The organism is Candidatus Methylacidiphilales bacterium (assembly GCA_030054035.1).
GTDB lineage: Bacteria > Pseudomonadota > Gammaproteobacteria > JASGCS01 > JASGCS01 > JASGCS01.
The window spans coordinates 42047-99717 of the sequence record JASGCS010000003.1 but is presented as its reverse complement, the minus strand read 5'-3'; the positions used below and the strand labels follow the sequence as shown (position 1 = coordinate 99717).

Sequence of the window (57671 nt, the reverse complement as noted above, 5' to 3'; positions counted from 1 at the left end):
TAGAATTATTAGAAAAGGAAAATATCAATTTACCAATAGTAGTTGGGGTATTACCTATCGTACAATTTAACGCGATGCGATCTTTTGCCGATAAATGTGGGGCTGATGTTCCCCGTTGGTTAATTAAACAAATGGAATACTACGAACATGACCCCGCATCACAACGAGCGTTAGGTATTCACCTAATCACTTCCTTGATGCAAAATATTATTGCCTTGAAAGATACATTTCATGGCTTCCATATCTATACCCTTAATCAGACTGATTTATGTTCAGTTATTTTGCAAAATCTTGGTTATGGCAAAGTGTTATCGAACAATTCTACCCGTTGAGTTGCATGAGCAACTTCATAGTAAAAACGCTACGGTTGTTTTACCACCTAAACACGCACATCATCTTTCTAGAGTAGTTCGACTTACATCAGGAGATGAAATAATCGCAATTGATGGAAATGGTGGATATTGCCTGTGTCAAATTATTGCAAATAAAAAGCAAGTCGCCATTACTGCAAAAGAACCAAGAACTGTGGTTAGCATACGCAAATCAACTGTCTCCGTCGCACTCGCGCTTGGTGCAATGGATAAGTTCCAATTAGCAATCGCTAAATTATGTGAAATGGGCTTGCAAAGCATTATTCCATTTATTTCTGAACATTCAGTAAGTGCCAGAGGGGCAGAAGGGTTGGTATCAGAACATAAACTCAATCATTGGAACTCGATCATAGAAAGCGCGACCTTACAAAGCGAACAACTATTTATACCATTAATTGCAAAAACAATTTCATATCAAGAATTAGTTACTCAAAAAGAATTATATAATTTACTAATCCTTGACATTCGAGGCAGTGTTACACTCACCACAACGCTAAATACCAAGCCCGATCTTAAGCACACCGTGCTTTGTATTGGACCTGAAGGTGGATTTAGCCCCCAGGAAATTGACTTTGCGTTAAGCCACGCTATTCCTATTGTTTCACTTGGGGCGTCAGTACTTCGTTTTGAAACCGCAGCGATAGTAGCGTTGGGACTATTTCACGCCATCAAAGACAGTTAAGTAACTAATTCTTTAATTTTAGTAATAAGCTCACTGTCAACAAAAGGTTTACCAAAGAAATGTAAAACATTTAAACGATCAGCTTCGGTTCGATGTTTGGTAGCTACTCGGGAAGTAATAATAGTTGCAGGTAATGAACTCAATCGTTCGTCTTTTCTAATCATGGATAATAGCTCTATTCCATCCATAACCGGCATCTCAATATCTGTTATGACTAGCTTGGGTAAATGGTGAATATTTTTGCCTAGGTACTCCAAAGCTTCATTACCATTTTTCGCCATAACTACTTCATACCCTTCTCTTAGTAACAGTCGCTCTAAATATTTTCTAATCGTAATTGAATCATCAACAACGAGTATCGTAATTTTATTTATACTACCCTCTTCAATCAAGATATTACCCCCTTTGGTTGTGACTTCACTGGAAACAAATAAGTTAAGTTTTAACAGTCGCTTTCTTTCAAGATGATCTGCATAGAGCACAGAAATATTTAAAATGAAGATGAATTTTCCTGATTCTAAAAAGGTTCCACCGATATACTTGCCGAGCGAAGCAATTTGACTTCCGGTATTTTTAATAGCCATTTCAATGGTTCTCTCGTATGAATCTACCCAGATTGCTAAATGTTGCCCTTCGATAGGAAGGAGCAATATCAAGGTACCCATCTCTTCTCGAGGTATCCCAGATTCTTCTTGTACAAATTCACCTAAGGTCAATATTTGATAACTAATATCCTCATGCTTAAATTTTTTATTTTTTTCATACATATCAGTTAATAATTGATTATTGACCTGCACTGTTTTATGTACAAAACTGAATAATAAGCCATACATCAAATCACCTTGTTTCATGATGATGAGCTGTGCTAAATTCATTGAATAAGGTATTTTTATGACAAAAGCACACCCAATCTTTGGGGTATTGATAATTTCTATAAAACCAGATAGCTCATGGACAATATCACGCACCACATTCATCCCAACACCTCTACCAGAGTAATTGTCTACCTTAAGAGCAGTTGAGACATCCTGTTGGTATATATAATTAAGAATTTCAGCATCAGTGTATTCTTTATTATCTTTTAGTAAATGCATCGCCTTTACTTTTTGTCTAACTTTTTCAATATCAATTCCATTTCCGTCATCCTTAAAAATAATTTTGACATACTGACCTTCTTTAGAGAAGGAAACAGATATTGTGCCTTCAGCATCCTTACCGCGTTCAATTCTGGTCTGCTCATCTTCAATACCATGCACAATAGAATTTCTAATTAAATGTTCTCCTGCTACGGTTATTTTTTTAAGAATCTGTCTATCAACTAAAAGCTCTTCACCTGCAGATTTAAAGATTACTTTTTTCTTAAACACTCTCGAAGTCTGTGTGCATAAGTACTTAAGATTTGCAATAAATCTTCCTGCATCACTCATATATAAACCAAGCAGGCCTTTATACACTCTAGTCACTACTCTTTTTTCTCTCTGATAAGATTCGCTTAGCTTATTCTGAGCGGCAACCAACTCGGAGTAAAGCTCTCTGATATCTGCTACTTGCTCCAGAATAATTCTTGATAATTGTTGAATTTCAGAATATTCGTCTAATTCTAAAGGATCGTAACTTTGCGATTTTTCTACTCTGGATGTTTTAGATTCAATTATATGATCTTGTACTTTTGCCTTAATATTAGTATCAGCTTCAGTTACTAGCACTTCTGTATGTACCGTTAAATTGGATAGCATATTATTTATTTCACGCATAACCAAATTATTTTGATTAATGACTTCTTCATTTAGATCTGAATATACCTTAATTTCACTTGATGATTCAACCAAATCTCTCATCAGAACTATTGATAGCAATATTTTTTCACCATCTAGAGGAGAGTTCTTTGTATCATCAACTGGCAATGGGGAAGTATTGGTAACAAAATCAAATGTTGACTCAGGTGCATTATTGATTTGTGGAGTGCTGGTATCATCAATTATTTTGCTTTCTAGGGGTACATTGAGTTGTGTCTGTTGGATTAAAGAATTGACCTCAGGATCAGGTATAGATTCTGTATTGTTTGTTTGATACTTATCGATGATATTTTTTACTGAGCTGGTGAAATACTTAACTTCATCATTTCTTTTACCTTTAATTATTTGAAGATCTTTTACACTAATCCAATTTATTATTTCATAGAGGTCCTTGGTAATTACTCGATAAGATAAAGATGGTTGTTCAATTAATAATAGTGCAACATCTTCAAGTACATGAAAAAGATTACTTAGATCTGACAGACCAACCATGCTTGCACTTCCCTTTAATGTGTGTAATAGTCTTCTAAATTCATCAAGATCACCATCTTGAATGCCATTTTTAGATATTCTACTTACCATGGTAAATAATTGTGCTAATAAATCTTGGCTTTCTTCAATATATATTTCAAGTATATGATCAGATATATCCCGGTTAGTCGCAGAAATAGAAACAGGATCATCATCTCGAATAAATGTTCCAGTGGAATGAGTATGTTGGGTATTGGCTACTTCAATGGGACTTGTGTCATCACTGACAACATGGTCATCAATTTTGGTAGTAGCATGAACTGGAGATTGGCTAAAACCAAATATGGATCGAATTAACATGGTAAGCATTAATATTGCCCTTTTATTCCATGCGGTACCATCTTCTAGCCTGGCTTTTGCATAGTTTATAACATGCTCGTAATTTAACGCTAAAGGAGAGGTGCTTTCTTCATTACTGAATAAACTGGTATAGACAGATGATAAAATTGTTAAAAATTGTGGACTTGAATAAAACACATAGCCTTGCTCTAGCCGAGCAGTAATGTCAAGTAAATTATCAACAATCGAATCAGCATTTAAAACATCAAAACTACTTGTTTCAGCAGAATCAATTTTATATTGCGTATCAGGTGCACTGGCAATAATATCAGTAGATTGATCTACAATTAAACCTTCTGCTTGATTTGAACGCTCCAAAACTTCTAAATAGGCTTGCTGTAATCGTGTCATGTGAGTATAAAATTCATTTTGTACAACTCCGTTCCCAGCAATTTGATTGATCAATTGAGGCATATATTGGGACGATATTTTTAATAATTCTAATTCTTTCAATTGAACTGGAATGTTATAATCTAAATGAATTTTAAGTGATTGAGAAATCAACATAGAAAATTCGTAAAATAAATCACAAGAAACAATTTTTGCACCACTACTTAATCTAATTAATAATTCATAGACCACTTGTATGGCCTTTATATCATCTATAGAATTTTTAGGAGTTAAAGAAACTATAGCGTTATTTAATTGTGGTAAACATTCTGTGGCTTCGTCTAAAAAATCATTTATAAATATTTGTAGATCATCGCCACCTTTTATTGCTAAAGCCTTATACGATTCAGGATCTAATTTATTTTCAGAAATCAGAAATCCTTTTTGGACATTTTGATCTGCTAGTTGAGCAACCTCATCTCCTGATTGTATTATTTGTTCATCTTGTTGTGTCGCGGCTAATATCTTGAATTGATCTAATGAATTTTGAATAAAGATATTTAGATCATTGATTTTTTGCTCATCGGTAATGTATTGTGTCAATATTAATTCATACGCACCGATTAGCTCTCCAAATGAATTATGCAATTCTGAACTCCATTGTAATTGATCTGGAGTAATTGATTCCAAAAACCTTGCTAGATCTGAAAAATATTCCTGGCTAGTGCGGAATAGTATTTCACTATTCCAAACATAATTTCCTATTTGATTGATTAAAGCGATCATTTGTGACAACCTTAGATCGTAGACTTGCTTAGTCTCTTTGCGTTCAGATAACCATAGGTTTTTTACTAACTCAATAATTTCTAAGACTTCATCACGCTGCGTAAACAAAGCTGATGACATTTGCGAAATATTTTCTGATTCAGTAATTAATTTAGTGTTGTCTTTAGAATTTAAAACATCCTGAAGGATAGATTTTATAATACGTAAATCTGATAAAACATATTCTGATATTTTTTTTGTTTGCTGAAATAATTGAAGAGATTCAACTATATACGGAGAATATTCTAGATGCCATTGATAAGATGGTAACGTAAAGGTATTAATAATTTTATTTATAGTATTAATTTGTTGCTCTTCTGAAGCGGTGCTAAATTCTGATTCAAGAACTTGGAGCAAACTAACGAAATTACTTAGTAATGTTAAATCATACTCTGCGTCTAAGATTATTTTAATTTTACCTATCTCAATATCTTGTTCAGGCTTTAATCCTTGGCTAGCTATCAAAACGATAGAATTACTTATGTCTTCTGCATCTGGGAGATAGCGCAATAGCCGAGCACAATGTTCGTATATTTTAGACTGCAATAATTCAATTTCAAACTGTTCTTCTGTTATTTTTGATGCAGAGACATACCATTTTCCAATGTCTCCAATCAATCTTTTAACTTTATTTGAAATTGGAAACTCACTCTTTATTAAATTTTTAAAAATAATAGCACTGAAAACGTAAAATGTTCTACAATACACTTCCTTAGACACAACAGCACAGTTCATAAGCGCAGGATAAAGATCTGATGAAGATAACTTTTCATTTTTAATAGCGGAAGTTATTTCAGTGATGACTTTAATTGACGCACTTTTTACTGTAGATTTATAATTCATATTTGTTACATTGTTTTCACTTGCGTAGGTTGAAATAAATGTCTGTAACATTTTTTGCAGACTGGTTAGCCAGTATTGGTCTTGGGATTGGGCGTTTGATGATTCAGTTATAGCAACAGTTAGCTTATCTTTAAACGCTGTTTCATCATCGTATTCTAATTTTATAATCCGGTCCAAATAGGCAGGAATTAATCGTAATTTACTCACTAATGTTTTTAAAGTATTCGGATCTATAGTAGAGGATTTATCATTTAAATGACTGGACATAAGCGAGTACACTGAATTGCAAAATTCAGAACCCGCTTGTGCGTTTACAAATTCTAAAGTAAGCGCTGCCCTTTCAATTAATGGGATGCAGCTATTAAATATTTTTTTTAACTTATTGCCATCTCGATCCTGGGTAGTCGCAGAAAAATATTCATCTAAATAGGTCGCGACATCTTCCACGATAGTGATTATCTCAAAAGAAACCCAACTGACATCGCCAATAGGTATACTTCGTTTAATTTGTTCGGCCATAGAATAATTTATCAGGATGAGCTGGCACGCGGATCGGTAGGATCAACTTCTTTAAGTGCTGTGTCTTTAGGTAAATTAAAAATACTTACTGATGAAACAAGTGTGCTAACCGTATTGGAAAGATTAGATGAGACTATATCAGTTTTTTCAATCGAGGCAGATATTTCTTTTGATAAATCTGAAACATTAAACACATCTGTTGATAATTTTTGCATTTTTTCAGAATTTTCAATAATGCGAATCACAACATTATTAATATTTGAAAGTAATTCATTATAAGTAGAGCTAATCACATCTAGCGATTGTTTAGCTTGTTTAGTTTTTTCATATTCTGCTACAACTTTAGAAGTAAAAAGTTCCATTGATTCGATAGTCTTAGCTGTTTCTCTTTGAATAGAGTTAACAATTTCAGCAGTTTGCCCTGCACTATCTTCGACGAGATTTGCTAATTTTTTAGTTTCTTCTACTACACCTAACATACCATATCCACTAACTGAATCAGATGATATTTGTATGGAGGCATTAAGCGCGACAAGCTTAGTTTGTTTAGCGATATTAGTTAATATTGAAACAATGTCACCTATTTTTTGGGTACTCTCTCCTAAATGTTTAAGTCTTCTCGAGGTATTTTGAATATCCGTACGAATAAAGTCTATACTGTTTACACTTTCAATAATTATTGAAACGCTCTCAATATTTATATTTTTTGATTCGGTTGCTGATTTTTCAACTTCACGAGCAATTTCTGCAACATTGAAAAACTCATCTGATAGACCTACCATGTATTGATTTATCTTTTCTATTAATGAAATTTGTTTTACAGTTAAATTTTGCATAAAACTACTTAATTGAGTATTTTGGTTAGTAAAATCTAGAACTAGTTTAGAATTGGTTTGGATATCTTTAATGATTGTTCTCATTGATTGAATTACTAAATTAACTGAATCAGCAATAGATCCAGTCATTGAACTGGTTACGGTTACATCGCGTGAAAGATCACCAGAAGCATAGTCACTAATTTCAGTGATTAGATTTAACACTGAATAGGTTAATAAATCATTTTCTTTTTTTACCTGTTCATTTCGTTGTTTTAATTCATTTACATACACATAATAACTTAAGATAGCAAAAAGAGCTACCATTACCCAAAGTAAGTAAGATAGCAAAAAGAACAATTTAATTAAATCATTTTTACCAGAAGTCGCCTGTTGAATATTTGTAAAAACATTTTTATATTCTTGAAAATATATTTTTGAATCAATAACTGATTGATTGACTTGGTACACATCTGTGAGTAATAATTGTAAATTTTTAATCTCGGTACTTAATTCTTGAAGTAATAGTAATAGTGTTGGTGTAGTAGCAAGTTCTGGAATACTGATTTCTCCTGAATTGACTAACTCATCAAAAGCAGCAGATGATAATTTATATTCAGGTGTTTTTAAAAATAAAGTAATACTATTTGTTATTTTTACTAGACGCTTAGTATTTAACTCGATATCAGCATCAATATTTAGAATAGTGCTTGTATTGGCCACATTGCTACCCAGTAAATCAGTTTGTAACTTACTGATTAACAACAGGCTAGAAAGTGTATTTGAAAATTGCAAGGACTTAGCATTGTTTTCCTGTTGCGTAGTAATAAACGGAATAATCACAGTTAAAATATTATTTAATTTTTGGTTAGTTTTTCTTATTTGGGCTAAATGGTTAAAGCGCTTTACCAACACTAATAATGATCGATGCCAATTTATTCCAGCATCTTTAAATAAAGGAATTAATCTAGACTCTACCTTTATTACTTTGTCAGAACCAAAAACTATATTTTGTACTTGGATAATGATATTTTGCATTAAATTTTCATAGGTAATTAATGGTATGGTATTGTTAAAAATTCCAAAATTTATGTATTGTTGCAACCGCTCCGAATCAAATTCTATTTTCTGTAGCTCTAAGATTTGTGCCTCATACTTGCTACGAAGAGTACTTAAATAAATTGACGAATATGACGCTGCGAGGAGAACAAGTATTGAAATAATGTAAATACGATTAATCCGTAAAAAAACATCACGAATTGATACTAAAATATCCCTAATTTCTGAGTGTATCGTATTTATCCACATATGGTAATTTTTTATGCCCCTATAAATGTTTTCGCTTGAATATTGATAAAATCGGGGTCACGTATCACTAATGACATATCCAATAATGGACAATTTTCTATAGCTACTTCAGTTTGCTCCGCCGCTAGAGGTCTTTCACTACTGGTTCGTATCATATTTTTTACATAGGGTTTAAGGAAATTCGGTAAAGAAATAAGTAGTTCGGTTATTTCAGAATTTTTATAAAATATGTTGGTCAAGACGCCGTCAATAGCAAATCCAAAGAGCTCTGATTCAAAATCAATTATCAATACTTTGGCATTATCGAATGATGATTTGTGATTTTCTTGACTTGATACTTTTCGAGTTAAATAAGAATAAAGATGTGTGATTGGAACAATTCTGCCTCTTACGCTTTGCACACCTAGAAACCACGGAACGGTATTACATAATGCAATCGGAGAAGCTATCTGGCTAAGTTCATAAAAATACTCAAGTGAAATAATCACTTGAGAGTCTCCTATGGTACTTAAAAGACCTGATTTTATTTTTTGATTGCTCGGTAACATCTTGCGTTTTTAATGACTTATGTGATCAGAACTTTTTTTATTGCATTGAGTAACTGATCTTGATTAATTGGCTTAGTTACATATTCAGATGCGCCTTGTTTTTTACCCCAAAATTTATCAAAATCAAGATTTTTACTTGATACGAATATTACAGGAATATTTTTTGTTGACTCCTGGCTTTTAAGTTTTCGAATGGTTTTATACCCGTCAGTCTGAGGCATAATTATATCCAAGAGAATTAGATCTGGAAGTATCTCTGTGGCTTTTTCCACCGCAAGGGTTGGATCTGTGCAGACAGAAATACTGTAGTTTTCTTTATTTAAAATCTCAGTGAGATACTGTATTTCTAATTGTGAATCATCAATGAGTAATATTTTTTTTTGGGTCATATTTTTCCTAATTTAATTGCACATATTTTTTTGTAAGTTCTATTATTTCATCTTGCGTGAAAGGTTTAACCAAGTAGCCATCACAACCTGATATTTTTCCTTTAGCTTTATCAAAAACGGTATCTCTTGAGCTTAATATTATTACTGGAATTTCTTTGCATCCTTGATTACTTTTTATCATGGTACACAATTGGTATCCATCAATCTTTGGCATGACAATATCTACAAAGATCAAAGAAGGTTTTTCTTTTATTATTAAAGACAACGCATCAAAGCCATCTTCTGCAAACAGGGTATCAACATTAAATTTTTTAAGATACATGCCTGCAATTGCTCTTATTGTCTTACTATCATCTACAACTAGTACCTTGCTCATTATGTCTTCATTTTCTCATAAAAATAGCTAAAATGAATAGTAATATAGTGACAGTATATAATGTACTTCCGTGAACCAATTGCTCAATCCACATTTTGCCTCTTTAGTTGATGACTTATATGAGGACAAGTCAAAGATTGAAAACTGGCTAAATCAACAGTTTTTACAGTATCCCGCACCGTTTTATAGCTCTTTTGATGTGCGAATGAGTGATTTTAAGTGCTCAGTCGTTGACGCAAACTTCTATCCAGCAGGATTTAATAATTTAGCATCAGAGTCTACACAATCTAATCTAGCAGAAAAACTAAGAGATGAAATACATACGTACGCTAAAAATGCATCTACGGTTTTTCTATTAGTAGAAAATTTTAATCGAAATACTCACTATCAAGCAAATGTAAACGCAATTAATGAAGCGCTTATAAAATCTAGATTCAGTACAAGAATCGGTATTCTTGAAGTTGTTAGTGACTCAAACCTTTTCCCCCAATTGGAGCAATTTAAATTCGTCGAACAAAGTGATGGACATTACTTATCGTCACAAGATGGAATACTAGCTGATTTTATTGTTGCTAACAGAGATTTTACCATCTCACCACCTTCACAATTACTACAGATGCGCACACCTATTGCTCCACATCCTTCACATGGTTGGTTTAGAAGAAATAAAAGCAGGCATAGTGATATCGCACATCAAGTAATGACTCGCTTTTCACAAGAGTTTGCCATCAAAGACTCATGGATGTTATTTCCATTACATAAAAATTGTTCAGAAATTAATTACCTTACCAAAAGCGGAATGGATTGCATCATGCGTTTTTCAGGCGAACTAATAAACACTATCCACCATTTTTACGATTTATACTCGATCCCTAACAAACCGTATATAGTTGTTAAACCAGATGCAGGAACCTATGGTATGGGAATTCTAATCATGGACAATCCAGATGAAATCACTTCACTAAACAGATCTAAAAGAACCAAACTGTCATATACCAAAGAAAGTAAAAACAATAAAGTAATTATTCAAGAAGGGGTGCCGACTATTGAACGAGGTCGCAAAAATCCCAATGCAATTTCTGAAACGGTTCTATATTTTATTGGCAGTTCATTAGTGGGCAGTTTTAAACGCTCTCATGAAAATAGCACAGAAAATGGAAATCTTAATCAAACAGGTAGTTTTTTTGAACCAATCCACGACCTAGATCAGTATCACCAAGATCCTATGGAATATGTCAAACTCCTTATCGCAAAACTCTCGTTGCTTGCCATGGCACAGGAATAATTCAAGTGAGATTTTTAATCATAGCCGATCCAATTAACACATTGCAAGTCGCAAAAGATACCACCATTGGTATCATTCACCATGCTCTAGAACGAAACTGGATCTGTCACTATGCTACAAGTAAAGATCTTATGCTCAGCAATAGTGGTTTAACTATCTCAAGTGTTAGACTTTCAAAACCAAAAACAAAAAATGCATGGTATCATGCAACTTCAAGCGTTACATTACCAGCAAATACATTTGATTTTATTTTGGTGAGAAAAGACCCGCCTTGTGACCTTAGTTACACGAGCATGCTACTATTACTTGCACAAGCAGAGCAAATGGGGGTACCAGTTTATAATTCTGCAATAGGTATGCTAAGCATGAATGAAAAGATTAATGCATTGACATTTCGAAACTACTCTCCTCAAACCTTAATTAGTGCCAATTACAAAGAAATAATGAATTTTATCAGCACACATAGAACCGTTGTAATAAAACCACTTTGGAAAATGGGTGGTGAAGGAGTGTTTAAGGTAAACTCAAAAGATAGTAATGGTCCGGTATTAATTCAGATGCTATTAACACAGGAACCATTATTACTTATTCAAAAATTCATTGCTGGCGTAACAAAAGGAGATCGAAGAATATTTGTAATTAATGGAAAAGCCTTTGATAGAGTTATTGTTAGAGTTCCCAAGGCTGGAGAGCATAGAGCAAACATGGCCGCTGGTGGAACATGGCACGAAGATGGCATTACTGAACATGAGAAATTAATTGTTGGAACGGTTTCCCCATTTTTAATTGAAAAGGGGATTATATTTGCTGGGTTAGACATAATTTCTGGATTCTTAACGGAAATAAATTACACATCACCTACCTGCGCCAGACAATTAAGTAAGAATTATCAGATGCTTTTTTTTAAATCATTACTTGATCAATTACATGCAGCAACAAGATCGATTTAGTGTTGCAATTTTTTTAACCGCAACGGTCCATGCGTTTGTTATTATTTCTATAGGTTTTGTATCTCCAAAACTCGGACAATCAAAAACCTCAACGAGTAATGATTCTATTCAAATCACAAACGCTAACGATATAGAAAATGCAAGTTGGGATACACTTGCAAACTTAAATAATTTAGGCTCAGGAACCGACCCCTATGCTCAAGAAAAAACAGCCCCAATTTCTTTAGGAATCATTAATAACCAAGGTACAGTTCCAAATGTAATCAATAGTCAACAAGAGCAGAAAAATATAAATAAATCCACTCTTTCAATAATAAATGACCAACAGTCGCCAATTTATTACTACGGCACCGAATCAGCTATCAACCATACCACTGATATTTCGAGTACGAGCACCATGGCATCAATGAATTTTTCTATCGCGTTATCTACATTAAATATCGAATTAGAAAAACTTAATAAAGCTGATCAGCAAAGAACGCAAACGCTTTCTAGCTCAACAACATTTCACCATTTTGCTAGCTATGTACATTCTTGGGTTGCCTTAATTGAAAAAATAGGGAACAAAAATTACCCAGCACTGGCACTCAAAAATAATATTACGGGAGATGTCATACTACTGGTAATTATACACAGGTCAGGAAAATTAATCAAGGCACAAATTCTTAAATCTTCTGGACAACCTATTCTAGATCAGGCCTCAATTGCTACGATTCAAAAAGCAGCTCCCTTTGAATCATTCAATAAAAAACAATCAAATATTGCAGATAGAGTTGAGATCATCAGGACTTTTTCTTACCAAGGTTCTCATGTAACAACAAGAGGTCTGCAAAATTATCGATGAATACTTCTTCACACCTTCTTGGGTTAGATCTAGGGGAAAAAAATATTGGGATTGCACTGGGAGAATGGCAAACAAAAGTAACTTGGTCAGTTCGTGCGATTAAATTTAATCCAGGCTATACACGACTCATCGACAACCTTGATCATATTGTCCAAGAATGGAAACCTCGAGTAATTATATGCGGTAGTGTTAACGCTACCCAATTTGAGTATCAATCACTATTTACCATTTTGCAACAACGATACGCTCTTGCAATTTTTTTCCAATTAGAAGATAGCTCAACAGATGAATCACGAACTAGAGTAATGCAATTAAGAACATTGTCAGCGCTATCAAAAAAAAGAGCCGGATCTAGAGATATGCGCGATGCCCTTTCTGCCTCTATAATATTACAACGATGGTTGGATACAGAAAAGCCTTGAAGTCTCAAATAACTTCTTTTAATCAAAAAAATAAATTAATCCATTTATTAGATTTACATGATTGGAATCAAGATCATTTCCACACTATTTTTAAACTTGCCAAACAATTCAAAAACAAATCATTTTTGCCGAAGCATGATGCTATTTTAATGGCGAATCTATTTTATGAGCATAGCACTAGAACATTAACTTCTTTTGAAATCGCTGCATTATATTTAGGAATTAATGTAGTTAATTTTTCAGTATTAAATTCATCGAAAAGTAAGGGTGAAAATTTACAAGATACGATCGAGAATTTGTACGCTATGGGAATTTCATTATTTGTTTTACGACACCCAAGATCAGGTGCGCCACATAGCTTAGTACAACATGCCCGTTTTCCCTACCATATTATTAACGCCGGTGATGGTGAGCATGCCCATCCATCTCAAGCGCTTATCGATTGCTTTACTATTGAACAAAATAAAGGGTCTATATCAAATTTACATATAACTATTTGTGGAGACATACTGCATTCAAGAGTAGCAAGATCTCTGATCCATGCTTTTACATGTTTTAATGTTAAATCTCTAACCTTGTGTGCTCCACCTTCACTTATGCCAATTAAACTACCTTCATTTCCTTTTACCATTGAACATGCTTTGGCAAATGCCATAGATGGAAGAGATGTGATTATAAATCTTAGAATTCAGCGGGAGAGAATAACTCACGGAGCGATTCCATCTACATTAGAATATTTTAATACGTTTGGCATCACCTCAGAACTACTCAACAAATTAAGCCCTACCGTAATGGTTTTACATCCAGGTCCGGTTAACCGAGGAGTCGAGCTTGATGATAGTGTATTAAAAAATCAGCGCTCATTTATACTACAGCAAGTCTCTAATGCCACAGCAATTCGCATGTCAATAATTCATAGCATACTGTGTAATGAGTAGCCTTTGCACCATAAGACATGCTTCGGTTATTAGCGACCAAGGCTTGCTTGTTAATCAAAAACTTATAATCAACAACGGAACTATTACACAATGTCAGCCTGACTCTTCACTGCCAGTTAACCACAACGAATACAATTACGAAGGAAAAGTTATCATGCCTGCAGCTATTGACCTAGTATCTTTTGCCATAACCCCAAATATGTCAAAAAAAGAAATTGGTGAAACGCTATCCCAACTATGGCTTCAAGGCTACGCACATGTTTGCATACCGAGCACAGCATTTGCTCCATGGCAAGATGTGTATACAGTTTCTAGCATCCATAGTATGGACTTCAAACAACAAGCCATTTTGCATATTTTACCAGCATGTACAAAAAATCATCTTGGGGAGAATTTAAATGATCTGGCAAGATTACAAGAAGCTGGAGCAAAAGGATTTTCATTTTGGCTTGATCCAATTTTAAATTTAATTAACTACAGCCATACCGTCCGATATAATTCTTCACTTGCAACACCGCTACATTTCTTTCCACAAGATCCAATGTGCGTTTCACAATCGATAGCTCATGATAGTATTTTATGTACTGAACTTGGGTTAACTCCTTATCCTTCATTTTTAGAAACTATACCTTTACAAATTGCTAGCACCATTAGTAGTTATTATAAATCTGCTCTACATGTTCATTTACTCAGCGCTAAGGAATCAATTCAGCTTTTACAATCGTACCAAGACATAAGCACCATGAGCGCTTCTGTTTCTATTTTTCATCTACTTTTTACTGAAGAAGAAATTAAAAATTACGATACAAGATTTAAACTTCTTCCACCACTTAGAAGTTTGGAAGATCGCGATGCCTTGCGTAAGGGTTTTCAAAATAACCTCATCCAAGCAATTTGTAGCTACCATCAACCAAGAAAGGAGCATGAAAAATTTCTACCTTACGGAGATAGTGCGTTTGGTTCGCCAAGCTCAGCGTGGATGCTGTTAGCCCTTTATGATTTGGCTCGCAACGGTGAAATAGAATATTCAACGATTTCTAAGGGGATAAGTTCTGGACCGGCTAAAATCCTTGGAATCCCAAGCACCTCAATAGAGGTAGGTAATCAAGCACACTTTATTGTCCTAGACCCTTCAAAAGAAACAACAATTAGTCCACTTGACCCATGTGATATCCTTTCAGGAGTAAAAATAGCTGCGCAAATGGAAGCTATTAATTATTTAGGCTCAGAATTTAGAATTAGTTCCTTCTGATTCAGTGTTTCGCAGATGTAATTTTTTATCCTGCGATTCATCAACATCTGTAATAGCTATACCTCTAGATCGTAATTTAACTTTTATTTCGGTTTTTGATTCAGCGTTTTTAAGCGCTTCATCCAAAGATATGATTTTACTTTGAACAAGTGAAACTAAATAATCATCAAAAATAGTGTTACCTGATTCTGGGTTTCTTGCCATAACTTCTCTAATACTGCCTATTTCTCCTTTAGCAATTAAATCAGCTATGAGTGGCGTATTAATTAGAGTTTCCAGCGCAGCCCTTCTACCACCTTCAATAGCAGTCACCAATCGTTGCGAAACAATACCGCGAAGATTCATACTCAAATCGCTATATAGTTGTGTATGTTGTTGATGGGGGAATAAATTAACAATTCTTTCTAATGCTTGGTAGGTGTTGTTGGCATGTAAGGTACACAGACAAAGGTGACCGGTCTGAGAAAATTCAATGGCATGATTCATGGTTTCCATATCACGCACTTCACCTATTAATATAACATCCGGCGCTTGGCGCAGAGTATTTTTTAAGGCGTTTCTCCAATTTAAAGTGTCAGTTCCAATTTCGCGTTGACTGACAATACATTTTGCGTGCTGATGCACAAACTCAACTGGATCCTCTATAGTAATTATATGGCCTGAGGAATTTTTATTACGATAATCTATCATACTGGCCAAAGTAGTTGACTTCCCGGTACCAGTTCCACCCACTATTATTACCAGACCTCTCTTACTCATAACTAATTCTTTTAAATGATCTGGAAGCTTGAGTGATTCCATGGTTGGTATTTCGGTTTGGATATGTCTAATTACCATCCCGTAAGTGCCGCGCTGCACATATACATTTACCCTAAAACGAGCAATCCCAGGTAAACTGGTTGCAAAATTAGCCTCTAATTCAGTTTCCAGTCTATCAAATATGTTTTTAGGGGTAATAGCCATGATTAACTCTTTAATGAGTGCAGGTTTAAGTACTTCATCAGTAACAGGTTTTAATTCGTTATTGATTTTAAGTTGCGCTTTTGTTCCAGCGCAGATAAACAAATCCGTGCCATTATTTTTATTCATAAATCTAAGCATGGAATTAATGAATTTAAGCTGGGGAGATTCAGTGACTTGTGTGGGAATAGACTGATTTGGGCTCATACAATTAAATTAATTTAGTGATGATGGGTTGACCGCATAGTGTAACGCCTCTTGTCTTGTAACTAAAGATCGCTGAATAAGCGCGAGCAAACTCTGATCTAGAGTTCTCATCCCTAATTGTTGACCAGTTTGAATGGCGGAGTTCATTTGAGCGACTTTATCTTCTCGGATAAGATTCTTAATTGCAGGTGTTCCTAACATAATTTCATGTGCCGCAACTCTTCCTCCACCAACTTTTTTTAGAAGTGTTTGGGAAATAACCGCTCTCAATGACTCTGAAAGCATTGAACGAACCATCGATTTTTCAGCCGCTGGAAAAACATCGATAATACGATCTATAGTTTTTGCCGCTGAGGTTGTGTGCAATGTTCCAAAAACTAAATGGCCGGTTTCAGCAGCAGTCATCGCCAACCGGATCGTTTCCAAGTCTCGCATTTCCCCTACCAATATACAATCAGGGTCTTCTCGCAATGCAGACCGCAATGCTTCATTAAAGCCAAGGGTATCGCGATGGACTTCACGCTGATTAATCAGGGCTTTTTTAGGTTCATGGACAAACTCAATTGGATCCTCCACAGTAAGTATATGTGCAGGTTCATTTCTATTAATATGATCTATGATAGCCGCTAAGGTAGTAGACTTACCTGATCCAGTTGGCCCAGTTACTAGCACCATACCACGAGCATAACCGGCAATTTCAGCAAATATCGGTGGAGTGCTTAAGTCTTGTAAACTTAATATTTTAGATGGAATGGTACGCAACACCGCGCCCATACCTCTATTTTGTCTAAAAACATTTACTCGAAATCTAGAGATACCTTCAAGCTCAAAAGAGAAATCAGTCTCAAGAAACTCTTCATAATTTTTTCTCTGCTTATCATTCATTATATCGTAGAGAAGTTTGTTGCAATCTTCATTAGTTAATGCTGGGACATTAATTCTTCGCACATCTCCATCGACTCTAAGAATAGGTGGTTGGCCAGCAGATATATGCAGATCTGATGCTTTGTTTTCAACTGAAAATTTCAGTAATGCGGTTATATCCATAATTCGATCTCCCTATATTCTAAGGTGTTGTTACGGTATATTGTATATCAAATGAACGACTATAGTTATGAAACCATAAAACATAGGGTGGCCTCAATTAGAGAAAATAGTAGGTCTCATGCTGTTACAATAATAGCAGTTACAAAAAAACATCCGTGGGATGTTTTGCCAATTTTATATTCTCTTGGCATCAATGATTTTGGAGAAAATTACGCCCAAGAACTTGCCTTAAAAAGAAAGGAATTAATTGATAATAATCATTTGCTTGAAAACGCGGTATGGTACTACCAAGGAGTGATTCAGAAAAATAAAATAAATATGATCGTCAAATCAGCTGCAGTAATTTTATCATTTTTTGATAGGGCACATCTCCCCTTGATTCAAAAAGCATGTGAAAAGTTTAATAAAACGATCAATTGTTGCATTCAGGTCAAACTTCAGTCTGATTCAAATAGAAATGGAATAGTAGGCTCTCATGCTACATTACAAGAATTAGTAACTTACATGGGTAATTTCCCAAATATACAGTACAGTGGAATCATGACCACACTCCCTTTACATCTCTCTGCCTTAGATCAAGAAAAATATTTTGCACAAGTGTCAAACTATTATAATAGTCTTCCGAAAGCACCAATGTTATCTATGGGAATGAGTGATGATTATACTCTTGCTATAAAACATGGTGCGACTCATGTGAGAATTGGTACAGCATTGCTGGGCAAGCGGTAAAATACTGTTATGAATAAATTAAAGACTGAACTATTATTTATCGGCGGAGGCACTATGACTCAGGCAATGTTGCAAATGATACAGTACCCAGGGCGCATCGCGGTTTATGATTGTTGCGAGCAAGTCCTTGCATTAGTTAAGCAAAAATATAATGTACAGATATATCCTACACTTCCAAGTGAAATTAACAACTTACAGGCTGTGATATTAGCAATAAAACCACAAGATATTGAATCAGCCTGCTCCCAAAGCAGCCATGTACTAACTCCTCAATGCTTACTCGTTTCAATTGTAGCTGGAATTACCGTTTCCCAGTTAAAATTATTTTCCAAACACCAAGGTCCTATTATCCGAGCTATGCCTAACACACCGGCGAAAATCGGTAAAAGTGCGACTGTTTTATTTGGTCAATCTTTAACAGATGAAAATAAGAAATTTGCCCAATCAATCTTTAATCAAATTGGAAAATTATGGTGGATTGAGCAAGAAGAGTTACTCCATGCAGTAACAGCTATATCTGGTAGCGGTCCTGCCTATCTTTTTTATTTCATGAAAGCTTGGCAAGAAGAAGCTGAGGCGTTAGGGCTATCATCAAAGCTTGCAAGAGATTTGATTGCTGAAACTATACAAGGAGCACTAGTTCTAGCGAACGACAATAATTCCACACTCGATAATCTACTATCACAGGTTATTTCAAAAAGAGGCACTACAGAATCAGCAATTAACTATCTTGATCATCATGATATTTCATTACATTTTAGGCAAGCACTTAACACTGCTTACCGACGCTCGCAAAAACTTTCTGAGAGGTCTTCAAACTTATGAAATTTTCCATAGAAGACTCGATTGGCTTGGTTAAAGAACAGACAATTGCTTTAAACGATTCTTTCACGCTTGAATGCGGTAGCGTATTGGAAGACATTCAAATTAGATTTGAAACATATGGCACTTTAAATGAAGATAAAAGCAATGCAATTTATATTTGCCATGCTCTGTCTGGCAACCATCACGCTGCAGGATACCATACCATACATCCCAAACCTGATTTTGGATGGTGGGAAGTAGCGATTGGGCCCAATAAATCAATTGATACCAATCAATACTATGTTGTTTGTGCTAATAACCTAGGTGGGTGTCACGGCACCACTGGCCCTAGAACAATAAATAAAAAAACTGGGCAAGAATACGGGGAGGAATTTCCATTTGTAACGGTGCTTGATTGGGTCAATATGCAAAAAAAACTCATGATATCATTGGGGATTTCTAAATGGTTTGCAGTTATTGGAGGTAGTTTAGGGGGTATGCAGGCACTACAATGGTCAATCAGTTATCCTGATCTTTTGCATCATTGCGTATTAATAGCGAGTAGCGCTGAACTCTCTACGCAAAATATTGCTTTTAATGAAGTCGCCCGTAGTGCAATTCGTTGGGACCCCAACTTCCATAATGGTCTGTACCTCCAAAATGGGACTATTCCCGATAAGGGCCTTGCAATAGCGAGAATGTTAGGACATCTAACGTATATTTCCAGTGAAAGTCTAGCAGACAAATTTGGTCGAGAATTAATTGACAACGAATCGCATTACAATATAAATAAAAATCAATTTGAAATTGAACGATATTTGCATTACCAAGGAAATAAATTTGTAAAAGACTTTGATGCTCACACCTATCTTCGCAATTCTAAAGCACTGGATTATTATGATCCATCAACAAAATTTGCAGGAAGTCTGGCCAAGGCGCTCGCACATGTACTTTCTAATTTTTTTATATGCTCTTTCACCAGTGATTGGAGATTTCCACCAGCACATTCAGAAAAAATTGTCCAAGCACTAGTGCAGAATAAAAAATCAGTAAGTTATGCCTCTATTCCTTCTACAATAGGGCATGACGATTTTTTAGTTGACAATCAACCATTTTTAGAATTATTAAAAACCTATCTCACCCCCTCGCGCTATGCGTAAAGATTTTGCAATCATTGAAAATTGGATTTCCTCTCAAAGCCATGTAGTAGATTTAGGTTGTGGGGATGGCGAGCTTTTTCATTTACTCCAAATCAAAAAACAGGTACATGGGTATGGGGTTGAAAAGGATCTTAAAATGATACGCTGTTGTTTGGAGCGAAAGGTTCCGGTACTTCAACAGGATATTGAGTATTGGGTAAAAACAGTCTCAAATCAATCTATTGATTATGTGATTTTATCAAATTCAATTCAAACACTCAAGAGACCAGATTTTACTATGCAAGAAATATTAAGGATAGGTAAACAAGCTATCATTTCGTTTCCAAATATGGCCTATTGGCATTGTAGATGGTATCTGGCTATAAATGGGAAAATGCCCATGTCAAACACTTTACCAGAACAATGGTATGAATCAAAAAACATTCATTTATGCACCATTACCGATTTTGAAAATCTTTGTCAAGATTTAAAAGTAACCATTCGGGCAAAAAAATACATACAGGGCATTCCATTACTAAAACAGGTACATCCTAATTTATTTTGCGAATCAGTAATTTATCTTTTAGATGGAAATCAAGATTATGAAGGGGATTTTTGTTGCCCCATTCTCACATCGTAACTAACTGCTATATTTCTACCTGAACTTTTAGCTTTATATAACGCAATATCTGCAAGCGATAAATACTGGTGAGGATTTTCATTTTTTTCAGGGATTTTAGCATACACGCCAACGCTTATTGATAAAGTACCAAATTCAGATTGGGCATGTGGGATATTAAGATCTGTAATTGCTTGTTTAAGTCTATTTGCTAACAACAATGCTGTTTCTTGATTGGTACTTGAAAGTACTGTTGCAAACTCCTCACCTCCAAATCGAGCGACTAGATCTCCCGGTCTACAGAGTACTTGAGTGAAGGCATACGCGATAGAGCGTAATGCGTCATCCCCATTGAGATGCCCATAAAAATCATTGTATTTTTTAAACCAATCCACATCTATAATCATTACTGCAATGGAATATCCTTGTCTGAGGGCTCTTGAGTATTCTCGCTCTAGATGATTTTCTAATGTTCTTCGATTCGCGATTCCGGTCAGGTAATCAGTTGATGATTCTTCAATTAATTGTTTATTTGCTACCAGTAATTGTCGGTTTAGGTTTTCATTCAAAGTCTGCAACCTGACTCCTAAATTAACATTACTAATAATAAATCGAGAATAAAGGAAAAAAGAAACTAAATAAATAACCAAAATAAATTCCAAATTATTAAACAAATGATGATTCATATATAGATATATAATTGAAGGCGCAATCACCAGTGTTGAACTTATAATAAAACTTCTAAAACTATATAAATAAAATCCTAAATTCATTGAAACAACAAATAATTGAATAAATATAAATGTTACTGACGAGGAAGGAGAAATAGTTATAAACCATAAGAACGACATTCCCCAGAGAAAAGAAATACTTACCAATAGAAATAAAAAACGCTGCTCTATTTCATAGATAGCCGTTCTCCCAAAACGAGAAAAAAACGCTCTCGTTAATCGATACATATAAAAACTCACCACAGAAATACTGGCCACCCACAATATGCCAAATAAAAATAAATCCTTAATAATGAGACCGAATAAAAAAACGCTACTCAATAGACCTTGAAATACTAACGCATTGCCTTGCCCTTTAAAAAGGTAAAACAACCTTCGTAATCTCACCCGATCACTAATCTCAAGATTACAATCTGAGGTGTCTATTATCCTAAATAAATACATACTAATAATGTTACATATTAAACGATATTAATGGTAAAATGGAAACCAATTCAAAGAGAAACATTAATTAAATGGGAGCAAAATGAATATTAAAGCCAAGCCTATGAGTACAAGTGAAGTAGTGAAAGAAATCGCTACTCGAACCGAACTATCCAGTTCAGAAGTAAAAAAAATCATCGAATCATTAAAAAATTTAATGATTGAGCAACTGAACGACTCAGCTGTTCGGCAATTTGTGATTCCAGGAATCTTAAAACTTAAAACTGTTGAAAAACCAGCCGTTCCAGAACGCAAAGGAATCAACCCCTTTACAAAACAGGAAACTATCTTCAAGGCAAGACCTGCAAAAAAAATTGTTAAGGCTTCAGTTTTAAAAGCTCTTAAAAATTTATAGTAACCTAAAACAGCCAATCTCCTCGAAGGTCTTACTAGAGTACCTTGTTGAGGTCACACGCATTGCTGTAACCGCAGGTGAATTAATCTTATCACTTAAAAAAAGCGGTAATTTAGATATTCAAACAAAAGTTAATAACACCCCAGTAACTACTAGCGACATTGAAGCAGATAAATTTATCAGAAAAGAATTGCATAGCGATTCTATTAGACATTTTCCAATAATTTCTGAAGAGTATCCCTATTTCCCAAGCTGGGATGAGAGGAAGAATTGGGATCATGTTTGGCTAGTAGATCCGTTAGACGGTACAAGAGAATTTATAAAAGGGTCTGATGATTATACGGTTAATATTGCTCTGATTGAATTTGGAGTACCAGTATTAGGGGTGGTATATGCCCCTGCAATTAATACTCTTTACTACGCAACGAAATATTCAAACGCGTTTAAACAAGTTGTGAACAATAAAATTAAAATCAGTTCCAAAGAAATTAATTTTGAATCATTCACTGTAGTTGGGAGTAAGAGCTGGAGAGATCAGGAGACGGAGATGTATCTGTCAAAACTTCCTAACTACACATTTAAAGGTATGGGTAGCTCTCTTAAACCTTGTTTAATAGCTGAAGGGGCTGCTGATCTGTATGTTAGATTTGGCACGACCTGTGAATGGGACACGGCGGCATCTCACTGCATTCTAAGCGCGTCAGGTGGGGAAATTTTCTCTCAAAGTGGCGCTATACTTACCTATAATCAGAAGGAAGATTTTATAAACCCACCATTTATCGCTGTTGGTGATTTAAACTGGAATTGGAAAAAGTATTTATAGTAATGTATACTGTAACAGAGGATATATAAAAAAAATGAACAATTCAAATAATTTCAATCCCTTTGATGACTTTATAGAGCAAAGTGATGACACGACTACAGACACTACATCAAAAGCTTCAAAATACTCGCCAGATCATAACACTAGTCTGATGTCAAAAATTGACGATATTAAACTAAATCAACAATTAAAAAAATCTATTAGTTTTTTGGAAGACGAAGAATAGTAATTTGCTTTATCTTTTTTAAGAACAACAGTACTGGTACAATTGAGACCATTGAGCCAATAAATAGAGTTTTATAGCCGTACAGTTCAACAACCCACCCAGTTTGGGTAGCGATAATCTTACCAATCAATACTGAAAATGAGCTGACAACGGCATAATGAGTTGCGGTTGATTCCTTCTGAACTAATAAAGACATGAATGCAATCAAAGAAGTGCTTGCGATTCCAGTGCAAAAGTTTTCTATTGACATTGCAAAAAATAACACGTAGCTATTTACCGGTGTTACGTAGAGCATTAGATACACAGCATTACTTAATGCAGCTAATAAACCACCTATCCACATACTGGTATATAAACCACAGTATTTGATAATCAACGCCCCTATTCCATTTCCAATTAAAATAATATATAACGCCACTGCACTTGCACTGCCAATTTGAATTTTGCTATACCCAAGATCCATAAAAAAAGGTCTTGCCATTACAGCAATTAATAAATCAGAAATTCTATAAAACATAATCAAAAGTATGATAAATATGACAACTCTCCACTTACGTTCTGCAATTTGAATTAGATTTAAATATAATTGCTTACAGGCATTAATGGGTTGCATAGTCCTGTATATGACTTGTGCATTCTTTTCATACGGCAAATACAAAGCAATCAATGCAAGGAACAAAATAATAATTCCGATAAGATCAAATAACACATCCCATGAGTACCAAGACACCAAAATAAGTGAAACAGAAGATGAAAGTAACAGACCAAAGCGATACCCAACTTGGTATAAGGTAATCATGACGCCTTGATCACAATATTCAGGGCATTCAATTCTCCAGGCATCAACTGACATATCCTGCAGAGTAGACACAAAACCTAGCAGTAATAGTAACACTACAATATTTACAATAGAAAATGTTTCGCCAATTGAGTTAACAGAAATACTATGTAGCAGCAAGCCAATCAAGACCTGACAAAATATTATCCAATATTTTCTTAATTGAGTATGGCTAGTTTTAACTGGCGACCAATCACATAGAGGAGAATAAGTAAATTTAATTGCATAAATCAAAGTAATCCCACTAATAAGACCAATGTTGGTCATCGATACACCTAACTCTTTCAACCAAATCACGGTAGTGGAAAAGACTAACCCATAAGGTAAACCACATGAAAATCCGAGAAAGCTCATATGAAGACGGTAAGATAATTTTTGATTGAGCATATTTAGATTTATAATATAACCGAAATGGATAATTTTATATCATACTGCCTCTCCCAAGATATAATTAAATTTGGAACATTTACCCTTAAGTCTGGCAGAACTAGCCCATATTTTTTTAATAGTGGTGCATTTTATCAAGGTAAGACTTTATCAAGACTTATTGATGAATACGCAAAGCTTATTCTGAGAGAGAATTTGTCATTTGATATATTCTTTGGGCCTGCTTATAAAGGTATTTCACTAGCGAGCGGATTAGCATTACACTTCGCGGAACGGTATTCAAAAAACTATTCTTTTTGCTACGATCGAAAAGAAATTAAGAATCATGGTGAAGGTGGTAAATTTGTTGGGGCACCATTAGCGGGAAATTTATTAATTATTGACGATGTTGTTACTGCAGGCACTACTTTGCAAGAGCATATTCAAACACTTATTAAAAAATCTGAAATAAATATAGTTGGAATAATTATCGCTTTTGACCGAATGGAACGATTAGAAATCAGTGAAACACACTCAATTCCTATCTACTCCATTACAGATGCCAATCAACTGTTAAAAACTCTACAGAATAGCTCTAATTTATCGTATTTAGAGCAGGCAAAAACACTAGAAGCTCATTTAGCATTGTATCGTAGATAAAAAACTGTTAAAATATAGTTGTGAAAAGCTACAATCTCGTATTTATTTTTTTCTTACTCTTTGCATGTGTAGCAAAATCCGGAAATCTTTACAAATGGACAGATAAAGAAGGCAAAGTGCATATCAGCGACACAATTCCGAGCTCAGTGGCAGTAGGTGGTTACGACATCATCAACCAAGATGGAAAGGTTATAGATAAGATTGAGAGAGTTAAATCAGCTCGAGAACTTGAGCTCGACAATCAAAATAAACTCAAACAAGTTGACCAACAACGAACTGCTAATATACAAAAAAGAAGGGACCAGCAAATACTAAGTTTATACACAACTGAACATGACATCACCGAAAGAAAAACAAACCAACTCAATATCATCAATCAATCAATTTCTATTTTAGAAAAAAATATTGATTCAAATAAGCTGGTAATTGAAAAATATGAAGCTCAAATCGCTGACTACAATTCTAAAAACAAACCAATACCTCTTGAACTCACCAATGATTACAATACTATAAAAAAAGATATTAAATATAGAACTGAAAAAATTGACTCAATGAAACTTGAGTATAAAAACATTGAAAAAAGGTTTGAAGAAGATTTGATTAGATTTAAACAGCTCAAGAAGCAATAATATCAGTACCTTTAGCGGTTATTGAATCGCATATTTTTACAATTCTTTTCTCCTCTGAATTAGAGTCAAGCGCGTCAATTGCACAATTAATTTTAGGTACCATGCCACTATGTATCACTCCACTCTCAATGAGAGAAAGCGCGTCTTGTACGGTCAATGAATCTAAAATATTCCCATTCCCATCTTTCACTCCTACAACATTGGTAATTAAATAAAATTTGCTCGCGAGTAACGATTTTGCCATCGCTCCCGCGCAAGAATCTGCATTAATGTTAACTATATCAGATACACTATCTATGCCATATGGTGCAATAACCGGAAGTAATTGTGAAGTAGTTAATTGCCTAATTAATTTGTTATCAATATATGTTACCGTCCCAACCATACCATAACGATTTTGATCTATAATTTCTGCTTTAATACAAAATGAATCTGCGGCATTTACTCCTACCGCTCTAGGTGGTTTTCCATGCCGGACAAACCATTTATTCAAAGACATCACCAATGCATGATTTTGCTGTAAAAGAGCCTCAACAATGATTGATTCTGAGCCTTTAGGTGTGTACCGCAATCCATCTATAAAAGTATTTTTAAAGCCTGCAGCAATAAATTTACTTTGGATAGTGGGACCTGCTCCATGTACAATCACCAGTGAACGATTTTCACTGTAATGTGCTAAAGCTCCAATGACTTCTTCGTAAGAGTCTTCATTAATAGCATTACCTCCAATTTTCACCACCTCTATCTTGCTCATGATTAAAAAGGGAGTTCAATAATTGGATTTACCTGCAACAGTACGGATTTAAATTTTTCTTGCACCCAACGCAAATTATCAACTGTATCACCTTCAAATCTCATAACTATACTAGGTGTGGTATGAGAGGCACGGACTAAGCCCCAACAATGTTGATACTCCACTCTAATACCATCAAGCATATTTACTTGAGCAGGTTGAAACTGGTCTGCTAATTGCATAAATTTCTCCATAAATATAATTTCATCACCTTCGGGCATGGTAACGAGTATCTCATGAGTACATGCTCGCTCGGGTATTGAGAGTAATACATGTGAATTATTTTCTTTTGATAATATTTTCAATAATCGTGCTGCTGAGTACAGCCCGTCGTCAAAACCATACCAACTATCATTAAAAAATACATGCCCGCTCATCTCACCACCGAGTAGTGCATGTTGTTTAAGAATTTCAGTTTTTATGTAAGAATGCCCAGTCTTGGACATTACTGGAATTCCAGTCAGTTGTTTGATATGTCGCTCTAAGGAGGGGCTACACTTGACATCAAAGACAATCGAAGCGCCGGGGTGTTGGCCCAACACTTCAGTGCAGTATAACGCAAGTATATCGTCAAGCATAATAATTCTTCCTAGCTCATCAACAACTCCAAGTCTATCTCCATCTCCGTCAAACGCAATGCCGACTAATGCTTTTCTTGACACCACTTCATGAATAAGATCCTTAAGGTTTTCTGGTTTACTTGGATCTGGATGGTGGGCAGGAAATGTACCATCAACAGTATCATACAATGCATGGACATCACATCCCAAAGAAGTAAATAATGAGCTTGCAATAGAGGCTGTAGCTCCATGCGCAGGATCTAACACTACTGGTATAGAGCGCAGTGTGCCAATATCGGCCACGATGCGAGCTACATATGGAGCACAAGCATCAATAGAAACTATATCCGATTTTTGTGCGCTTTTCAAAGTTGACTGATTAACGCTACTATCACCATTGACAATGGCATGGTACAAACTGATAATACTTTCTTGAAAATACGATTTATAATCCTGAACTATTTTTAAACCATTATATTGCACCGGGTTATGGCTACCCGTAATCATAATTCCATTTGCAACTCCCAAATAATAGATTGCAAAATACAGTATAGGCGTCGGCACTAATCCAATAGAAAATACCTTCATTCCACCTTTCTGTAAACCAGTAATTAATGCATCAGATAATCGTGGAGAAGACAATCTACCGTCAAACCCAACCACAATTTTTTTAATTGCGCATTGGCTCGCAAAGACCAAACCGATTTTATAACACAATTCTTCAGTCAATAGCTCGTCTACTACACCGCGTATATCATAAGCTCTAAAAATAGAACGGAGTAACTTATTATTTTTTTCCAGTATGACCAAACCCTCCCAGACCTCTTACTGATTCTTCTTTAAATTGATCTACAACTTTAAATTGTAATTGCGTTATTTGTACAAAAATAAGCTGAGCGATTCTATCTTTCGGCTCAATAACATAGGGAGAATCACCACAATTCCACAAGACAGCAATAATTTCATTTTGGTAATCACTATCTATAATCCCTACACCATTAGCTAATAAAATACGATGTTTGATAGCTAGACCAGATCGCGGAGCTAGTAAAGACATTATTGAAGGATTGTTTGTATGGATCGCAACTCCAGTTGGGATAGATACAGTGGTATTCGGGTCAATGGTGACTGGTTGGGATACGGAGGCTCTCAGATCTACCCCTGCTGAACCAACGGTAGCATATTTTGGGATATCATCCCTAGTAATCACTGTACCAAGTAGCCGTAATTCAACAAATGAATTATCCATGTGACACCTCATAGACAAGCTCTAGTAATTTCCTAGAAAGCGATCTCTTTGATTGCTTTGGAAAATGACTACTGCCTCCTTGCCAAAAAACAGTTACTTCATTAAAGTCACCGCCAATACCGCATTGCTCAGGAGCATCTCGACCTACCTTATTAGCGACGATCATTTTTAATTTCTTTTCACGAAGTTTTCGTAAAGCTTGGTTTTCAAGATCCTCACATTGTGCACAAAATCCAACAGAAAATAAATCTGGATACATGTGCGCAACTTCTGAAAGAATATCTTTTGTTTGAGTTAACGTTAGTGTAAAAGTATTACCTAATTTATTTTTTGATAATTTTCCATCTAAAACAACCTGGGGAGAATAATCAGATACTGCAGCGCACCCAATAAAATAATTGGCTTTTGAGACAAATTGAAAGGTCGCTTCATACATCTCTTCTGCGGTTTGCACTTGGACCAAATCCACTCCGTATGGTGGTGATAAAGATGTTGGACCACTGATTAAGGTAACTTGAGCTTCTGCATCATGGGCAACGCTAGCAAGTGCATACCCCATTTTTCCACTACTTCTGTTGCCAATAAATCTAATTTCATCAATCGGTTGATAGGTAGGTCCAGCGGTGATTACAATTCTAGAATTTTTATAATTGACTTGATTATAAAAATCCTCTAATTCTAAAATAATAGCATCTGGTTCAGTCATACGACCCATACCAACTTCACCACAAGCAAGCTCTCCTGACTCAGGCCCTAGTTGACGCCAGCCCAACTGGTTGATCTTACTTACATTGCTTTGTAGCGATGGGTTATTCCACATCTCAACATTCATTGCTGGCACAAACCAACAAGGCGCATGTGTTGCTAGTAAGGTAGCGCCGATAAGGTCGCTTGCATCACCATTAGCTATACTTGCAATTCGATTTGCCGTTGCAGGGGCTACCAAGATTATATCCGCCCATCTTGCATACTTAATGTGATCCATCGCAATATCAAATATGCTAATAGTTACTTTTTCACCGGTTATGCTCTCAAAGGTAAGTGGTGTAATAAACTTAGTCGCCGACTCACTCATAATCACCTTAACCTGACAGCCATGATCTATTAACGCTCTAGCTAAAATACAGCTCTTATATGCTGAAATACTGCCTGTAACAATGAGCAATAATTTTTTTCCTTGCATTGACATATAAAATATTCTACCACTACACTAATATTTAAGTATTTTACTCATGGAATAATTGCATCAAAACAATACAATATTCTAAAAGGAGAAAATTATGAATACTAGATACTATATAAGTAGCAAAGAAATTGAATCACAAGTAAAAGAAGTGGGGTGTGAAATGATGACTACCGTAGATTTACTTGGGTTTGCATTATATCCAAGAAAAACATTTTTTGTCAGACAACGATTAGCTAAAAAATTACTTTCAAAAACACAAAATGATCTTTCTTATTTTTTTTCTACAAATTCAGCTGAATTTCAAAAAAATACTGGTCTAGATAATTCAATTTACTTTTCATTTAGAGCAGTGAGAGAGCTTTTAGAACGCGCGTTATGCCAAGAGTTGACAGAACGAGAAGCCCTTAGTTCTTCTGAAAAAACCAGGAGATTGCTGAGTAGTAAACTTAGATTTTATAAAGTTGAAGTTTTTGTTTGTCTATATCTAAACAGCCAGTATCAACTATTGGAATTTGAACAGCATGCTAAAGGAACGGTGCATGGAACATTTGTACATCCAAGAGAAATCGTAAAACGCGCATTGGAACTTGGTAGTTCGGCAGTAATAATCGCACATAATCATCCATCTGGAGAAGTTGAGCCAAGTAAAGCAGATATTACTATCACAAAACAAATTCATGAAGCCTTAAAACTTGTAGAAATTACTTTACTGGATCATATGTTAATAGGAGGAAATAAAGTTGTATCCTTTGCTGAGCAAAATCTTTTCTAGTATCCCTACCGTATGTTTAATCTGTGACTTTGAAGAGTGTTTAGACTCAACTATCTGTCAACGCTGTTTGACATATCTTGAAATTAGAGACTTTGGGTGCGTTGGCTGTGGTGCGACTACTAATCTTACTTATTGCGATGTATGTCTACAAAATAATAGTATTACTCTAGCTATTTCAATTTTTAAATACCGAGCCGTAGCCAAACTCTTAGTAAACAAACTAAAATTCACAAAACAACATGGGATTGCTAAAACTATGGCAGAATTAATGATTTACCATATCACTCGTTCATGCCCAACACCAGATATTATCACTTCGGTACCACTCCATCCTATAGATTTTATTTTAAGAGGACATAATCAAAGTGCACTTCTAGCATCAGCGATTTCTGATTTTTTCCCGAAACAGAAAAATATCTATCAACCAAATATACTACAAAAAATACGGAGAACAAAGAAACAGCGATTACTTAACCGGGAACAGAGATTGGTTAACTTGCAATGCGCTTTCACCTGTAAACCACTACCACCAAATTCTACTATAGCTATTGTCGATGATGTAATAACCACTGGAAGTACTACTCAGACATTAGGTAGAATTCTGAAGCTGCAGGGAGCAAAAGATGTATATGTATGGTCATTTGCCCATGGCTAACATGAGAATTATCGCTATTGAGATGCCAAGTAGCACATGCGACTTAAATGCCTTAATTGCAAGTACCGGATATTGTGTTGATACCAACAGTAATTGGTAGAAAAAGAATATCACTATGGTAATGATAAGCAACACAAGGTACACTCCTGGCAAAAGTAATACAAAATAACCATAGAGAAGCCATCCAAGTATAAATAATAAATCGAGTATGACTATAGCGGGGACAATCACACTTCGTAATAATACCGCAAGTGATTTTACATTTACTTTACAATCTTCTTTAAGGTCTGCTATCGCATATTGGGTGTCATAAAGTATTACCCATAGTATAGTTATTATTGATAGCATAATGCAAGATGAATCAATGTATCTCTGTGTTGCTAAAGAAGCGCAGGGCACGACCAGAGAAAAAGTTACACCTAACACAAGTTGTGGATAATTACTGACTCGTTTAACTAATGGATAAAGCATGGTGCCAAGAAGTGCAAAAGGTACGATGTACCATATCTGCACTGGCAAAGAGAAAGCTATTATCATTGAGGCCATTAAAAAACAAAGGAATATTGCTACCGCAAAACCTACCGTTGCTTGCTTATTTGCAAGGGGCCTATGTTTCGTTCTCTCTATATGTAAGTCAATATTCCTATCCCAAATATCGTTGATTACACAACCTGCACTACGCATCGTAAACGCACCTATGCAAAATATAATGGAAACAATAAGATTAGGTGTGCCTTCACCTATGATTATAAGCATCCATAACGCAGGTATAACTAGCAATAACCAGCCAACTGGATTTGTAAATCTAATTAATTCTAAAAAACTTTGAATATCATTAATTTGCCGATTATTCATAGCAGTGTGATATTTCTTAAATCGGGATATTGCTTAAACCAAATTGAAAACGCATGGGCTGCTTGTTGGATAAGCATGCCTTTACCATCAAAGCACTTAGTGATATTTTGTTGCCTCGCAAGTTGTAAAAAAGATGTTTCGGTTTGGTCACTATGATAATTTAAATCATAGCAAATCAAATCAGAATTAAGAAATGGCTGAAGAAAATTATTATCCACACTTCGGGAGAGTGCGCAAATAACTATATGATGACTGGAAATCTGATCTAGCGCGCTTACCGAAACCCAAGGATCAAATCGCTTTGCCACAATTTCAGCTTTTTGGATTGTTCTATTCCAAATTGATATTTTTGATATTTTTGCAGAAATTAATGCAGGGATTATCCCAACACTTGCACCTCCTGCCCCTATGATAAATACATCTTTATCTTTTAATGTTACTTTGCAATTATCAAGCAAATCATCGACAAATCCATGCCCGTCAGTATTGTACCCCCAGAGTTTATTTTCTTTTTTATAAATTGTATTAACGGCTTGTGACATTTCTGCGTACGCGTCTTCAACATGGTCAACCATTTGAAAGGCACGATGTTTGAATGGAATTGTTACATTCATCCCATAACCACCGGAGTTAAAAAATTCTTCTACGGTTTTTTCAAAATCTTCTAGTGGTGAGTAGATTTTTTCATAGCTGATTTGAAGATCAAATTGTTTGGCAAACTGTAAGTGAATAGTGGGAGATGCACTATGAGAGATAGGATTGCCAATCACTGCAAGTCTTACCATAACTACTTAGAAAGTAATTGGGCGATCGTAAGCGCTCCATAAGAAATAATCGCTCGCGCGCCAGCTCGCTTAATTGAAGTTAAAGTTTCCACAAGCATATCATGTATAGTAAAGGCGCCGGCCTGCGCCCCAAAAGCTATCATTGCATACTCGCCACTTACCTGATAAGCGTAGATTGGGGTTTCGAATTCTTTAGAGAGGTCTGCAATGATATCAAGATATGGCAAAGCAGGTTTTACCATAATCATATCTGCGCCTTCTTCAATATCTAAACGAGCTTCAAGCAATGCTTCCCTACGATTAGCAAAATTCATTTGGTAGGTTTTTTTTGAAGCACCGCGCAGTTGAGTATTGCTTCCTGAAGCATCTCTAAAAGGACCATATAAAGAGGACGCGTACTTAGCGGCATAGGAAAGAATTAAGATATCTGAATGCCCTTCCCGTTCGAGTGCCGCACGAATTGCCCCAATCCTACCATCCATCATATCTGACGGAGCGATAATTTGAGCACCTGCATGCACTAGACTTAATGATTGTTTAATTAGTACTTCAATAGTGGCATCATTATCTATCACACCTGCTGAGGTAAGAATTCCATCATGCCCATGTGTGGTGTAGGGATCCAGTGCGACATCACAGATAATGGCTAATTCGGGGAAATTTTTTCGTAATATCTGCACTCTTCGCTGTACAAGCCCAGATGGGTTATACGCCTCTTCACCTTTTTCTGATTTGCGATGGGTAGGAATATTCGGAAATAATGCAATGGCATTAACACCACACGCACAACATTGTTCAGCTAATTCTAATAAATCTTTTTCACCAAGTCTATAGACATTAGGTAAAGTAGCAATAGCTTCTTTCTGTTTTTCCGCATCGGTAATAAAAATAGGTTGGATTAAGTCTTTTGGAAGTAATGTGGTTTCACTATTTAAACTCCGTATCGCGACATGACTTCTAGTTCTGCGCAGTCTAGTTAACGGATACTTCATAGCCAATCACGAGGTTTAAAATATAAAGAGATCAGCTCTTTTTCATGTTCATTTAGTGAAAACTGATAGTGCCAATGGGTTTCAGGTGGCAAGGACATTAAGATAGACTCAACTCTCCCCTTGCTCTGAATACCAAACAATGTACCTCGATCATAGAGAAGATTAAATTCAACATAACGCCCTCTTCGGAAACATTGAAATTGTCTTTCACGATCATTCCACAATTGCGAACTTCGTTTTTTTACTATTGTTGTATAACTAAGTTGAAATGAACTAGCGAGTGACTGGATAAACATCATGGTGGTGTTTAAATCAACTAACGAAAAATCATCAAAAAATATCCCGCCCACCCCTCTCGTCTCATTACGATGAGGTAGAAAAAAATATTTGTCACACTGCTTTTTAAATTGATCATATAGTTCTTTACCAAACAAATCACAAGTTTGTTTTGCGTAATTATGCCATAGCTTACAATCTTCTTGATATGGAATATAGGGCGTCAGATCATACCCACCACCAAACCAAGTTAGGTAAGAATCATCGTTTTGGACAGTAAAAATCCTGAAATTAGCGTGACAAGTAGGAACATGGGGATTTTTAGGGTGCATAACTAACGAAACGCCGCATGCTTGCCATTTTTTACCGACCAGTTCTGGTCGGGTTGCGGTAGCACTAGCAGGAAGTGAATTACTTGACACATTTGAAAAATTAACACCACCTTTTTCAAATATTTCCCCTTGTGAAATTACTGAAGTTACACCATACCCTAATTCAGATTTCCAATTATCATGAATAAAATTTACCTTCTGCTCAAGGTCGCCTAAGCTTGTGATAATAGCACTATGGATTTGCTTAAATTCCGTTTGACAAAACAAAAAATCATCTTTATTAGTGCTAAGCATATCCAAGGGCAATCATGTTCTAATATATTCCCCGTTGCTAACGAGACGAATAGGTGTTGGATTAGCTAATCCGCCTACTTCACCGGAAATCACGCAATCCACCGCACCACTAAACTGTAACATGAACTGTTTGTAATCTCGGATTGGTTTATCACCTGAGAGATTGGCACTCGTTGAGAACAGTGCGCCATTGCAAAATAAACAAAGTTGCTTAACGGATGGGTCATTGGTAAATCGTATTGCGATAGTGCCATCTCGTGCTACTAAATGTCGAGGTGTACTTTTACTTGCGGGAACAACCCAAGTAGTTGGACCAGGCCACCCAGATAACATCTCATGATTTTCTAACAAGTATGCCATGGATACAAAATTCCTAAAGTAGTACAAATCGCTTGCTACAATAATTAATTTTTTATCGTCAACTCTATTTTTAATAATTTGTACCTTATGAATCGCATTTATATTCATAGGGTTTCCTGCCAAACCCCACACCGCTTCAGCAGGATACGCAATTATGCCACCTAACCGATATACCGCACTTGCACGAACAAATTCGGTGTTGTTATTGCTTTTCATTTTTAACTGTTTTTTTTCTTTTTGAAGTCTTAAGCGCAGGAGTTTCTTTAGGAGTTTCTTTAGGAGTTTTTTTTACAGTTTTTTTTGTGGCTTTTTTTACGATTTTTTTTGCCCGTTTAAATCTTGCAAATCTTGATATTGGAGTTTTTTCCACTATCTGCACACACTCTGCCAGCGTAAGTGTTTTTGGGTCTAGTATTGTTTTTGGGATGCGGACATTTCGGTCTGGAGTTGCGATATACGCTCCATACATCCCGTTTAATATTTTTATTTCTGAATCTGCAAACTCTTTTATAATTTTATTCTTATCAAACTCTCTTCTTTCATTTATAAGTACTAAGACATCTTCAAGTTTAATAGTAAGTGGATTTTTATCTTTGATTGAAATATACTTAGTCTTGTCAAATCGCACATATGGCCCAAATGAACCTACTCCAACCGTGACAGCCTCTCCCGATTCATCTTTACCTAATTCTTTTGGTAGCGTACAAAGATCAAGCGCAAGTTCAAGAGTAACATCATTGCTTTTCATGCCTGGCAGTAATGGTCCAAAAATTGGCTTTTCAACATCTTCTCTTGTTCCAATTTGTACATGAGGGCCATACCTTCCATACCGAACAGTTACTTTTCTTCCAGAAACCGGATCAACTCCTAGATTTCTTTCCTTAATCGCTTCTTCGCGAGTAACTGAAATATCTTTTTCTTTGACTTGATTTGAAAATTCATTCCAAAATTCATTCAGTATTGGCAGCCACTCAGTTTCTCCTCTACTAATTTCATCAAGGGTATCTTCAAGTTTTGCAGTAAACCCATAATCAACATACTTATGAAAGTGGTTACATAAAAAATCGTTCAAGACAACACCAGTGTCAGTTGGCTTGAACTGCTTCTCTTCGAGGCTGACATATTGCCGGCTTACTAAGGTTGAAATTATACTCGCATACGTTGATGGCCTACCTATGCCGTACTCTTCAAGAGCCTTTACCAGAGAGGCTTCAGAGTAACGAGGAGGGGGCTCAGTAGAATGCTCAGTACTCCGTGGTGATTCACAACCAACGTTTTCACCTTGATTAAATTCTGGGATAATAGTTGACTCATCACTTGCTGATTCTGAAGAATTTGAGACTTCTTCATTTGAAATTTGATACACGGACATAAATCCAGGATGGAGGATTTGAGAGCCAGTCGCTCTAAAGATAAATCGATTAGCAACTTCAAAATTTACAGCTGAGGTTTGAATGGTTGCGTGAATCATTTGAGAGGCAACTGCTCTTCTCCATATTAGTTGATACAACCTAAATTGCTCTGGTTCTAGGTAGGTTTTGATAGAATCTGGTGTGATTTCTGCAGACACTGGTCTAATTGCCTCATGTGCTTCTTGAGAGTTTTTTGACTTATTAACAAATTGCCGAGGATGCTCTGGAAGATATTCTTTCCCATAGATTGAACCAATTACAGCACGGATTGATTTAATCCCCTCATCAGACAATCGGGTTGAATCAGTTCTCATATACGTAATTAGTCCTGTAGTAGTCCCGCCAATACTCATCCCCTCATAGAGTTTTTGTGCTATCTGCATGGTCCGTTTAGTACCAAAACCAAGCTTTCGCACAGCTTCTTGCTGTAATGTACTGGTAGTAAATGGTGGGGCACTTTGACGCTTTCTAATTTTTTTTTCAACTTCAGAAACAACTGCAATTCCATTTGAAGTTTCGTTAATTTTTTGAACACAGGCATCGACATCTTCTGAGTTAGCAAAATGAAATTGGTCAATTTTTTTGTCATCTATTTTAATAAGCTGCGCGGTGCATTTTTGCTTACTATCTGATATAAAATCGCTAAATATTTTCCAATATGGTGTCGATTTAAAACTTTCAATTTCACTCTCTCGTTCAACTATCATTCGTAGCGCTGGGCTTTGAACTCTTCCTGCTGAAAGACCGTATCGTATTTTTTTCCACAGTAATGGAGAGAGGTTAAAGCCGACTAAATAATCAAGAATTCTTCTCGCCTGCTGAGCGTTAACGAGATGTGGCGATATAGCACGAGGATGCTGAATAGCTTCAAGCACAGCTGGTTTAGTGATTTCATTAAATACTACCCTATGCACTTCTTTATTTTGAAGTAGGCCTTCCTTGGTGAGTATTTCATTAATATGCCAAGAGATTATCTCACCCTCTCTATCTGGATCAGTAGCAAGATAGAGTGTGGTAGCGTCTTGTACTGCTTCCCGGATCGCATCTAAATGTTTTATATTCTTTTCAATTAATTCATAGGTTGGTTCAAAATTATGCTCTGTATTAACTGCACCGCTCTTGGGCAATAAATCTCGAACATGGCCATATGAAGCTAAAACAGTATATGAATCACCAAGATACTTAAGTAATGTTTTACATTTTGCTGGAGATTCTACGATAAGTAAGTTTTTGCTCATATTTTTTTATAATCACCATCAAGTGACTTAGTTATCAATCCAGCACATTCTAACTCAATTAAACCCGCTAGAATTTTATCAGTTTGTAATTTTGTTGTCAACTGCAACTGTAGATCCGTGAATGTTACCGATGGAATAGCCACATATAGTTCTTTAGCTAGATCTGAAATTAAGATATTCGCATCTAAAGAAGGAGGTATGATATTTTTTCTAACGATATCTTTTGGAACTGATATTGTGTCGTAGATATCGCTTGGTTTTGTAATTAAACCAGCATAATGGTTGCGAATCAATTGATGGCAACCGGCATGACGATCTGTGTGTATAGAACCAGGTACCGCAAATACCTCTCTAGATTCATTCTGAGCTAGTCTTGCTGTAATAAGTGACCCGCTTTTCACCCCAGCTTCAATCACTACAACAACTGAACTTAGTCCAGCAATGATTCTATTACGAATTGGAAAATGGTGGGGTAATGGTGGGGTATGAAGTGGGTATTCACTAACCAATAACCCTTGTGTGGCAATTTTTTCAGAAAGTGTGTAATTAGATTTTGGGTAAACAATATCTAGCCCATGACCAACTACTGCAATAGTGTAACCATAACAAAGCGCCCCAGAGTGCGCATTCGCATCCACTCCTTTTGCTAAGCCGCTCACCACCACCCAACCCTCCTGCGCATACGATTTACTGAAAGTGTTCGCTAATTCATTAGATTGTTCAGAAGCTTGGCGACTACCCACAATCGCTAAACATGGTTTGTTAATAACATCAATAACTCCGCGGGCAAATAAAACTAACGGAGGATCAGCAATGTTAGCTAACGCAGCTGGGTAATGTGCGTCACCATAAACAACGACATGATTGCTTTCTTGTTCTAACCAATGCTCAAGATCATTGCTATGTATACTAATAGTTGGGAAATTAAATTGATTCTTTTTACAAATAAAGGTAACGACATCTTTTAAATTTTTTAAATCACAAAGAATATCTTGAACCGAGGAAATGTTTGATTGAAATAGTCTATGACTAGAATCATGATTTGCATCAATTTGCTGTTTCAGAAATCGTACTAATGAGTTTCTTATATTACTTTGTAAGGATACTGCACAAAGTAATGGAACAGTTTCCTGAGTTTGTAACTGAATTGTTTTCAATATTATTTTGTATTAACTAAATCAAATTTTCTAATGTTAGTAGTGGCATTAGTAATAATCCCATAAGAGCCTTTGGGGTAAACTTTGATTAACACGATTGTGCCAATTGGATCAAGAGAAGGGATTTTTTCAACTTCACGATCTCTTTTTTTCGTGATTTTAATTAACTCGCTATAATAACTTGGGTTATTTCTCACTTTTAAGATAGCGCCATTAACTAACCCTTGATCACTACCTATGTCAACAAAGACAAATTGATATGAAGCACTTGAGTAAATTGATTGGATGGTATCAACAATTACCCCTGGAGCCTCACTTGACAGATTCTGAATGGTTTCAATTTCTGTGTTATTTTCTACGGGAAGTAATAAATCATTGATGAGAATCTCGCCCTCATTCTTTTCTACCACTAAGGTGGTAATATCAGTTGCTTGGTGGTAACTTTTTATTTTTGCTGTGCCTACTTTAAGGGCACCAAATCCTATCGCATCACTAGTTGAAAATTGTTTATACAATTCTGTTTGGGGACGGTAAATGGCAAAAATTGAAGTGGCCGCATCGTATTCTAAATCTTTTAACCTTCCGGCTAAATCTTTAACCAAAATCTCATTACCTTCTTGGGCGCTTAAATTACGTTTTAACTTATAAATTTTTGGTGCGGATGAATTTTCATCTTCAGTTAATAACCTGAAGTTTACGGTAAAAGGCTTTAAATCAAATTGAGGAGTATTATCTGTATCTGCAACCTTGCTTTTTTTGATTTGTGGTGATATTTTTTTAGTCTTTATAGTTGAATTTGTCTCAGCATTAACTAGATTTAAAGACGACACAGAAATAGCAACACTAACTATGCCGATAACTACTTTTGTTATTATTGTAAAATTTCTCATATAATAATCCTATATTGCTCTGATTTTAATACATAACAATGGCAAAATACCAATAATTTAATTATGGCATTACTTAAAGTTTTAACTTACCCTGATAATCGTCTCAGAAATAAAGCAAAGAATGTTACCAAATTCGACGAAAGTCTAAGAGAATTTTGCAATTCTATGCTTGAAACAATGTATACTCAGGAAGGAATTGGGCTTGCCGCAACTCAAGTTGGAGTAGCGATGCGTATTGTAGTCATGGATTTATCTGATCAGCGCAATGACCCTCACTGTTATATTAACCCTCGGATTGTTTCATCAGAAGGCACTCAGTTATATCAGGAAGGTTGTCTGTCGCTTCCGGGAATCTACGCTGAAGTTGAGCGCTCTGCAGTTATCGAACTACAGTGGTTTGACCCGCAAGGAAAAGAACAAACTTCAAAACTGACCGGATTGCATTCAATTTGTATACAACATGAGCTTGACCATTTGCAAGGAATTCTCTTCATAGATCATTTAAATCCTGAAATGCAGAAAAAAGCTAAGCAGCTAATTTCACAAAAAATCGCGACTGTTGATAATAAATTTTCACTTCAAGTTTCAGATCAAAAAATAATAGCTACTGAATTAAAAGTGGAATAGCCTTGCATGGTAAAACCAAATCGCATCTGGTTTGCTGGAAGTTCAAATTTTGCTCTCCCATCTCTTAATGCTCTCATTGAAGCAGAGCTAATTCAAGGCGTACTTACCACTCAAGCCTTGCCCCAAGGAAGAAGTCTTACATTAACTCCATCACCCGTGGCTTTGCGCGCTAAACAATTGGGTGTTGAAGTTATAGAACTTGGCTCTTTAAAAAATAACGACGAACAAGATACCATTCGTTCGCTTAATGCACTTGCAATTATCACTTGTTCCTTTGGGCGAATCGTGCCGCAAGAACTTTTAAACACCCCGACTGCAGGTTGGTATAACATTCATGCATCCTTGCTCCCAGCCTACCGAGGCTCAGCGCCAATGCAAAGATGCATACAACAAGGGTGTAACATTACCGGCGTAACAATTTTTAAACTTGATGCTGGCATAGATACTGGTCCTATAGCGCTCAAAATACCAGTCAATATAACTGGTCAAGAAAATTACTTTGAACTAGAATCAATGTTAGCTAACCTTGCCTCAACGCACATAATTGAAGTAGCTCAAGCAATTTACTCAAACTCTATTTCACTAACGGCGCAAGAGTATATTTCTACAGTCGTGCCAATTGCAAAAACTATCCATAAAGAAGAAGGATTGATTCAATGGAATTTACCTGCCAATAGCATTGAAAGACAACTTCGTGCATTTATTAATTGGCCAACCAGCTATAGTTTTTTAGATGGCAAGCGCGTTCAAATTCTTTCAGGCAAGGTTCACTCCATAAAACCTCCAGAACATAGAAACATTATCGGGGCACTTTGGGAAAATAATAATAAATTATTTGTTACTTGCGGGGAAGAAGTGCTGGAAGTTTTAACCATAAAGAGAGAAGGTAAAGCAACCGTTGAAGGAATTGCATTTTTCAGAGGGATACAAAATAACAAATACTCTTGTGTTTTCTCATGACTAAACCATTTATTAAAGGAGTGTTTTATTCATCGCTGTTACACAGTGCATTTTATCCTGGCCAACAAGAACGATTTCAATTACGATGGATTTTTCCATGGTATTGGCACTGGTGGTTATTTTTAGCGATATGGTTTGCCATTGGTAATTCATCAAGAGTAATTAAAAAAAGCGCCATAAATCTATTTTGCTCTTTACTCCTAACGAGGAGAAATAAAAAAAGCGGTCTGGTAATACATAAGAATTTATCAATTTGTTTTCCTACGCTTACCGATGAAGCAAGGCAAAAAATAATAGTTGATTATTTTTCTATTTCCGCACGAGTATTTATTGATTACCCAAACTATGTCTTCAATCAACATGCCCTAGATCATAAAATTCAATACAATCAAAAAGAATTACTCGATAATGCGTTAGCTGCAAATAAAGGAATCATCTTACTCATGTCTCATACCTCAAGCGCGGATTTAATGCTGGCATGGCTACTCAGCGAAATTCAAAGACCTTCATATGTCATTTACCGTCCACTAAAAAATAAATTTACTCAGTGGTGGTTTAACCGATCTAGAGTTAAACATTGCCCACTTCTTTTAATTCCACGAGGATCGCGCATTGTGTTTCAAAGCGTACAAACAATTCTAAAAGCAAAAGGAATATTTGGAGTTTTTTTAGATGAGTCAATAGCAAGCTCTCGCTCAGTAACAGCTCCTTTTTTTAATTACCCAAAACCAACCTTAGTCTGGCTTTCTAAAATTTTAAAAATGAATGATGCGTTACTCCTTGGATGTTACTGTAGATATGACCTTGAGCAGGAACGCTACCATATTGACTTCCATAGGGTAAATCTTCCAAGTGCTGCAGATCCACTTACTGAAGCTACTGCAATTAATACATACTATGAAAAGGTGATCAGAAATGCTCCTGAAAATTTTATTTGGCAATTCAAGATTTTTAGAAACCCTTCTGGTCAAGACCCATATTAATGCTAAATAAGATCACTATACCTTCTGCCATCCGAAAAGCGGTAGCTAAAGCGATTGCTGACTTTGCTATGATCAAAGAGAATGACGCAATTTTAATTGGGCTCTCTGGAGGGAAAGATTCGTTAACGCTGATTCATGTGCTTCGCTCTATCCAACAATACGCCCCAGTTAAATTTAGCATAGCTGCGGTAACGGTAGACTATCAAAACCCTAATTACCAGCCCGCTTCATTAATACCATATTTAGAATCATTAGAAATTAAACACTTCTATATTCGTGAAAATATTGTACAAATGGCAAAAGATCACATGGGGAAAAATTCATATACGGCATTTTCTTCAAGAATGAGACGGGGGATTATCTACCAAACCGCTAGAGTTAATGGGTATAATGTAATCGCATTAGCTCAGCATGCAGACGATATCTTATCAAGTTTTTTTATGTCACTTTGGTTTGAGGGAAATTTACAAACTATGAAGGCGCATTACACCATCAATCAAGGCGATCTTCGCGTCATTCGCCCACTTTGCTATGCACGAGAACAATGGATGAAAGATTTTTCATTAAAACACAATCTTCCCATTGTCCCAGAAGATGTTCCTAGCGAATTTAGTGCCCCCAAAGAACGAGCTAGCATTAAAGAATGGCTTGCCTCAGTTGAGAAAGAGGATGCTCAAAAAATTCAAAAAACACTTCGCGCAATAACTCCAATGCTACGACAATCTTTTTATGACCATAAGAACTGCTGAAATAAAACGAATAACCAAAGAAACACAAATCACATTAAATATAGGTTTAGATGGAAGTGGTATCAATACGATTAAAACACCTATACCATTCTTAAATCATATGCTTGAACAAGTCAGCAAACATGGATTAATTGATATTGAACTTGACGCTAAGGGTGATATTGAAATTGACGCACATCACACGGTTGAAGATTGCGGAATAGTTTTAGGCCAAGCGATTGCAAAAGCGCTCGGTGATAAACGCGGCATCACTCGTTACGGCTCGAGCTACATACCATTAGATGAAGCCCTCTCAAGGGTCGTGATAGATCTTTCAGGACGACCTGGTTTAATCTACAATGTTACATACCCTCGGGCAAGAGTAGGCGATTTTGATATAGATTTATTAAAAGAATTTTTTCAAGCGTTAAGTAACCATTGCCTAGCAACTATTCATATTGATTCTCTTCGCGGCGACAACTCTCATCATATTGCAGAAACCATATTCAAAGCATTTGGAAGAGCCCTCAGGGTAGCTGTGTTACTTGACACTAAGATAATTGACATCCCTTCTACTAAGGGAAGTCTATAACTCTGTAGACTTATGAACATTGTAATAATTGATTATGGAATGGGTAATACTCATTCGGTAATGAGAGCTTTACAATCGGTTGCCCCTAAACACCATACCATTGCATTAACCAATAATCCAGACACTATCTCACAAGCAGATAAAATAGTTTTCCCAGGTCAGGGAGCGGCCAACTCAACCATGCAAGCCATCAACCAGCAACAACTTACATCAGTAATAATGCAAGCGCTTGCCAATAAACCATTTTTAGGTATATGCATGGGATTGCAGGTACTACTAACTTCAAGTGAAGAAAATAATGACACCGCTTGCCTACAATATATTTCAGGAACAGCAAAAAGATTTCCCTCAATAAAAGATTTCAAAATCCCACATTTAGGTTGGAATAGCATTGATGAAATCAAACCGCATTATCTCATCAATTCTATTCCCATAAAACAAAGATATTTTTATTTTGTCCATAGCTACTATGCGCATCTAACTGAACAAGCGAGGCGATGGGAAATAGCCACGACAACTTACTCACTTACTTTTCCATCCATGTTAGCTAATAATAATGTCGCCCTAACTCAATTTCATCCAGAAAAAAGTGGGGCTTCTGGACTACAATTACTTTCAAATTTTTGCGCCTGGAAACCATGACATTTCAAATTATCCCATCTATTGACTTAATTAACGGCGCGGTGGTCAGATTAACACAAGGTGACTACCAAAAACAAACCAATTATCCAGCCGATCCTGAACAACTAATTCACGAGTGGTACAACCATGGACTGCGCAGAATTCATATTGTTGATCTTGATGGCGCTAAAGAAGGTGTAGTTTCACCACTGCATTTTAACTTCATCACAAAAATTTGCAAACAACATGATCAACTCCAGATTCAAATTGGCGGAGGTATCAGGAGCCAGGAACAGGCCAAGCGATATTTTCAAGCCGGCGTCTCATTTATTGTAATCGGTACCTTACTACAATCAAATCCAATACTCGCATCGGAGCTAGTAAATAACTTTCCTAACCAAGTATTTCTCGGATTTGATTGTAAAGGTGAATTCCTAGCAGTAAAAGGCTGGACGCAGCAAACTAACATCTCACTAGAAACCTTAGTTGCTCAGTATGAAACTCAACCAAGTGCTGGAATAATTTTCACTGACATTACAAAAGATGGCATGGGGCAAGGAACAAATATAACCTCAATTACAAAACTTTGCAAAATGACATCTAAATCAGTTATTGCTTCAGGTGGTATAGGTTCAATAACTGATATCAACACTTTACAAAACTTAAGGATAACTAATCTTAATGGAGTAATTATTGGAAAAGCCCTTCACGACTCTAGCGTAACCATAGAACAAATAAAAAGCAGTAACCATGCCGCTCACTAAACGAATTATTCCATGCCTTGATATTGACCAAGGAAGAGTCGTTAAAGGAACTTACTTCAAAGATCTTATTGATGCAGGCAACCCTGTAGAGATTGCCTCGCGATATAACCAAGAAGGCGCTGATGAACTTGTTTTCCTAGATATCACCGCTAGCCATGAAAACAGAAAAACTGTATTTCATTTAGTAGAACAAGTTGCCAAGCAAGTTTTCATTCCGCTTACCGTTGGTGGTGGTATTCAAAACGCACAAGATATCAGGGATGCACTAAACGCCGGCGCAGATAAAGTCTCTATTAACTCAGCAGCCATTCAAAACCCAACCCTCATAGAAGAACTAGCAAGCATTTTTGGAAGTCAGTGCATAGTCCTAGCAGTAGATGTCAAACAAATCAATAACACATATAAAGTCTTCAGCCATGGTGGCAGACAAGCAACCAATCTAGACGCCATTCAATGGTGCCAGCAACAAACTGGCAACCAGAAAGCAGGAGAACTTCTACTCACGAGTATGGATAAAGATGGCACTAACACAGGATTTGATACCAATATTCTAAAGCAGCTTAATCAAACCATTACAGTCCCCATTATCGCATCTGGTGGAGCAGGAACTGTTCAACACTGCCTAGAAGCAATTAAATCTGGAGCAGATGCAGTATTAGCAGCTAGTATTTTTCATTTCGGCACCTGCACCATCCAAAGTGTAAAAGAATATTTACTTAAAAATGGCATCATAATTAGAACAACTGATTGTATGTAATATAATATTGTCATGAAATCAGCATTAGTTCTCCTCAATGCACTATGTATATTTAGCACTCAAATTAATGCTGAAACTATGGATAGATTAAATGATGAATTTCCAGCACTGTATAAAAACAACGCTCAGCTTTCAGCCCAAGCAATCATTACTAAAGCATGGGATAAATCTGGAGGAGATGCTTGGCGCAAAGCCTCAAGTCTTTATTTAACTGGCAGAGCAATCTTCTACAAAGATGGCTCTGAAATCATCTATGACAATTATTCAATGTGGCGTGTCTATGAAGATGCCAAACCCGATGCACATAGAGCTGACGGGAGAGTTAGAATTGAAGGTAAAAGGAACTCAAAACTAGTATTCTTAAACACTTTTGACGGTAAAACCACATACGACACTCAAGGTCCTATCTCCGACCAAAGCGCAAACGAACAATGGGCATCAAATTTTGGATTTGGCGCAATTAGAAATGCACTTGATCCAGGTTGGCAACAAAAAAGATTACCAGATGATCTGATTGATGGCATACCTTCATACCTAGTTGAACTAACCGATCCGTCAGGTGGGATTACAAGGTTTGGAATCGCCCAGAAAGACTTCAATATTATTTATGTTGGCTTTAAAACACCAAGAGGATATCATGAAAGACGCTACTCCAACTTTTTCAGCAAACCCAATCAATCATGGCTACAACCTGCAAGAGTCAGACTGTACTATGATGGAATTAAATATAATGAAGTAATCTGGACAGACTTCACCATCAACCAACAGTTTCCAGAAGAACTTTTTAAGGTATTAAAATGAATAGCTCAGAAACTAACGCAAAAATATTTTTCTCAGAGATTAAATTTGATGATAACGGACTAATCCCAGCCGTAGTGATTAGTTCAGAAAACAAATCTGTACTAATGCTAGGGTATATGAACAGAGAAAGCATTATCAAATCACTTGCTTGCGGAGAAGTGGTTTTCTTCAGCAGAAGTAGAAACACCATTTGGCACAAAGGAGAAACCTCAGGAGACTTCTTCAAACTTGTCCAATTCAAACTTGATTGCGATGGAGATGCCTTATTACTAGAAGTCATTACCACCAAAGGAATAGCTTGCCACACAGGAAGAAAATCATGTTTCTTTAAAGTATTTGAAAACAACCGATGGACAGAAGAGAGTTAATCTCACAAGTCATAACACAACTTGAACTAACGCTTCAACAGCGTAAGCAAGCCGACCCCAACACAAGCTACACCGCAACCCTCCTCCACAAAGGCACAGACACCATACTAAAAAAACTAGCAGAAGAAACAGCAGAACTAATCTTAGCCGCCAAAAACAACAACCAACAAAACATCATCCACGAAACAGCAGACCTCCTCTACCACATACAAGTACTACTAACACAACAAAACATACCAATAGAAGACATCTACAAAGAACTACAAAGAAGAGAAGGCATATCAGGGCTAACTGAAAAAGAGAATAGAAAGAAATAGACAAAGATACTGCAAGTGTGCTACAGAGAATTGGATAGACAATATTTACGGGCTATGTGCAGTTAAAACTTTAAAAGACGATGACAATAGCAACGGTTAATAATTTAACAATACCACCATACAAGATTATCAGCACTCAAGATACAGAGTACCCATTAAATAACTCAGATACTTTTACGAAGAATGCTCTCAATCAACTCTACTATTTAGGTAATTTATCTCTATTGCGTAAATCTAAAATTGGATTTTGTGGTTCAAGACATGCAAGCAAAAAGGGATTAGAGACCGCAAAAGATTGCGCTGAACAATCAGCTAAACGCGGCATTGTTGTGGTTTCAGGATATGCATCTGGTGTTGATTTAGTAGCGCATACTACTAGCTTAACTTTTGGTGGTAGCACAATTCTCGTACTTCCTGAAGGTATCGCAAATTTTACTATTAAAAAACAACTACAAAATGTTTGGGACTGGGAAAGAGTTTTAGTGATAAGTCAATTCAAGCCTGAAGATTTTTGGCAACCGTTTCGTGCATTTACTAGAAATAAAACAATAATTGCATTAAGCTCTGTTATGGTAGTTATTGAAGCTGGGGATAAGGGTGGGACTCTACATGCTGGACTTGAGACACTTAAAGCTAATAAAAAATTATTTGTAGCCTACTACCAAGATAAAACTAAATCAAATGAAGGTAATGCTACATTAATCTCGCAAGGAGGAGTGAAGCTATGCAAGAGTAGAACTACCCTAAAAGCAAATCTAGTGGATGCATTTTCTTACTGCAATATTATTTCTGCAGGAACCTCAGATTTGATTTCCTGACCTTAATTTATTGCTATTGACCTTTCCCCCTAAAACTGTACCAAATCGTAGGTGAGGTTTATAGTAAATTAAAATAAACCAAAACTGAGGATTTAAGTAAGAAAAAGAGGTACAAAACAAGGTCAGTACTCCTTCCTGCAACCAGTGTTAATTCCAGATGGTCTATGGATTTTGTTGCAGATCAATTGGAAAATGGTAGGCGAATCAGAATTCTTAATGTCATTGATGATTACTCAAGGAAGATCATAGGTAGCACTTGGATTTATCCAACCAGGAAAACCAACCCAAAACGCATTTGTTGAAAGTTTCAATGGTAAGTTTAGAAATGAACTACTCAATCAAGAGTACTTCAAAAATATTCAAGATGCCAGAGAAAAGATTAGTAACTATCAGAAGTATTTCAACGAAGCACGACCACATAGCGCACTCAAGTAACAATCACCCATGCAATTCTTGGGTGCAGTAGGTTAGTATGACCAGGAATCTCATCGAAGAAATGGTACAGACGATGGGGGAAGGTCAATAAGCAACAAGACAAATAATGATCCCCATCATCTGTACCATCTCCTCTACTGTTTGCTTAATAGTAACTTACTAGAAACCTCATTGAGAAAATGGCTTAGTCTTTAGGAGGAAAGGTCACTATAAAACTCTCCGAAGATTTGGCACAGTTTTAGGGGGGAAGGTCACATTTAACAAATAATCTATACGGATATTAATTGTTAAATATATTGAATAAATCTTCTATGATTGCAAGGTTTTGTCTGACATTCTTCAATTGTTCAAGGGTGGGGTTAAATTTCGACGAGCTAATCAGCCCAGATATTGAATGAGTACTTTTACTAAAATCAATAGTATTTCTCAATTCTTTTTTTAATTTATCTGTTTTTTGATTTTGATAATATGTTTTTTTATTGCTGTCGAGGATTGTTAAAATAGTTGCTTCCAAGCTTGGACGATTGTAAAGGATTTTAATATTTAATCTCTCACTAAGTGTATTTGCTTCATTTTCCTCTGAGTTAGCTAAACATCTATCATAATCAGTTACTACATATTTTTCATCATAATTCAAGTCAATACTGATTCGATTGCAATAGTCAAGCATTTTAGGAATGCTTCCATTGCTACTATTATCGCTTCGTTTTATATCTACTTTACAATTAGAATTTCTAATATTGGGATTAATAATAGGTTTTACTTTTTGTAGAAACTCATATTCACTATTTCCAGCAGCAATGATGAGAATTGATCTTATTAACTCTGATTGCATCAATTAAGTAATGTATGGTTTTGCTCCATAGTTACCACTTCTATATTTTTTATAATAGTTATCATCGGTGCGTGGTGAGACTTGATGTTCCACTGTTTTGTAATCTGATAATCTGAATAATATGGTTTCTTGCTCATTGTTTTTATTTGTGAAGTAGTGAAGGTATTTGTCTAATTGATTAAGGAGAGTATAAGCATGACCCGCAATGATGAGTTGGCTGTTTGAAGGGGGATTATCATACGAACAGAAGTGGTCTATAAGCTCGCTGATGATATCTGGATGAAGATCACTATCAAAGTTATCTAAAATGATCGGAAGGTTATTATCTAATGCAAAAAACCATGCCCCTAATAGAAGGAGAAGGGATTTAGTGCCAGAAGACATATCTGCATAATTGAGTCTAAAATCTGTGCCATCTTTATTAATAGTAAAATCTATTCTAAATTGATCGCCAAAGACAGGATTAGAATATTTTTCAGTAAAAAAATTATTAACTGAAGTATCTAAACGTGAAATGTAGTCTCTTGCTTTTTGTTTATAGAGAATGTTTTGAGGGTTATCATAGAATCGAAATGCAAAAAGTTCCCAATTGGAGGTTGTTAGCGACTTATTAATTTCTACTTGAGGGATATTTATAATACTTCTACTCCAGAAATTAAAGAATAATTCATAGTCTAATTTATTTTTAAATGTATCTATTACTTCTTGAGTTTTTTTATTGGATTTTATTGAATAGTCTAAAAGCACATCATAGTAGGTGTGCATAAAAGAATTTTTATTATTGAGTTTTCTGTGAAAATCCCATTGGTCATGTTTATTGACCAAATTATCAATTTCTACTTTGAGAATGTCTTGTGAAGCAGATAGTTTTCGTTTGAAATAAATGACTGTTTTGTTTGCCTTTGTGGAAGTCAATGTTTCTTCTTGAATTATTTCATTTTTTATAGAGATTGCATAGGTGAAGAGCGTTGAATTTAATTCAAATGCAATTTCAATAGCACTTGGTTTATTAAGGATTACTGGATCGGTGCTTAAAACAAAAGGTTTGATTATTAAAGGAAATGGTACTGTTTGATTTGGTTGCACTTGCTGATTTTGGATTTCTTTTGACAAGATCCAAGAATCTGCTAGTAAGAATTTGATATATTTGAATATTTTAAGTATGTTTGATTTGCCTGAAGCATTCGCTCCCATTATATTTATGATTTTGCATAGTCTTATTTCTGGGTTATATTGTGATTTTATATATCTATTTGAATCAGGTGAGCGACTATCTGCCCTTAAATCTAAAATAAATTCCTCTCTTAATGAATAGATATTTTTAAATTTTAGGTAATGAATCACAGATTTTTGTTTTTTAATTGTTATTTTATTTATTTTAACATATATTATAACTATAAATCAACGTAATTATGTTATATTAATGCAAAATGAAAATGACTAATTTATGCTAAGTAGAAATGCCCCATTTGAGGTGATCTTCGAGCCTTAAATGGGGCGTTTTTTCAACGAGGTTTGGTACTGGTAAAGTGGTAAGGTAACTTTTATATTAATTTGATACTGTTTAGTTATCACTCTAATTAAATCGCCAATATTTTTGTTTCTACGATGAAATATAGTTTTTTCTCTCCATTCTCAATATTTAAAACATATGCATAATCAGGGGAATATCTTTTCCCTCCTGCCACTGGTATCTTGATAGATTTTTCGGAATTATGGTAAAAATAATTACTTCAGAAATAGTTGTTTTAATATTGTTTTTCTCTAATTCGCTGTCTTAAAAAAATATTATCAAATAAATAATTGGTTGCTACCGCTTCATCAGAATACAGTATTCCAACATTATAGGTATTGATTTCATTCACCACTTCTCCTTTTGCGTTGGTATGTTTTGTTGGATGAAAAGTGTTTGTTACTTTTTGATACTCTATACCAAAGACATCAATTGCATTATTCAAAAGATACATATCAAATTCATCTTTCAATATTCTAATTGTTGATATAGAGAAAAGATTAGTAACAATTAGAAGTATATCAATTAGGTATGACCACACAGTGCTCTCAAGTATCAATCACCTGTGCAATTCTGAAGTGCGGTAGGTTTGCAAGACCATTAATCTAATCATTAATATTGTACAGACGATGGGGCATGATCAATCTTCATACATGATGTTATTTCAATTTTGCTGACAAATAGGTTACTATCGTTACTATTGAATTTATCACAAGAACCGCTTCAGGTTCATCTGCAACAATCTTATTTGGATGAGCTCGACTTGCTTGATTACGCATAGGATTAAGTGAATCACAAATGGAGACTAGATTATTTATTATGTTTTGGGTCTCTTGAGATTTTATCTTCACTTTAAGTTTTGGGTGCTTGCATTGAAGTTGTTTCATCAAATAGACTAGCCCGTCTCCCTCCTTATGTGATATATCTTCATCATCGCACAACTCCCTTAAATAACCATGAAATGCTGTATGCAAACGATCCAAGGCACTACTTGCATTTCTATTTTGTTTGAGCGCATCGGCATCCTTAATTAATTCCAATATATGCCCTTCTTTAATATCTGGGGTGCTAATATAATCTTCTTTTTCTAATTTTTTAGCTTCCTCTAACAACTCATTTTTAAGTGAATTTGTTCTCTCTTTAACTTCTTCACATATAGGAAATTTTTCAATTACACCACGTATAATCTTAGCCTTTTCTCTTGGAGTTGATAATTCAAATATTTTAATAAACTTATCTTTCGTTGTTCCAGAAAGCAGATAAGGATCCTTATCTAGACTGCAATATTCTGGATAAAATGTCTTATGGGTATAATATGTAAAACGCCTATTTTCAGGCAATCCCAAATACCCGCCACTAACACCAATCCATCTATTGACAATTTTAAGAATGAGATGATCAGTTTTCATACATATTTATTCTGACCAAAGTTTAGCAATCGCTTCTTTGGTTTTTTGTTCGTATATATCAATTAGCTTTTTGGAGGATTCGACGAGAGTGCGCTCTGCTTCAATTTTTTCTACGATTTGTTTTTGGATTGTGAGAGGTGGGAGAGGAATTTCAACTTTTCTCACTAATTCTGAATTCAGGTTTCTAACCACTCCACCCGTTGCAGCATTTTCAAATTGCTCAATTACGAAATCAGAACTCAAAATATAATAGAGATAATCCTTCTCAATTTTATTAGGATCTTCGCTTAATCTTAACCAGCCGTCATGAATATAGCCCTCAATTTTCATTATGTATGGTCGTCCAAAACTCATTGAATTTGAAAGCACAAAATCATCTACAAAAACTTTGCGGGATTTTTCCGCTCCCTCTTTAGTTACTTTTTCTGCCGTTTGTGTAATATATTTATCAGCGTTTTTGGTATCTCCAATTTTTACCCAATTATAACCATTTGGATCATCAGTCATAAACTTGTCTATTGGGCGAGGAGATGCACCCCTTTCAATTTTGCAAAATTCACCCAATTTAACCATCTCCCACTCCGGATCAATGTCAATTTTTGGTTTCCAGTTTTTGATGATTTGTTTGGCTCCTGCGATGATGCCTGCATAACTGTCCAGCTCTGCGACGACTAGCTCTTGGATTTCAAGAGGTGGGAGAGGGATTAATATTGTTTTCAAATCAGTTGGATAAACATGTGGTTGGCCGCCACCTTGCTGAAATTCATATAAAGAATTTTGTTTCGATTTAAGAATGCCAAAAAGATATCTCGTAAGTACCTTACTATCATCCTTTGTTTGTATTGTTGAACAATCGGAAGCAAAGATTGGAATAGTGAAATAATTTACAAAGCCAGCATAAGCTCCTGAAGCACTAACAGTTATTATGTCGCCTGTTCTGTTTGATTTATTGTGATAATAAGCAGGTTCTTGTCCGCCAGCAATTACTGGAATATTTCCTAGCTGTGTGTCTTTTTTTGTTATCGCAGAGCCTTTCATAATTTCTGCAATTTCCCCCAACTTAACCATAGGCCATTTAGCATTAGTGTAATTGTTTGTTGCACGATAACGATCACCAGATAGATTATAATCCCCGTTTTCGGCAATCTTGGTTTTTTCTACATACACTGCTATTTTGTTTTCTACTTTCTCGTTAGTTTTCCATTTATCCAGTATTTCTAAAGCTGCTGGCAAATCATTTTTATTTATTTCTCGCCTTTGTGCGCCTAAATCAAACCCATCATTATTAACCTTGATAAATAATATTTCCTTATTTTGTGCTGCGTGTTTGCGGTCAAGGAGGAGTATGGAGGTTTTTACTCCGCTGTATGGGTTGAATACGCCTGCTGGCAATGAAATCACTGCGGATAAATAATTATCATCAACTAACATCTTGCGAAGTTGTTTATAAACTTTACCAGATTGAAAAATGATACCTTCTGGGATGACTATGCCAGCTCTTCCTGTTAGTTTTAGATGTTCTGCGATATAGTCGGTAAATAGTACCTCTGCCCGATTTGAATTTACACTGAATTTGTCGTGAGGTACTATTCCACCTTTTGGTGTCATGAATGGTGGATTGGCTAATATGACATCGTATTTAGTGCCCCAAAGTTTTTCATCGGTGAGTGTGTCATTTTCTGTTATTAAAGGTGTTTTGAATCCGTGGAGGTAGAGGTTTACTCTGGCAATCTTTGCCATTTCAGGGGCTATATCTACACCGTGAATATGTTTTGCAAGTTCTTGCATTTCTTTTGGATTTAGCTTTTTGTCTTTTGTAATATGCTTATATGCTTCTACTAGAAATCCAGCTGTTCCGCAGGCAGGGTCTAAGATAGTCTCGTCTTTTGTTGGATTAACTGCGTCGACAATGAACTCAATAATGTTCCTAGGGGTGCGGAATTGCCCTGCGTCACCTTGCGAGCCCATGATGGAGAGCAGGTATTCAAAAGCATTACCTAGGTCTTCGCTGTGTTGATAGCCAAATTTATTGATTTCATTTAAAAACAACGCAATAGTATCTGGTGCACGGAACGGCAAAAAGGCGTCTTTATAAATATCTTGAAAAAGCACAGGTAAATGTTTTGCTGTTGAAAGTTTTTCAATACCTATAATATATAAATCAGCCTTATCTTGGTTAGATAATTTTAGATTAAATAGCTTATGCCATGCATAGGGTTTTAGGTCTCCCGTGAAAAAACTTGCCTTGCCACCTGGTAGTGCGCATGACTGCGTGTCAAGATCATCCATAAATTTATAGATGAGTGCGTTGGTTATTTGGTCAATTTGCCCCTTTGGATCTGGAATCTTACCAACAAGAGTATCTCTTACTGTATTGATTTGTTGCTTAATGGTTGTGTTAAGCATTATTTATTCTCCCAATCAAATTCAGCCATTTCTCTTTGAAGATATTCATTGGCATAGTTTGACGCATCTTCAATTAAATCACCCAGAACCTGCAACTCTTGCATATTGAAGGATGGATATACGGAAATACCTGCATATTCTTTCTTGTTAATCATACCTCTGAATATGGGATCTGAAACAAAAGTCTCAAAGAATTTTTTAAGTATGGTTACTTGTTCAACTTGATCTTCTGCTATCTGTGGTCTCTGGATATCAATAAATTTTTGATATTCTTCGTTTACCCTTTCATCTCTACTCTTGAAATCATTCTGCATTCCGAGAGCTTTGAGGATCATTTCCATTAGGCTAATTTTTCTCTTAGTTTGATATTCCCTTTCGTAAGATTGCCGAATCATTTCTGCACTCCAATACTCAGTAGGTTTATTAAATACCTCGGCTTTAATATACTCCTCAAGTCCATCTAGTCCCTGCTCTTCTTTTATTCTCTTAAGAGTCTTACTTTCTTGTATCACTTGCTCAAACTGTTGGTAAGGATACAAACTTCTGTCAATTTTCATTCCTTCTACCCCAATGTATATTTGTGTTATTGTTGCGATAGTATCTGGTGTTTCTGCATCTACGCTGTCTAGGATATTAGTTGTATTTGGAGTTGGGTCTTTAAGTGAGTTTTTAGTGCCGTCTTTAGAAATAGGTAAGGTTATTTTCTTATTGTAGTCAAAATCTTTTTCAAAATATTGACAGTTAGCAAAGAAATCAAGAAGGATAAATTTATCTTTTGTTTTACTTTCTCCTGTTTCTTGATAAAGAAAAGTATACTTTCTAGTTCCACGGCCTTTCATCTGTATAAAGTCGGTAGGGGAAAATATAGGGCGAAGCAATACAATATTTAATAAGTCTGGGCAATCATAACCAGTTGTCATCATGCCTACTGTTACACAAATACGAGCCTTTGAAGTGTTATAGTCTGGATGAGTATCATGGGCAAATTGTGACTTCTCTTTAAGTCTATTGTTTGCAAAATCCTTTGTGTATTTATGCTCTTCGCCAATACCACTTGTTACTTGAATGGCAAAATTACTTTGATATTTATTTGGCCATTTTTTATCGGCTAAAGAATTTAATAGATTTACAATATCTGATGCATGGGATTTACTCACACAAAAAACAAGCGTCTTGCCAAATTCATTAGTTAGTGGGTCTAGGAGTCCGTTATTCAAGATTGTTTCGCAGAATACACGATTAGTATCGTCATTGAAGAATTTTTTCTCAAAATCTTTCGCAAAGTAAAATACATCGTCTATTCCACCATCTTCATTTTCAACTTGCATAGAGTAACCTTCTTTAGAAATTAGCTCTGTAGTAATTTCCGTGCGAGCATCAATAACAAAGGGATTGATTAGAAAATTATCCGCAACACCTTTTCTAAGGTCATACCTGTATGTAGGAATGCCGTCCTCACAAGAAAAAGTAGTGTAGGTATCCCTTAAATTTCTATACTCATAAGCTTTTATATTTTTCTTTATTAACTCTCTTTCATCCACGCCCTTAAGATAATCCTTCGGTGTTGCAGTAAGACCTAACTTATAGCCTAGAAAATATTCAAATACTGCTCGTGAATTACTGCCTATAGAACGATGCGCTTCATCAGAAATAACGAGATCAAAATCTGTTGGTGAAAAATATTCACGATATTTGTTACCAGCCAACAGTGTCTGTACAGTAGAAATCACAATGTGACCACGATCCCAATTACCATCTTTGAATTTTTCAACAAAATATTGCCCATCAAATAAATTCTTGAGTGCATTTAAAGCTTGTGTTTCTAACTCAATACGATCAACCAGGAAAAGAATACGGCTAGCATTACCAGTACGGAGAAATAACTTACAAATAGCCCCAGATGTCGTCGTCTTACCTGCACCTGTCGCCATTTCCAAGAGGAATCTTCTCTTTCCTTCTTTAGCGGCCTTTTGAATAGCGTGAATAGCCTCAACTTGATACCCTCGTAGGGTTTTCTTTGGTTCTAAATATTTACTATCAATAATTTCAGAAACAAGATCTGATGTGTTGTATTTATTTTTTATACGGTGAAGTAATGTCGCTTGTGTTGGAAATTCTGTAATAATTTCTGGGTTTCCAGATTCAATATCCCAAAAGTAATGGGAATCTCCATTTGATAAAATCACAAATCGGCAGTTTTTTCCTTTCGCATATGGGCGTGCTTGAGTCTCTTTTGGAGATAGTGGATGAATGTTGCTGCTTTTTGCCTCAAGTACGCAAAGAGGATAATTATTATCGTCTAAAAGTAAATAATCTATATACCCATTTATTGTTTTTTCATAATTATCTCCTGCGTCTTGAAGTCGCACACCTGCTTCAAGTATAACATTCGCTCTACTTTTTTCTGAATCATTAAGTCGCCATCCAGCTTGCTCAAGCAGTTTATTTATTTTTATTCGCGCTGTGGCTTCATTGTTTTTCTTAAGCTTATCTTTCATGACTATATCTATTTGAACATTCTTATATATTATAACGACCAAATAGAGGGTACGAATCCACGCTGTTGGGTGGGGAGAATCGTTTAATCACAACAGGTATCTGTAGCCTGTAATGGACGCCTATAAAGTGTATGATGATTTTTATAAAATACTATTTCACTTGAATTTTTTGCATATCCATCAATGATTTTTTGCTGAAGTAGGTAGCTGAGATGGTTGCTGGTAAAGGGCTTGTCAAACTCTTCTTTAGGAATAGGTTTATTACCAAAAAAACCTTGTGAAAGAAGTTCACCTTTATGATAACTATCAAGCGCAAGCACTCCGCCTTTGTTATTGCTTTTATTATTACTTTCTAGTGCAAGCACTCCGCCTTTGTTATTGCTTTTATTATTACTTTCTAGCGCAAGCACTCCGCCTTTGTTATTGCTTTTATTATTACTTTCTAGTGCAAGCA

General features: G+C 35.7%; 59 protein-coding genes and 1 pseudogene (1 of these 60 cut by a window edge). 32 read left to right on the top strand and 28 right to left on the bottom strand.

Features of this window, described 5'->3' with window-relative positions:
• Together QM538_03585 and QM538_03580 are read left to right on the top strand one after the other, a co-directional pair.
• Nucleotides 1-332 carry the 3' end of a methylenetetrahydrofolate reductase gene (locus tag QM538_03585; protein MDI9347563.1) on the top strand. The gene continues 532 nt to the left of window position 1, outside the view, so 332 of the gene's 864 nt are visible here — the last part of the coding sequence; the start codon falls outside the window, past its left edge; its stop codon occupies nt 330-332.
• Nucleotides 298-1053, top strand: a complete 756-nt coding sequence (locus QM538_03580) for a 16S rRNA (uracil(1498)-N(3))-methyltransferase (protein MDI9347562.1) — start codon at nt 298-300, stop codon at nt 1051-1053. Before QM538_03585 ends, QM538_03580 begins: the two co-directional genes overlap by 35 nt.
• Here the strand turns inward: QM538_03580 and QM538_03575 are convergent.
• The 5 genes from QM538_03575 to QM538_03555 are packed head-to-tail and all read right to left on the bottom strand — an operon-like array spanning nt 1050 to nt 9672.
• Complete coding sequence (locus QM538_03575; GenBank protein ID MDI9347561.1) at nt 1050-6236, bottom strand: response regulator; 5187 nt, start codon at nt 6234-6236, stop codon at nt 1050-1052. The two genes, QM538_03580 and QM538_03575, sit on opposite strands and share 4 nt — an antisense overlap.
• 11 nt (nt 6237-6247) lie before the next feature.
• The gene (locus QM538_03570) at nt 6248-8359 is read right to left on the bottom strand and encodes a methyl-accepting chemotaxis protein (GenBank protein ID MDI9347560.1); all 2112 of its coding nucleotides are present in this window, start codon (nt 8357-8359) and stop codon (nt 6248-6250) included.
• An 11-nt stretch (nt 8360-8370) separates the two neighbouring features.
• The gene (locus tag QM538_03565; protein ID MDI9347559.1) at nt 8371-8907 is read right to left on the bottom strand and encodes a chemotaxis protein CheW; all 537 of its coding nucleotides are present in this window, start codon (nt 8905-8907) and stop codon (nt 8371-8373) included.
• Nucleotides 8908-8924: 17 nt separating this feature from the next.
• The gene (locus QM538_03560) at nt 8925-9296 is read right to left on the bottom strand and encodes a response regulator (GenBank protein MDI9347558.1); all 372 of its coding nucleotides are present in this window, start codon (nt 9294-9296) and stop codon (nt 8925-8927) included.
• A 7-nt stretch (nt 9297-9303) separates the two neighbouring features.
• The gene (locus QM538_03555; protein MDI9347557.1) at nt 9304-9672 is read right to left on the bottom strand and encodes a response regulator; all 369 of its coding nucleotides are present in this window, start codon (nt 9670-9672) and stop codon (nt 9304-9306) included.
• Nucleotides 9673-9742: 70 nt separating this feature from the next.
• Here QM538_03555 and QM538_03550 point away from each other — a divergent pair, with 70 nt between their 5' ends.
• Genes QM538_03550 through QM538_03525 form a run of 6 tightly spaced genes read left to right on the top strand, consistent with a single transcriptional unit; the run spans nt 9743 to nt 15363 of the window.
• A complete protein-coding gene (locus QM538_03550) occupies nt 9743-10957 on the top strand; it encodes a glutamate--cysteine ligase (GenBank protein ID MDI9347556.1) in 1215 nt (404 codons plus the stop codon).
• Nucleotides 10958-10962: 5 nt separating this feature from the next.
• On the top strand, nt 10963-11907 hold the full coding sequence (gene gshB, locus QM538_03545; GenBank protein ID MDI9347555.1) for a glutathione synthase: 945 nt from the start codon (nt 10963-10965) through the stop codon (nt 11905-11907).
• Nucleotides 11885-12751, top strand: coding sequence for an energy transducer TonB (locus QM538_03540; protein MDI9347554.1), 867 nt, complete (start codon nt 11885-11887; stop codon nt 12749-12751). Before gshB ends, QM538_03540 begins: the two co-directional genes overlap by 23 nt.
• On the top strand, nt 12748-13173 hold the full coding sequence (gene ruvX / locus QM538_03535; protein ID MDI9347553.1) for a Holliday junction resolvase RuvX: 426 nt from the start codon (nt 12748-12750) through the stop codon (nt 13171-13173). The genes QM538_03540 and ruvX overlap by 4 nt, the downstream gene beginning before the upstream one ends.
• A complete protein-coding gene (locus QM538_03530; GenBank protein ID MDI9347552.1) occupies nt 13149-14111 on the top strand; it encodes an aspartate carbamoyltransferase catalytic subunit in 963 nt (320 codons plus the stop codon). Before ruvX ends, QM538_03530 begins: the two co-directional genes overlap by 25 nt.
• Nucleotides 14104-15363 carry a hypothetical protein gene (locus tag QM538_03525; GenBank protein ID MDI9347551.1) on the top strand — a complete coding sequence of 420 codons (1260 nt, stop codon included), beginning with the start codon at nt 14104-14106 and terminating at the stop codon, nt 15361-15363. Before QM538_03530 ends, QM538_03525 begins: the two co-directional genes overlap by 8 nt.
• Here the strand turns inward: QM538_03525 and QM538_03520 are convergent.
• Together QM538_03520 and QM538_03515 are read right to left on the bottom strand one after the other, a co-directional pair.
• Nucleotides 15337-16530, bottom strand: a complete 1194-nt coding sequence (locus QM538_03520) for a PilT/PilU family type 4a pilus ATPase (GenBank protein MDI9347550.1) — start codon at nt 16528-16530, stop codon at nt 15337-15339. The genes QM538_03525 and QM538_03520 overlap by 27 nt on opposite strands.
• A gap of 9 nt (nt 16531-16539) precedes the next feature.
• The gene (locus tag QM538_03515) at nt 16540-17577 is read right to left on the bottom strand and encodes a type IV pilus twitching motility protein PilT (protein ID MDI9347549.1); all 1038 of its coding nucleotides are present in this window, start codon (nt 17575-17577) and stop codon (nt 16540-16542) included.
• Between the two features lie 51 nt (nt 17578-17628).
• Here QM538_03515 and QM538_03510 point away from each other — a divergent pair, with 51 nt between their 5' ends.
• Genes QM538_03510 through metW form a run of 4 tightly spaced genes read left to right on the top strand, consistent with a single transcriptional unit; the run spans nt 17629 to nt 20889 of the window.
• A complete protein-coding gene (locus tag QM538_03510; GenBank protein ID MDI9347548.1) occupies nt 17629-18306 on the top strand; it encodes a YggS family pyridoxal phosphate-dependent enzyme in 678 nt (225 codons plus the stop codon).
• Between the two features lie 9 nt (nt 18307-18315).
• Complete coding sequence (gene proC, locus QM538_03505) at nt 18316-19131, top strand: pyrroline-5-carboxylate reductase (protein MDI9347547.1); 816 nt, start codon at nt 18316-18318, stop codon at nt 19129-19131.
• Nucleotides 19128-20270 (top strand): homoserine O-acetyltransferase, encoded by a 1143-nt coding sequence (locus QM538_03500; GenBank protein ID MDI9347546.1) that lies wholly within the window; start codon nt 19128-19130, stop codon nt 20268-20270. Before proC ends, QM538_03500 begins: the two co-directional genes overlap by 4 nt.
• Entirely contained in the window at nt 20263-20889 is a 627-nt protein-coding gene (gene metW / locus QM538_03495; GenBank protein MDI9347545.1) for a methionine biosynthesis protein MetW, read from the top strand. The genes QM538_03500 and metW overlap by 8 nt, the downstream gene beginning before the upstream one ends.
• On the opposite strand, the gene QM538_03490 is transcribed toward metW, so the two are convergent.
• The gene (locus QM538_03490; GenBank protein MDI9347544.1) at nt 20850-22043 is read right to left on the bottom strand and encodes a diguanylate cyclase; all 1194 of its coding nucleotides are present in this window, start codon (nt 22041-22043) and stop codon (nt 20850-20852) included. The two genes, metW and QM538_03490, sit on opposite strands and share 40 nt — an antisense overlap.
• Nucleotides 22044-22125: 82 nt before the next feature.
• On the opposite strand from QM538_03490, the gene QM538_03485 reads away from it, so the two are divergent.
• From QM538_03485 to QM538_03475, 3 genes are read left to right on the top strand one after another with little or no spacing between them, the layout of a single operon-like run.
• Nucleotides 22126-22437: an HU family DNA-binding protein gene (locus QM538_03485; protein MDI9347543.1), complete on the top strand. Its 312-nt coding sequence runs from the start codon at nt 22126-22128 to the stop codon at nt 22435-22437.
• Nucleotides 22438-22453: 16 nt separating this feature from the next.
• Nucleotides 22454-23260, top strand: coding sequence for a 3'(2'),5'-bisphosphate nucleotidase CysQ (gene cysQ / locus QM538_03480; GenBank protein MDI9347542.1), 807 nt, complete (start codon nt 22454-22456; stop codon nt 23258-23260).
• A 34-nt stretch (nt 23261-23294) separates the two neighbouring features.
• On the top strand, nt 23295-23486 hold the full coding sequence (locus QM538_03475; protein ID MDI9347541.1) for a hypothetical protein: 192 nt from the start codon (nt 23295-23297) through the stop codon (nt 23484-23486).
• Here the strand turns inward: QM538_03475 and QM538_03470 are convergent.
• Nucleotides 23461-24711, bottom strand: a complete 1251-nt coding sequence (locus QM538_03470) for an MFS transporter (protein MDI9347540.1) — start codon at nt 24709-24711, stop codon at nt 23461-23463. The genes QM538_03475 and QM538_03470 overlap by 26 nt on opposite strands.
• 24 nt (nt 24712-24735) lie before the next feature.
• Between QM538_03470 and pyrE the strand changes: the two genes are divergently transcribed.
• Both pyrE and QM538_03460 read left to right on the top strand, forming a co-directional pair.
• Nucleotides 24736-25350 (top strand): orotate phosphoribosyltransferase, encoded by a 615-nt coding sequence (gene pyrE / locus QM538_03465; GenBank protein ID MDI9347539.1) that lies wholly within the window; start codon nt 24736-24738, stop codon nt 25348-25350.
• A 20-nt stretch (nt 25351-25370) separates the two neighbouring features.
• A complete protein-coding gene (locus QM538_03460) occupies nt 25371-25979 on the top strand; it encodes a DUF4124 domain-containing protein (GenBank protein ID MDI9347538.1) in 609 nt (202 codons plus the stop codon).
• Here the strand turns inward: QM538_03460 and argB are convergent.
• The 4 genes from argB to coaBC are packed head-to-tail and all read right to left on the bottom strand — an operon-like array spanning nt 25966 to nt 29770.
• The gene (gene argB, locus QM538_03455; GenBank protein MDI9347537.1) at nt 25966-26733 is read right to left on the bottom strand and encodes an acetylglutamate kinase; all 768 of its coding nucleotides are present in this window, start codon (nt 26731-26733) and stop codon (nt 25966-25968) included. The genes QM538_03460 and argB overlap by 14 nt on opposite strands.
• A gap of 2 nt (nt 26734-26735) precedes the next feature.
• Nucleotides 26736-28142 carry a phosphomannomutase/phosphoglucomutase gene (locus QM538_03450; GenBank protein ID MDI9347536.1) on the bottom strand — a complete coding sequence of 469 codons (1407 nt, stop codon included), beginning with the start codon at nt 28140-28142 and terminating at the stop codon, nt 26736-26738.
• The gene (gene dut, locus QM538_03445; protein ID MDI9347535.1) at nt 28120-28581 is read right to left on the bottom strand and encodes a dUTP diphosphatase; all 462 of its coding nucleotides are present in this window, start codon (nt 28579-28581) and stop codon (nt 28120-28122) included. Before dut ends, QM538_03450 begins: the two co-directional genes overlap by 23 nt.
• Nucleotides 28574-29770: a bifunctional phosphopantothenoylcysteine decarboxylase/phosphopantothenate--cysteine ligase CoaBC gene (gene coaBC, locus QM538_03440; protein MDI9347534.1), complete on the bottom strand. Its 1197-nt coding sequence runs from the start codon at nt 29768-29770 to the stop codon at nt 28574-28576. The genes dut and coaBC overlap by 8 nt, the downstream gene beginning before the upstream one ends.
• Before the next feature lie 91 nt (nt 29771-29861).
• Between coaBC and radC the strand changes: the two genes are divergently transcribed.
• Nucleotides 29862-30539 carry a DNA repair protein RadC gene (radC, locus tag QM538_03435; GenBank protein ID MDI9347533.1) on the top strand — a complete coding sequence of 226 codons (678 nt, stop codon included), beginning with the start codon at nt 29862-29864 and terminating at the stop codon, nt 30537-30539.
• Nucleotides 30517-31194 carry a hypothetical protein gene (locus QM538_03430; protein MDI9347532.1) on the top strand — a complete coding sequence of 226 codons (678 nt, stop codon included), beginning with the start codon at nt 30517-30519 and terminating at the stop codon, nt 31192-31194. The genes radC and QM538_03430 overlap by 23 nt, the downstream gene beginning before the upstream one ends.
• Here QM538_03430 and QM538_03425 read toward each other — a convergent pair.
• Genes QM538_03425 through QM538_03390 form a run of 8 tightly spaced genes read right to left on the bottom strand, consistent with a single transcriptional unit; the run spans nt 31177 to nt 39785 of the window.
• The gene (locus QM538_03425) at nt 31177-32049 is read right to left on the bottom strand and encodes a 4-hydroxybenzoate octaprenyltransferase (protein ID MDI9347531.1); all 873 of its coding nucleotides are present in this window, start codon (nt 32047-32049) and stop codon (nt 31177-31179) included. The two genes, QM538_03430 and QM538_03425, sit on opposite strands and share 18 nt — an antisense overlap.
• The gene (gene aroE, locus QM538_03420; protein ID MDI9347530.1) at nt 32046-32834 is read right to left on the bottom strand and encodes a shikimate dehydrogenase; all 789 of its coding nucleotides are present in this window, start codon (nt 32832-32834) and stop codon (nt 32046-32048) included. The genes QM538_03425 and aroE overlap by 4 nt, the downstream gene beginning before the upstream one ends.
• Nucleotides 32835-32836: 2 nt before the next feature.
• On the bottom strand, nt 32837-33826 hold the full coding sequence (gene hemB / locus QM538_03415) for a porphobilinogen synthase (GenBank protein MDI9347529.1): 990 nt from the start codon (nt 33824-33826) through the stop codon (nt 32837-32839).
• Nucleotides 33823-34728: an oxygen-dependent coproporphyrinogen oxidase gene (hemF, locus tag QM538_03410; GenBank protein ID MDI9347528.1), complete on the bottom strand. Its 906-nt coding sequence runs from the start codon at nt 34726-34728 to the stop codon at nt 33823-33825. The genes hemB and hemF overlap by 4 nt, the downstream gene beginning before the upstream one ends.
• Before the next feature lie 12 nt (nt 34729-34740).
• Complete coding sequence (locus QM538_03405) at nt 34741-35304, bottom strand: Sua5/YciO/YrdC/YwlC family protein (GenBank protein MDI9347527.1); 564 nt, start codon at nt 35302-35304, stop codon at nt 34741-34743.
• Nucleotides 35291-37738 carry a type I DNA topoisomerase gene (gene topA / locus QM538_03400; GenBank protein ID MDI9347526.1) on the bottom strand — a complete coding sequence of 816 codons (2448 nt, stop codon included), beginning with the start codon at nt 37736-37738 and terminating at the stop codon, nt 35291-35293. Before topA ends, QM538_03405 begins: the two co-directional genes overlap by 14 nt.
• Complete coding sequence (dprA, locus tag QM538_03395; GenBank protein MDI9347525.1) at nt 37735-38895, bottom strand: DNA-processing protein DprA; 1161 nt, start codon at nt 38893-38895, stop codon at nt 37735-37737. The genes topA and dprA overlap by 4 nt, the downstream gene beginning before the upstream one ends.
• A 2-nt stretch (nt 38896-38897) precedes the next feature.
• Nucleotides 38898-39785 (bottom strand): hypothetical protein, encoded by an 888-nt coding sequence (locus tag QM538_03390; GenBank protein ID MDI9347524.1) that lies wholly within the window; start codon nt 39783-39785, stop codon nt 38898-38900.
• Between the two features lie 63 nt (nt 39786-39848).
• On the opposite strand from QM538_03390, the gene def reads away from it, so the two are divergent.
• The 13 genes and pseudogenes from def (at nt 39849) to QM538_03325 (ending at nt 48556) form a co-directional block, all read left to right on the top strand.
• Entirely contained in the window at nt 39849-40412 is a 564-nt protein-coding gene (def, locus tag QM538_03385) for a peptide deformylase (GenBank protein MDI9347523.1), read from the top strand.
• Nucleotides 40413-40418: 6 nt separating this feature from the next.
• Nucleotides 40419-41372 (top strand): methionyl-tRNA formyltransferase, encoded by a 954-nt coding sequence (gene fmt / locus QM538_03380; GenBank protein MDI9347522.1) that lies wholly within the window; start codon nt 40419-40421, stop codon nt 41370-41372.
• Nucleotides 41369-42355, top strand: coding sequence for a lysophospholipid acyltransferase family protein (locus tag QM538_03375; protein ID MDI9347521.1), 987 nt, complete (start codon nt 41369-41371; stop codon nt 42353-42355). The genes fmt and QM538_03375 overlap by 4 nt, the downstream gene beginning before the upstream one ends.
• On the top strand, nt 42355-43104 hold the full coding sequence (locus tag QM538_03370) for an ATP-binding protein (GenBank protein ID MDI9347520.1): 750 nt from the start codon (nt 42355-42357) through the stop codon (nt 43102-43104). Before QM538_03375 ends, QM538_03370 begins: the two co-directional genes overlap by 1 nt.
• Nucleotides 43085-43675, top strand: coding sequence for an imidazoleglycerol-phosphate dehydratase HisB (gene hisB / locus QM538_03365; GenBank protein ID MDI9347519.1), 591 nt, complete (start codon nt 43085-43087; stop codon nt 43673-43675). Before QM538_03370 ends, hisB begins: the two co-directional genes overlap by 20 nt.
• 12 nt (nt 43676-43687) lie before the next feature.
• Complete coding sequence (gene hisH, locus QM538_03360; GenBank protein ID MDI9347518.1) at nt 43688-44317, top strand: imidazole glycerol phosphate synthase subunit HisH; 630 nt, start codon at nt 43688-43690, stop codon at nt 44315-44317.
• A complete protein-coding gene (gene hisA / locus QM538_03355) occupies nt 44314-45060 on the top strand; it encodes a 1-(5-phosphoribosyl)-5-[(5-phosphoribosylamino)methylideneamino]imidazole-4-carboxamide isomerase (GenBank protein MDI9347517.1) in 747 nt (248 codons plus the stop codon). The genes hisH and hisA overlap by 4 nt, the downstream gene beginning before the upstream one ends.
• A complete protein-coding gene (gene hisF / locus QM538_03350) occupies nt 45047-45817 on the top strand; it encodes an imidazole glycerol phosphate synthase subunit HisF (GenBank protein MDI9347516.1) in 771 nt (256 codons plus the stop codon). Before hisA ends, hisF begins: the two co-directional genes overlap by 14 nt.
• A gap of 12 nt (nt 45818-45829) precedes the next feature.
• On the top strand, nt 45830-46618 hold the full coding sequence (locus QM538_03345; GenBank protein ID MDI9347515.1) for a hypothetical protein: 789 nt from the start codon (nt 45830-45832) through the stop codon (nt 46616-46618).
• The gene (hisI, locus tag QM538_03340) at nt 46615-46986 is read left to right on the top strand and encodes a phosphoribosyl-AMP cyclohydrolase (GenBank protein MDI9347514.1); all 372 of its coding nucleotides are present in this window, start codon (nt 46615-46617) and stop codon (nt 46984-46986) included. Before QM538_03345 ends, hisI begins: the two co-directional genes overlap by 4 nt.
• On the top strand, nt 46968-47303 hold the full coding sequence (locus tag QM538_03335) for a phosphoribosyl-ATP diphosphatase (GenBank protein ID MDI9347513.1): 336 nt from the start codon (nt 46968-46970) through the stop codon (nt 47301-47303). The genes hisI and QM538_03335 overlap by 19 nt, the downstream gene beginning before the upstream one ends.
• An 80-nt stretch (nt 47304-47383) precedes the next feature.
• On the top strand, nt 47384-48121 hold the full coding sequence (locus QM538_03330) for a DNA-processing protein DprA (GenBank protein ID MDI9347512.1): 738 nt from the start codon (nt 47384-47386) through the stop codon (nt 48119-48121).
• Nucleotides 48122-48267: 146 nt separating this feature from the next.
• A pseudogene (locus tag QM538_03325) lies at nt 48268-48556 on the top strand (integrase core domain-containing protein).
• Between the two features lie 280 nt (nt 48557-48836).
• Here QM538_03325 and QM538_03320 read toward each other — a convergent pair.
• The 7 genes from QM538_03320 to QM538_03290 form a co-directional block, all read right to left on the bottom strand.
• On the bottom strand, nt 48837-49391 hold the full coding sequence (locus QM538_03320) for a hypothetical protein (GenBank protein ID MDI9347511.1): 555 nt from the start codon (nt 49389-49391) through the stop codon (nt 48837-48839).
• 3 nt (nt 49392-49394) lie between these two features.
• Nucleotides 49395-50585, bottom strand: a complete 1191-nt coding sequence (locus QM538_03315) for an ATP-binding protein (protein MDI9347510.1) — start codon at nt 50583-50585, stop codon at nt 49395-49397.
• A gap of 554 nt (nt 50586-51139) precedes the next feature.
• Nucleotides 51140-51376 carry a hypothetical protein gene (locus QM538_03310; GenBank protein MDI9347509.1) on the bottom strand — a complete coding sequence of 79 codons (237 nt, stop codon included), beginning with the start codon at nt 51374-51376 and terminating at the stop codon, nt 51140-51142.
• Between the two features lie 187 nt (nt 51377-51563).
• Complete coding sequence (locus QM538_03305) at nt 51564-52313, bottom strand: abortive infection family protein (protein ID MDI9347508.1); 750 nt, start codon at nt 52311-52313, stop codon at nt 51564-51566.
• A gap of 6 nt (nt 52314-52319) precedes the next feature.
• The gene (locus tag QM538_03300) at nt 52320-54602 is read right to left on the bottom strand and encodes an N-6 DNA methylase (protein ID MDI9347507.1); all 2283 of its coding nucleotides are present in this window, start codon (nt 54600-54602) and stop codon (nt 52320-52322) included.
• 116 nt (nt 54603-54718) lie between these two features.
• On the bottom strand, nt 54719-57217 hold the full coding sequence (locus tag QM538_03295; GenBank protein MDI9347506.1) for a DEAD/DEAH box helicase family protein: 2499 nt from the start codon (nt 57215-57217) through the stop codon (nt 54719-54721).
• An 83-nt stretch (nt 57218-57300) separates the two neighbouring features.
• Nucleotides 57301-57671: hypothetical protein (locus QM538_03290; protein MDI9347505.1), on the bottom strand; the 371-nt coding region annotated here is incomplete at its 5' end.

Bases quoted from the DNA above. Each gene is read 5' to 3' on its own strand.
- coaBC (MDI9347534.1), bottom strand. From the start codon at position 29,770: ATGTCAATGCAAGGAAAAAAATTATTGCTCATTGTTACAGGCAGTATT.
- def (MDI9347523.1), top strand. From the start codon at position 39,849: ATGGCATTACTTAAAGTTTTAACTTACCCTGATAATCGTCTCAGAAAT.
- QM538_03470 (MDI9347540.1), bottom strand. From the start codon at position 24,711: ATGCTCAATCAAAAATTATCTTACCGTCTTCATATGAGCTTTCTCGGA.
- metW (MDI9347545.1), top strand. From the start codon at position 20,263: ATGCGTAAAGATTTTGCAATCATTGAAAATTGGATTTCCTCTCAAAGC.
- QM538_03475 (MDI9347541.1), top strand. From the start codon at position 23,295: ATGAACAATTCAAATAATTTCAATCCCTTTGATGACTTTATAGAGCAA.
- hisB (MDI9347519.1), top strand. From the start codon at position 43,085: ATGACCATAAGAACTGCTGAAATAAAACGAATAACCAAAGAAACACAA.
- QM538_03390 (MDI9347524.1), bottom strand. From the start codon at position 39,785: ATGAGAAATTTTACAATAATAACAAAAGTAGTTATCGGCATAGTTAGT.
- QM538_03500 (MDI9347546.1), top strand. From the start codon at position 19,128: ATGAAATTTTCCATAGAAGACTCGATTGGCTTGGTTAAAGAACAGACA.
- fmt (MDI9347522.1), top strand. From the start codon at position 40,419: ATGGTAAAACCAAATCGCATCTGGTTTGCTGGAAGTTCAAATTTTGCT.
- QM538_03570 (MDI9347560.1), bottom strand. From the start codon at position 8,359: ATGTGGATAAATACGATACACTCAGAAATTAGGGATATTTTAGTATCA.
- QM538_03425 (MDI9347531.1), bottom strand. From the start codon at position 32,049: ATGAATAATCGGCAAATTAATGATATTCAAAGTTTTTTAGAATTAATT.
- QM538_03555 (MDI9347557.1), bottom strand. From the start codon at position 9,672: ATGAGCAAGGTACTAGTTGTAGATGATAGTAAGACAATAAGAGCAATT.
- QM538_03510 (MDI9347548.1), top strand. From the start codon at position 17,629: ATGAACGACTATAGTTATGAAACCATAAAACATAGGGTGGCCTCAATT.
- radC (MDI9347533.1), top strand. From the start codon at position 29,862: ATGAATACTAGATACTATATAAGTAGCAAAGAAATTGAATCACAAGTA.
- QM538_03490 (MDI9347544.1), bottom strand. From the start codon at position 22,043: ATGTATTTATTTAGGATAATAGACACCTCAGATTGTAATCTTGAGATT.
- hisA (MDI9347517.1), top strand. From the start codon at position 44,314: ATGACATTTCAAATTATCCCATCTATTGACTTAATTAACGGCGCGGTG.
- QM538_03320 (MDI9347511.1), bottom strand. From the start codon at position 49,391: ATGCAATCAGAGTTAATAAGATCAATTCTCATCATTGCTGCTGGAAAT.
- QM538_03330 (MDI9347512.1), top strand. From the start codon at position 47,384: ATGACAATAGCAACGGTTAATAATTTAACAATACCACCATACAAGATT.
- QM538_03485 (MDI9347543.1), top strand. From the start codon at position 22,126: ATGAATATTAAAGCCAAGCCTATGAGTACAAGTGAAGTAGTGAAAGAA.
- ruvX (MDI9347553.1), top strand. From the start codon at position 12,748: ATGAATACTTCTTCACACCTTCTTGGGTTAGATCTAGGGGAAAAAAAT.
- QM538_03565 (MDI9347559.1), bottom strand. From the start codon at position 8,907: ATGTTACCGAGCAATCAAAAAATAAAATCAGGTCTTTTAAGTACCATA.
- QM538_03575 (MDI9347561.1), bottom strand. From the start codon at position 6,236: ATGGCCGAACAAATTAAACGAAGTATACCTATTGGCGATGTCAGTTGG.
- QM538_03525 (MDI9347551.1), top strand. From the start codon at position 14,104: ATGAGTAGCCTTTGCACCATAAGACATGCTTCGGTTATTAGCGACCAA.
- hisI (MDI9347514.1), top strand. From the start codon at position 46,615: ATGAATAGCTCAGAAACTAACGCAAAAATATTTTTCTCAGAGATTAAA.
- QM538_03580 (MDI9347562.1), top strand. From the start codon at position 298: ATGGCAAAGTGTTATCGAACAATTCTACCCGTTGAGTTGCATGAGCAA.
- QM538_03515 (MDI9347549.1), bottom strand. From the start codon at position 17,577: ATGGATATAACCGCATTACTGAAATTTTCAGTTGAAAACAAAGCATCA.
- QM538_03305 (MDI9347508.1), bottom strand. From the start codon at position 52,313: ATGAAAACTGATCATCTCATTCTTAAAATTGTCAATAGATGGATTGGT.
- pyrE (MDI9347539.1), top strand. From the start codon at position 24,736: ATGGATAATTTTATATCATACTGCCTCTCCCAAGATATAATTAAATTT.
- QM538_03540 (MDI9347554.1), top strand. From the start codon at position 11,885: ATGCAGCAACAAGATCGATTTAGTGTTGCAATTTTTTTAACCGCAACG.
- QM538_03295 (MDI9347506.1), bottom strand. From the start codon at position 57,217: ATGAAAGATAAGCTTAAGAAAAACAATGAAGCCACAGCGCGAATAAAA.
- QM538_03315 (MDI9347510.1), bottom strand. From the start codon at position 50,585: ATGGGAGCGAATGCTTCAGGCAAATCAAACATACTTAAAATATTCAAA.
- proC (MDI9347547.1), top strand. From the start codon at position 18,316: ATGAATAAATTAAAGACTGAACTATTATTTATCGGCGGAGGCACTATG.
- dut (MDI9347535.1), bottom strand. From the start codon at position 28,581: ATGGATAATTCATTTGTTGAATTACGGCTACTTGGTACAGTGATTACT.
- hemF (MDI9347528.1), bottom strand. From the start codon at position 34,728: ATGCTTAGCACTAATAAAGATGATTTTTTGTTTTGTCAAACGGAATTT.
- QM538_03345 (MDI9347515.1), top strand. From the start codon at position 45,830: ATGAAATCAGCATTAGTTCTCCTCAATGCACTATGTATATTTAGCACT.
- argB (MDI9347537.1), bottom strand. From the start codon at position 26,733: ATGAGCAAGATAGAGGTGGTGAAAATTGGAGGTAATGCTATTAATGAA.
- hisH (MDI9347518.1), top strand. From the start codon at position 43,688: ATGAACATTGTAATAATTGATTATGGAATGGGTAATACTCATTCGGTA.
- QM538_03375 (MDI9347521.1), top strand. From the start codon at position 41,369: ATGACTAAACCATTTATTAAAGGAGTGTTTTATTCATCGCTGTTACAC.
- QM538_03335 (MDI9347513.1), top strand. From the start codon at position 46,968: ATGGACAGAAGAGAGTTAATCTCACAAGTCATAACACAACTTGAACTA.
- QM538_03520 (MDI9347550.1), bottom strand. From the start codon at position 16,530: ATGAGCCCAAATCAGTCTATTCCCACACAAGTCACTGAATCTCCCCAG.
- QM538_03370 (MDI9347520.1), top strand. From the start codon at position 42,355: ATGCTAAATAAGATCACTATACCTTCTGCCATCCGAAAAGCGGTAGCT.
- topA (MDI9347526.1), bottom strand. From the start codon at position 37,738: ATGAGCAAAAACTTACTTATCGTAGAATCTCCAGCAAAATGTAAAACA.
- QM538_03300 (MDI9347507.1), bottom strand. From the start codon at position 54,602: ATGGATGATCTTGACACGCAGTCATGCGCACTACCAGGTGGCAAGGCA.
- QM538_03405 (MDI9347527.1), bottom strand. From the start codon at position 35,304: ATGAAAAGCAATAACAACACCGAATTTGTTCGTGCAAGTGCGGTATAT.
- QM538_03530 (MDI9347552.1), top strand. From the start codon at position 13,149: ATGGTTGGATACAGAAAAGCCTTGAAGTCTCAAATAACTTCTTTTAAT.
- hemB (MDI9347529.1), bottom strand. From the start codon at position 33,826: ATGAAGTATCCGTTAACTAGACTGCGCAGAACTAGAAGTCATGTCGCG.
- QM538_03560 (MDI9347558.1), bottom strand. From the start codon at position 9,296: ATGACCCAAAAAAAAATATTACTCATTGATGATTCACAATTAGAAATA.
- hisF (MDI9347516.1), top strand. From the start codon at position 45,047: ATGCCGCTCACTAAACGAATTATTCCATGCCTTGATATTGACCAAGGA.
- aroE (MDI9347530.1), bottom strand. From the start codon at position 32,834: ATGGTAAGACTTGCAGTGATTGGCAATCCTATCTCTCATAGTGCATCT.